The organism is Brucella sp. IR068, assembly GCF_049065885.1.
Classification (GTDB): domain Bacteria; phylum Pseudomonadota; class Alphaproteobacteria; order Rhizobiales; family Rhizobiaceae; genus Brucella; species Brucella intermedia.
In genome coordinates this window covers 113,913-171,583 of sequence record NZ_JBAKHE010000001.1, presented here as the reverse complement: position 1 = coordinate 171,583, position 57,671 = coordinate 113,913, and the positions used below count along the sequence as shown (strand labels likewise).

Sequence of the window (57,671 nt, the reverse complement as noted above, 5' to 3'; positions counted from 1 at the left end):
GCGAGGAAGCCTGCATCGTTGTGACAGCTGTCACCATAGGAACGACCATTTCCAAACGGCAGCAGGCTCGCACCTTCGTGCAAGGCACCGGCGAAATCGGCCTCCAGCAGATCCAGCGGTAGAAAGCGCCGCTGCCGCCGGTCAACACGCCCGAAACTGTCGAAAGACTGTTCCATCAGCGCAGTCCAGCCACAAGTAGCAGTGCAGCGCCAAACGCGATCACGACCTGACTGCGCCAGTCCTTGGCCATGAAGAGAACCGGATCGTCATCCATGTCCCCCCGGTGCGCCAATATCCATATGCGGACGTTCATGTAGAGGACCATCGGGCCGAGCGGCCATATCAGCCAGGGATAGGTGTAGAGGGTCTTGACCGCATCGCTGTTGATATAAAGGGCCAGAACCAGTGCCGCGGTAAATGCGGCGGCAACCCCGCACTGACCGACGATATCGCGGTCTTCAGGGCGGTAGCCTCGCCCGGCAATCTTGTCCTTTTCCGTCGCCATCGCGCCTTGCAATTCCACATAGCGCTTCGCCAATGCCAGCGAAAGGAAGAAAAACATGGCAAAGGCCATCAGCCAAAAAGACGGCGGAACTTGGGAGGCAGCCGACCCACCCAAAAGACGCAAGCTGTAAAGCCCCGCGAGACAAATCACGTCGCCCAGCAACATGCGCTTCAGGGCAAATGTATAGGCGGTAGTGAAAACCAGATAAGTGACGATCGCAAGTGTGAAAGCGGGCGGCAGGAAGAAACAGACGGCGGCCGTCAACAGCAGCAGCAGAGCCGCGACACCGAGGCCGAAAGGAATGGATATCTGGCCGCTCGCGAAGGGCCGCTGATTTTTTCGCACGTGTCTCCGGTCGACCGGAAGGTCGATAATATCGTTGACGATATAGATTGCAGACGCCGTCGCAGAGAAAGCGACGAATGCCAGACAAACCGCAATGAACACGTCGGGCTTCACTATATCATGAGCCAGAGCAGCAGGAACAAAGACCAGCAGGTTCTTCAGCCATTGATGGACACGCAGCATCCGGGCGTAGGTTCGGATGGTCGGCTTTTCAGCAAGGAAAACCTGGCAGTCCGTTCGTTTCTGGAACTGCGCCGCCGCACGATCAGGCGCGACCAGGATCACCTGTCGGGCCGCATCGAAAACCGGTAGATCGTCGCGATCACTTCCGGCATAATCGAACCTGTGTCGCCCATAGCGCTCCACCAGCAGATCGGCCTTGCTTGCTGCTGAGAGATTCTTCGCTGCAGTTGTCGAATAGACAGCGCTGAAAATACCCAGCTCCGTCGCCACAGCCCGGGCTATCGGTTCAATGGCTGTGGTGATCAGGACCAATATTCGGCCCGATGCATGTTCTCGACGCAGAAAATCCAGAAATTCGGTTCGATAAGGAAGCCGCGAGACATCGAGGGCTACGCGGTCCGCCACCTGTTGCTTGAGATATGCCTTTCCCGAGAACAGCCAGACCGGCAACATGAAGACGAACAGAATGTTCTTCTTCAGAAGAAGAAAAATCCCCTCCCACAGCAGATCGGTCGAAACCAGAGTTCCGTCCAGATCGACTGCAAGCGGCACATCCTTGTTGTTCTGCCCCCGCGTGTCCATTTTTAGCCCTTTACCGCCCGAGCCTCTCTTGTAACGGGACCGCGACAGAAGCCAAATAAAAAATGAACTTTTTCGATGTAGATTGCGCTAAACTCGCCTTTTGAGCGTGGAGCGCCGCGCACCCGCAAGGGCGCACCGCGCTCCCGCTGCAAAACTCGCCCAAGGCCTCGTCAGAAACTCCAGTCCTCATCCTCGGTCGCCACCGCCTTGCCAATGACATAGGACGAGCCGGAACCGGAGAAAAAGTCGTGGTTCTCGTCCGCATTGGGCGAAAGCGCGGACAGGATCGCCGGATTGACCTTGCACGCATCAGCCGGGAACAGTGCCTCATAGCCGAGGTTCATCAGGGCCTTGTTGGCGTTGTAATGCAGGAATTTCTTGACATCTTCCGTCAGTCCCACGCCGTCATAGAGCGCTTCCGTGTAGCGAACTTCGTTGTCGTAGAGCTCCAGAAGAAGTTCGAAGGCAAAATCCTTGATTTCCTGCTTCTGTTCTCCGTTCAAACGTTCCAGCCCGCGTTGGAACTTATAACCGATATAATAGCCATGCACTGCCTCATCGCGGATGATAAGCCGGATGAGATCGGCCGTGTTGGTGAGCTTTGCGCGGCTCGACCAGTACATCGGCAGATAGAAGCCCGAATAGAACAAAAAACTTTCCAGAAAGACGCTGGCAATCTTCTTTTTCAGTGGATCGCCAGCATGATATTGATCGAGAATGAGAACGGACTTGCGCTGTAGAAACTCGTTTTCCTCAGACCAGCGATAGGCATCATCGACATCCGGTGTCAGGCATAGTGTGGAGAAAATCGACGAATAGGACCGCGCATGAACCGCTTCCATGAAGGAGATGTTGGATAGCACCGCTTCTTCATGCGGTGTCACAGCGTCATCCATCAGCTTCACTGCACCAACTGCATTCTGGATCGTGTCGAGAAGCGTCAGCCCGGTGAAGACGCGGATCGTCAGCTGCTTTTCCTCCCGTTTCAGCGTTTCCCATGACTGAATGTCATTGGAAAGCGGCACTTTTTCCGGCAGCCAGAAATTTCCGGTCAGACGGTTCCAGACCTCAAGGTCTTTTTCATCCTCAATCCGGTTCCAGTTGATCGCGCGCACTGCGGCGGGCTTCGGGGTCTTGGTTTTCACTTGGATATTCATTCGTCGTCACCAGGGTCAAAGGGCGCAGGAAACACAGCCCTGCACTTCCGTGCCGGAAAGCGCCATCTGGCGCAGGCGGATGTAGTAGATGGTCTTGATGCCCTTCTTCCATGCGTAGATCTGCGCACGGTTGATGTCGCGGGTGGTTGCGGTATCACGGAAGAACAATGTCAAAGACAGGCCCTGATCGACGTGCTGCGTCGCCGCCGCATAGGTATCGATGATCTTTTCCGGCCCGATCTCATAGGCATCCTGATAATAATCGAGATTGTCATTGGTCATGAAGGCTGCCGGATAATAGACGCGACCGATCTTGCCTTCTTTTCGGATTTCAATCTTCGACACGATCGGATGGATCGATGAGGTCGAATGGTTGATATAGGAGATCGAGCCTGTCGGCGGCACGGCCTGAAGATTCTGGTTATAAAGTCCGCCCTCCATCACCGCTTTCTTCAGGTCACGCCAGTCATCCTGTGTAGGAATGGCAATGCCCGCCTTGTCGAAGATTTCGCGCACCCTTTCGGTCGCCGGTTCCCAAAGCTGCTCGGTATATTTGTCGAAATATTCGCCCGATGCATATTTGGACTTCTCGAACCCTTTGAACGACTTGCCCGCCTCAACCGCAATCAGGTTCGATGCGCGGATCGCGTGATATGTCACGGTATAGAAATAGATATTGGTGAAATCGACGCCCTCCTCCGAGCCATAGTAAATCCGCTCGCGGGCGAGATAACCGTGCAGGTTCATCTGACCGAGGCCGATGGCATGGCTTTCATCATTGCCGCGGGCGACCGACGGCACGGAGCCGATATGGCTCATATCGGAAACGGCAGTCAGGGACCGGATGGAGGTCTCGATGGTCTTGCCGAAATCGGACGAGTCCATTGCTGCTGCAATGTTGAGCGAACCGAGATTGCACGAAATATCCTTGCCGAGATAATCATAGGACAGGTCTTCGCGGAAAACGCTCGCCTCGCTCACCTGAAGGATTTCCGAGCATAGATTGCTCATGGTGATGCGCCCGTCGATCGGGTTGGCGCGGTTCACCGTGTCCTCGAACATGATATAGGGATAACCGGATTCAAACTGGATTTCCGCCAGCACCTGAAAGAACTCGCGGGCATTGATCTTCTTCTTGGCAATGCGTGCATCATCGACCATTTCACGGTATTTTTCGCTGACCGAAATCTCGGTCAGCGGCATGCCGTAAACCCGCTCCACATCATAGGGCGAGAAGAGGTACATATCCTCGTTATTCTTCGCCAGTTCGAAGGTGATGTCCGGAATGACGACGCCGAGCGACAGTGTTTTGATGCGGATTTTCTCGTCGGCATTTTCGCGCTTCGTATCGAGAAACCGCATGATGTCCGGGTGATGCGCATGCAGATAAACCGCGCCCGCGCCCTGCCGTGCGCCAAGCTGGTTGGCGTAGGAAAAGGAATCTTCAAGAAGCTTCATCACCGGAATGATGCCGGATGACTGGTTCTGGATCTGCTTGATGGGTGCCCCCGCCTCGCGAATATTGGTAAGGCTCAGGGCCACTCCCCCGCCCCGCTTCGACAATTGCAAAGCCGAATTGATGGAGCGCCCGATGGACTCCATATTGTCCTCGACCCGCAGCAGAAAACAGGAAACGAGCTCACCGCGCTGCTTCTTGCCTGCATTGAGGAAAGTCGGCGTCGCAGGCTGGTAGCGTCCCGAGATAATCTCCTCCATCAGATCGCGTGCGAGTTGCTCATTGCCACGCGCCAGCGCCAGCGCCACCATGCAGACGCGGTCTTCATAGCGCTCCAGATATCGCTTCCCGTCGAATGTTTTCAGCGTGTAGCTGGTGTAATATTTGAACGCGCCGAGAAATGTCGGGAAGCGAAATTTCTTCGCATAGGCTTCGTCGAAAAGATCGCGCACGAAGTTGAAGGAATACTGATCCAGCACTTCCTGCTCATAATAGCCTTCGCTCACCAGATAATCTAGCTTTTCCCGAAGGTTATGGAAAAAGACCGTGTTCTGGTTCACGTGCTGGAGGAAATATTGGCGCGCCGCCTGCCGGTCGCGGTCAAGCTGGATTTTTCCCTCGTCGTCATAAAGATTCAGCATTGCGTTGAGCGCATGATAATCCAGCCCGTCGGTGGATTTTGACGGTTTGCTGCTGGAGCCCGCCGTTTGCAGTCCATCCTGCACCAAGGGCCGAGCTTCTCGCTCCCGTATCAGGGTTGTGTCTGCCGTGTCCAAAATTGTTCCATCCCGTTTTTGACATTGCCAATGTCCTCGTCGGTTCCCAGAAGCTCGAAGCGGTAGAGGTAGGGAACCCGACATTTGGCGGAGATAATGTTGCCGGCGATACAGAAAGCCTCGCCGAAATTGCTGTTTCCCGCGGCGATCACGCCGCGGATGAAAGAGCGATTGCTCTCGTCGTTGAGAAAGCGGATCACAGGCTTGGGGACAGCGCCCTTGGAACCGCCGCCGCCATATGTGGGCGTGACGAGCACAAAGGGCTCGCGCACCTGCAATCCGCCTGAACCGTCCATCGGGATACGGTTTGACCGCATTCCAAGCCGTTCAACGAACCGGTGCGTATTTTCCGACCGGCTGGAGAAATAGACGATCAGGCTCATGTGACCACAGGCCTCAGGCTAGAGAGCTGATCATATCGGGCCGGAAGCCCGCCCAATGGGATTCGCCTGCCACAACCACCGGCACCTGGCGGTAGCCCATGCCCTTCACGAGATCGAAGGCGTCCGCATCGGCAGAAATATCGATGACTTCATATTCGATGCCCTGACGATCGAGGGCGCGCGTGGTGGCGGTGCACTGGACGCAGGCGGGCTTGCTGTAAACGGTGACGTTCATTTTTTTCTCGCTGGTTAGAGCGCATCCCGAAAAGTGGGAACCCGTTTCGGATGAGATGCGCGACAAGACAAACAGACAGAGCATTTCCAACGGTTCATGAAAAAACAGGGAATGCCCTGGAAGGACGCAAAAAGCCGTTCGCGCATCGCGAAATGCGCGTTGAAAGGCACATGACAGGGGAAAGGCCAGCCGCACCAACAAGCAGCCTGACCGCACAAACTATCCCTGGAAGGGAGGACCGGAACTGAAACTGAATAGACTGAACATGGACTTCACCCCGAAGCTAAATCCCAGCAAAAGTGCAAAGCGGTTTTGCCGGGGAATGCGTAAAAACAAAGCGGGAAGTTCGAGGCAGCAACCGGCAAGGCAAAGCTTGCCATACAAGATTGCGCGCCAACCGGACACCCCGCCCGTGGACGTACTCGTTCAAGGCAGGTCTCCTGGCTCACGGATCAACATTCTGCCCGCCTTCCCAGCCTGAGCCAGTGACGTGATGGACAGAACTCTCCGCTTACAGTTGCGGGGGCAGCTCCGGCATTGTCGCATCCATCATGGATGAAACGCACCGGATTCCCGTCTTAGCTTTCGATCCGACGAATCGAAAGAACCTAGAACACTATATATAGTAGTCGAAGTTAAAAACTCGTCAACGGATAGTTGGTGACAAGGCATGAAAATTAGCGGGGTCGTTCGAGCGCGCCCCTCAATAGCGGGCATTGTCGCTGCCTATTTAGCGGGCGTGATCGGTTTCGGCCTGAATTCCGGCTTGATAGCCTTGAGCGCCATGCGGTCCACCAGAGCGGGAGCTATAAGCTTCAACCACCGCCCCAGCCGCATCTGCCTGGTCATCAACACTTCGCGTTTGCGCGCCTGGACACCCGCCAGCATCAGCCGCACGGCTTCCTCGACCGGCATCATGTCATCCTCGCGCACGCCGCTCGTTCCAAGAGCGGCACCGCTTGCGCCATAGCCTACTTTGCGAATGTCGGTTTTGACGACACCCGGATAGACGATTGTCACGGAAATGCCGCTGGGGGTCAGTTCGGCGCGAAGCGCCTCGCAGAAGCCTGAGAGGGCGAACTTCGTTCCGCTATAGGCCGTACGCCCCGGCACGCCGATGAATCCGGCCACGGATGAGACAGCGACGATCCGCCCCCTGCTGGCAGCGAGATATGGAAGTGCGGCATGGATAGGCCAGACGCTGCCCCAATAGTTCAACTCCATCAGGTCATGCATCCAATCGAGATCATCCGGCTTGATTTCGGCGAAATTGGCATGGGCCGACATGCCCGCATTCACGATCAGCGTATCGATGCGGCCATAGGCGGAAACCGCCTTGTCGATCAGGGCGATGCAGGCAGCGCGATCCTTAACGTCGGTGGGTATCACAAGGGCCGAGCTGCCCAGTTGCCGCAATTCGGCGGCAAGCCTCTCCAGCTTGTCCACATTGCGCGCAGCGAGCACCAGAGCAGCACTGGCACGGTCGCGCTGGGCGATCTGCCGCGCGGTTTCAGCGCCGATACCATCCGATGCTCCCGTTATGATCGTCACGTCCATGCCAGGCCCTCCCCTGCCTATCGATCCGACGACAGGCAAGGTACAGGCAGGGCAATCAGTGCGTCCAGTGGTTTAGACCTTGCGCGATAGAATTGCAGCGAGAGCGAGACCGCCGATCAGCGATATGTGCTCCAGCGCCACCGTCATATCCCGGAAAGCTTCTTCTCCTTCCTTCGCCCAGAACGGGTGGGCAACGGGAATGGTCAGGATCGTAAAGACGGCAAGCGCGCCACAAGCCAGCCAGGTTCCGCGATTGAAGATGATCATCAGCGATCCGCCAATCTGCAAAAGCAGAGTTGCGCTGTTGAACAGCCAGCCCGGATGAAGACCAAAGCTTTCCATTTCCGCAGCATTGGCGCCGAAGTCGAAGAGCTTGGCCAGCCCACTCGACCAGAAAACGAAGGTAAGGACCACCCGCGCCAGCAAAAGGCTGGCACGGGAATCGAGGATGTTGGCGATGAAACGCGGCATCGGTCAGCCCTTTCCGCCCGTGATACGGATAACCTTGAATGCGACTGCCACGGCAATTGCTGGCGCGAGCGCGAATATCACCGACAGCCAGAGCGAGGCATTTGCCGCGCCCTCCACACCTCCCGGCACGGCAATACCGGCAAAATTGGCAACCATCCCCGCGCACGCCGTTCCGAAGGCTATGGCGAAGAGCTGTACGGTCGTCATTCCACCCGCTGCGAGATCCTGCTCGGTCAGGGGAGCGCTCTGATAGACGCGGGTAACGAGGCTGGGCCAGGCAAGGCCAATCCCGAAACCGATCAGGATGAGCCCAAGGCAGACGGGCGCGAGCAGCGACCAGTTGCCGTTGCCATGGATCGGGAGAAATATGGCGAGCAGGACAAGACCGGCAAGCGCGAGAACGGGTCCGGCAACGACAAGCCTGTCGCCCCCCTTCTCCTGCCATCTGGAACTGAGGAAGGATGCCACCGTCCAGCCGATTGCCATAAGTGCCGCCAGATATCCTGCCCAGAGCGGAGACTGGCCATGCAGGTGCTGCAGCAGATAAGGCACGTATATTTCGGGCTGCATGCTGAGCATCAGAAGCGCGATCGTAAGGTAAAGAGCGCCGAGCGGTGTCGACAGGCTGAACGAGCGGCGCGGCAGGAGACGTGCCTTGGCGTCGCGGTCCACGACTGCGATGATGGCGATCATGAATATCGCAGCACCCAGACCGACGATCTTCCATAGCGTTTCCTCTGACAGGCTCCCCGCTGAAACCGCAAGGACAGCGCCGGTGAGGAGGATGAGTTGAAGAACCGGAATGGAAACGCGCTCGTTTCTATCCCAGCTCGAGCGTGGCAAAGTCGCGAATGCCACCACAGCGAAAAGACCCGATACCGGCAGCAAGGACCAGAAAGCAGCGCGCCATGCGCCATATTCGGCAAAGATGCCGCCAATCGCCGGACCGATGAGCGTCGCCACGCCGAACATAGCGGAAATAAGACCGATGGCCCGGCCCCACAGGCGCTCCGGTAACACGACACGGGTGAGACCATAGGCGAGCGCGTAAAGAAATCCGCCGCCGAGGCCTTGCACGCTCCGCCCCGCCAGCATGACCGGCATGTTGATGGCCAGAGATGAGATCAGTGTGCCGGCTGCGAACAGCAGGGTCGCCACGACATAGGCGCCTCTTGGACCGGCACTTTTCAGCAGCCGCGCGGTGAGTGCAGCCCCCAGAATGGAGGCAACGACGAACAAGGTCGTCGCCCAGGCATAGAAATCCATGCCGCCAATGTCCTGCACCACGCTCGGCATGACTGTAGTCGCGATATACATATTGACCGCATGGAGAGTGACACCTCCGGCCAAAGCCAGGGCATAGAGGCCATTTTTACCGCTTAGAAGCTCCCCCCAGCCAGCAGGCGCATGTCCCGCAATTCCCGCTGGTGTTGTTTCTTCGATCGAACTTTGCACTGTCGGCCTCCGTGAACTGAATTGTTGCCGACAGGTTTATAGGACCTCAACTTTGGTTGAGGTCAATAGGCTATTTCCACTGGAAACGAAGGCTTTTGACTGTTGCAAAATGTGGCATGGAACGCCGCAAGATCGCCGCCGCGAATGAGCCGCAGCAGCGTCGGAAAGGTTCGTCCCAGATGCAGGGAAGTCAGATGAGATTGCCGGGCTTGACCATCAATCTTCGGGGACCGGCGCCTTGCTGACCGAGGATGTCGTCGGGATTTCGCAACGGGCATTCGGACAGCGAGAGACAACCGCAGCCGATGCAACTCGTTATCTGGTCACGAAGCTGCATCAGACTGTCGATGCGTTCCTGAAGCATGTCTTTCCAGGCTTCCGAAAAACGTCTCCAGTCCTCCGCCGTCGGCACGTGGTCGTGGGGAAGGTCTTCCAGCGCTTCATGAATGATCGCAAGCGGAATGCCCGCGCGTTGCGCGATCTTGATAATGGCAATGCGGCGCAGCACGGCGCGGTGATAGCGGCGCTGGTTGCCCTCTGTGCGCCAGCCCTCGATGAGCCCCTTGGTTTCATAGAAATGGACCGTAGAGACCGCCACACCGGCGCGCCGGGAAACGTCACCAACCGTCAGGCTTTTCTTGAGACCTGAATGTTCCATATCGTCAAACTCGATCATGCCGAATGTGTAGGCCGCAGCCCCGCATAATTGCAAGACGCGTCATAAATCCGCGTCATGTCTCAACGCGCGATAATTGCGGCGTGCCCATAGCAACGGGCGCGAATGCAGCGGCAGATCGGTATTTGTTACCAGCCCGGCAAAAAGCGTGTGATCCGCCATTGGAACGCTGCCCGCCAGTTCGCAGTCAATGGCGGCCGAAGCCCCGAAAAGACGCGGCCTGCCAGACGGCCATTCGCTCCACACACCAATGAGAAATCTCTGCGCGTGGGGAACCTTTCCCGCGAAGGCATCGCCGATCATCTCCTGCCCTTCCGCGAGCATGGCGAGCGAGAAGCCGCCATCAGAGAGGATCGCCGTTGCCAGCGCGCTGTCGCTTTTCACCGAAACCAAAACCATGGGCGGCTCGGCGGAAAGCGACAACACCGCTGTCACCGTGCGACCGTGGGCTTCACCGGCATCGCATGCGGTCACCACGGACACTGTTGCGGCCATCCGCGACATCGCATCCGCGAACTCTCGCTTCGAAACGGCGCCGATTGCGTCGCGGTCTATATGCAGCACGTTTCTGTTCATCATGTCAGGCAACCTTCGGCTTCTGTCCCTGATAGCGCCGGTCGGAAAACGCCCCGCAGCGCTTCCGACCGGCCATGGCCTCACGTCGGGATGTCCGTTCGGCCATATCGGTTCCAAACAGCTATTCGGAATGCTGTTTCAGATAGGCGATCATGTTTTCGAGGTCTTTTTCCCTGGTCAGTCCGGCAAAAGCCATCCAGGTGCCCTTCACCACGGCCTGCGGCTTCCTGAGAAAAGCCTTCAACTCCTCGTCGTTCCAGACCAACCCCTCGGCAGCCGCCTTGCGCATCGCATCCGAATAGGGATAGCCCGGATAGGAGGCGGCCTTGCGGCCCACCACGCTTTTCAGTGATGGGCCGCGTTTGCTTTCGTCGGCATCCGCCGTGTGGCAGACGGAGCATCGCTTGAAGAGTTTTTCCCCGGCCGCAGCATCTGCCCCTTCACCAGAGGCGGCTGTCGAAACAAGAAGGACAGTGGAAAAAGCAAGGGGAACAAGAAGAAGCGACAAGCGCATGGACGATACTCCAGATGATCGGCCATGCTTCTCTAGTTCCTCAACCTTGGTTGAGGTCAAGAGCAAATCTCGTCTGCTTCCTCATTTTTTAGACATCGCTCGTGGAAAAATTCGCGGCAGCGCTCAACACAGCCCGTATCGACGCGGTTGCGATATCGTCGTCGATCCCGACGCCGAAAACTTTCCGTCCATCATGCGTACGGCATTCGATATAAGCCGCAGCCTTCGCGTAAGTGCCCTTTTTCAATGAATGTTCGTGATAGTCGACGATTTCCAGATCGATATCGCAACCGGCCTGCAATGCCGAGACCGCACTTGATATCAAACCATTGCCGCGCCCGGTTATGGCGATTTCCTGCCCGCGATGCCGAATGCGCCCGGCGAAGACACGCGCCTCTCCGCTCCGTGCGGGCCTGCTTTCCCTGTAGTTCAGCAGCTCGAAATCAGCATTCTCTTCCAGATGATAGACATCGCGGAACAGCGACCAGATCATTTCGGCGGTCGTTTCCTTGCCGGTATCGTCGGCGAATGCCTGCACGCGACGGCTGAAATCGATTTGCAGCGGGCGCGGCAGTTTCAGCCCCCGGTCCTGCTCCAGCACCCATGCCACGCCGCCCTTGCCTGACTGGCTGTTGACGCGGATGACGGCTTCATAGCTTTCACCGATATCTTTCGGATCAATGGGCAGATAGGGCATTTCCCATATGCCGTCATTGCGGCTTTGATGCGCGGCAAAACCCTTGCGGATCGCATCCTGATGCGAGCCGGAAAAAGCAGTATGGACCAGTTCGCCCGCATAGGGGTGGCGCGGATGAACCGGCAAGTCATTGCAATGTTCGACCGTTCGCACCACGGAGCGCATCTCCGGGAAATAAAGCTTCGGGTCGATGCCCTGCGTATAGAAATTGAGCGCCAGCGTAACGAGATCGACATTGCCGGTGCGCTCGCCATTGCCGAACAGGCAACCCTCGACGCGATCAGCGCCTGCCAGCAAGGCCTGTTCCGTGGCGGCCACCGCCGTCCCCCGGTCATTGTGCGGATGCACGCTTATAATGACGCTGTCGCGGCGCGACAGGTTGCGGCAGAACCATTCGATCTGGTCCGCATAGACATTCGGCATTGCCACCTCGACCGTAGCCGGCAGGTTGAGGATCGCCTTGTTTTCGGGCGTTGGCTGCCAGACATCCAGAACACGTTCGCAGATTTCCAGCGCGAAATCAGGCTCGGTAAAACAGAAGGTTTCCGGCGAATATTCGAAAGTCCAGCGTGTCTCTGGTTGTTTCCGGCTTTCTTCCAGCATGGCGGTTATCCCACTGACCGCCAGATCGACGATCTCGTCCTTTTCCATGTTGAACACCACACGACGAAACAGCGGCGCGGTTGCATTATAAAGATGAACGATGGCCTGACGTGCACCGCGCAGGGATTCGAAAGTGCGTGCGATGAGGTCAGCGCGCGACTGGGTGAGCACCTGAATGGTCACATCGTCAGGTATCAGTTCCTCTTCGATCAGCCGACGAACAAAGTTGAACTCCGTTTGCGAAGCGGAAGGAAACGCAACCTCGATTTCCTTGAAACCGATTTCCAGAAGCATGCGATAGAAACGCATCTTCTTTTCGCCGTCCATCGGGTCGGCGAGCGCCTGATTGCCATCGCGCAGGTCCGTCGAGACCCAGCGCGGCGGCTGCGCCAGCCGCCGGTTCGGCCACTCGCGATCCGGCAATTCGATCGGAGATATGAAAGGACGATATTTGCTATCCGGGTTTGGCATCATGACAATAGTTCCTTCGGCTGCGAGAGCAGCGGCTTCGACAATTGGGAAATGGGATTGACGGCAGGTTACGACCGCCGGGATGCCATCAGGCCCAACGGTCGCCGGTAAGTCGAAGGAGAAGAAGCGAAAAAGCGAAGCGTGCGCAGCCAGCCGGAGCGTTCAACTCCGTTGAAACAAGTGTCTTGTGGCTGGCGCAAGCGGACACTGCGGGGCTTTCTTAAAAATGGCTTCTCCACTCCATCATATGTCAATGGATATTGGCATTCCTGCGCTTTAAGGCCATTATTGAGCGCAAAAGGGTCAATCCATGTCACTGAATTATCCAGCGCCCCTTGCACTCGCCATATCCACCATCGCGCAGGACGATGCATCCTTTGCAGGGCCGCCGCACCGTCACCGCGATGCGCAATTGATCTATGCGCGGTCCGGCGTGGTAACCGTTGCAACCGAAAACGGTAGCTGGGTCGTTCCTCCCAATCGCGCCGTGTGGGTGCCGCCGATGGTGGAGCACGCAACCCGCAGCCACGGACCTGTTCAGTTTCGTACGATCTTTATCCATCCGGATGCCGCGCGATCCCTCCCCTCATCCTGCGGCGTGGTGGAAGTTTCTTCCTTGCTGCGCGAACTGATCCTGCGTCTTGTGGAATTGCAGGACCGGCCAGCTACACCCTTCGCTCACCGCGTCTGCGAATTGCTGTTGGAGGAACTCACTTTTCTGCCCGCCGAACCCCTCAGTCTGTCCATGCCATCGGATCACCGGCTACGCACCCTTTGCCAGACGCTGCAAGCGGAGCCCGATACGGAGTTATCGCTCGATGCTGCCGCCTCGCGGACTGGCATGAGCAGGCGCAGTTTCATGCGTCATTTCGAGCGTGAAACCGGCATGACCTACGGTCGCTGGCGGCAGCAGGCCCGCTTGCTTGCTGCCTTGCCTGCGCTTGCCGCAGGCGTGCCTGTCGTGACCGTGGCGCTTGATTGCGGATACCAAAGCGCAAGCGCTTTCGCCGCAACGTTCAAGCGCAGCCTCGGACGAAGCCCCGCAAGTTATTTCGAGTGAAATATTCACCGAACGGCCTGATGGCACTCGCCAAGAACGAGAACATTTTCAATCGTTTATTGCTCTGGGGGCATGCACCGATGAACTTTCCAGCAGGGATTTCAGCGTCTTGGGCGAAGGGAGAAATTGACAGTCCGGCTTCTTATCCTGTATCGATCATTCAGTTTTGAACATTGTTCAATATATTGAACAAGCGAAGAGTTTCTCCCAAGGCTTTTCTTTCAGAACTGCCGGTGCATCGGCTGCATCGGAGAATTACCGGACGCCTCCTTCCCAAGACAGGAGCGTTTCCGGGATAGCCCAGCGTTGTGCGCCGGTGAGGAAATGAGAGACCTCGGCGCTGGTGAAAGTGAAAAGGGTGGAATGATGACAACAGAGATCAAGCCATTTTCGTTCGACACCGTCGGCTCGATGCTCGTCGAATGGAGCGCTGCGAAGCGCCTCGGCGAAATCCTCGGCGAACGGTTTTCGGAACGCAGGATTCTGATCGTGACGGACAAGGGCCTGCACAAGGCCGGCGTCCTCAACCATGCGCTGGCCTCGCTCGAAAAGGCGGGATTCGGTATCAGCGTGTTCGACGACGTGGTAGCCGATCCGCCGGAATCCGTATTGTTTGCCTGCGTCGAGCAGGCAAAGGCTGCCGGTTGCGATATCGTGCTTGGTCTGGGCGGCGGCTCCTCCATGGATATCGCCAAGCTCGCCGCCGTGCTGATTGTTTCCGAACAGGAGCTTTCCGAGCTCTACGGTATCGGCAAGGTACAGGGCGGACGTCTGCCGCTGATCCAGATTCCGACCACCGCCGGAACGGGTTCGGAAGTCACGAACATCACCATTCTGACGACGGGCGAAACCACGAAGATGGGCGTCGTCGCTCGCCAGCTTTACGCTGATTTCGTAATCCTCGATGCAGAACTGACCTGCGGTCTTCCCGCGCTTCATACGGCTGCGACCGGCATTGATGCCATGGTTCATGCGATCGAAGCCTATACGAGCCGGATCAAGAAGAACCCGCTCTCCGATGCGTTCGCCCGCGAGGCGCTGAAGCTTCTTTCAGCGAACCTGATTGCGGCCTGCGAAAATGGCAATGATCGTCATGCCCGCGAGGCCATGCTGCTCGGCGCCAATTATGCCGGTCAGGCCTTTTCCAACTCGCCTGTCGGCGCTGTTCACGCGCTGGCTTACCCGCTTGGCGGCCACTACCATGTGCCGCACGGCCTTTCCAATGCGCTGATGCTGGGGCCGGTGCTTCGCTACAATATGGCAGGCGCAGCCGCGCTTTACGCCGAACTTGCCGATCTGCTGCTGGAGAAATCCGAAGGCACGACGGAAGAGCGTTCAGCGGCTTTCGTAACCTATATGGAAGAGCTGATGAACAAGTCGGGCGCGCCGCGCCGCCTGCGTGATGTCGGCGTGACGGAAGACAGCCTCGAAACGCTGGCACGCGATGCGATGCTGCAGACACGGCTTCTGGGCAACAACCCGGTCGACGTGACCGAGGCCGACGCCCTGGCGCTTTACCGCGAAGCTTTTTGAGCGCGAGCATCTCCAGCAAAAATGCGACGCGCTTTTTTCTGGAAATGCGACACAGCAAATCTTTAGTGCGGTTCCGACAGCTCTGCGTTAACCGGAACCGCTCTGCCACAACGACCTGAAGGTTGAGGACCGCAGAAGCGTGCTGATAGCCGCTTCCGCGCAACCTTTCCTATGTCCCGGAGAATAAATTGAGCACTGAACGTATCGACGGTCAGGAGCAGCCCTATTGGCCTGCCGGACCGTTCAAAATTCGCTTGCCTTTTGTCCATTACAAATTCGAGTGGCCTGACTATTGCCAGGGGCTTCTCATGTGCGCCGTCGACCTGTCGGCGATCCCGCTCATGGCGGAGCTTCTTGGAATGCCCTTCGAAGTGGCGCTTGCCGTGGTGGTGCTGAACGGGCTTTTCTATCTAACCCACCATCTGCTCGGCGACCCGGTCGTTCCCGGCTGGATCACGCCTGCCGTCCCCCTCATCATGGCCTATTGCTCGACCTTCCCTGAAGGCCCGGAACGCATACACGCGCTTGTGTCCTTCCAGATGATGCTGGGGCTCTTGTCCATCTTCATCGGCGCGACCGGCATCGCAAACAGAGTGATCGCCGCGATCCCGCAAGCGATTAAATCCGGCATCATCATCGGCGCCGGTTTTTCGGCTGTCATTTCGGTATTCAAGATCGGCGGAAATTTCGACACGTTTCCGTTCACGATCTCGATTGCCATCGGCCTTTGCTTTTACCTGATGTTCTCGCCGCAGTTTAACCGCCTGTCGCGCAATGGCGGCTTTTTCGGCCTTATCGGAAAGCTCGGCGTACTGCCATGCATCCTGCTTGCCGTGGTGATTGCCCCGCTATTCGGGGAGGCCAAATGGCCGGAATTCCAGTGGACGATCTCGTCTCCGGATTTCGCGACACTGTGGCGCGAATATACGATCTTCGGCCTCGGCATGCCGCCGCTTTCCATGTTCCTCACGGCTCTGCCAACGGTGCTTGCAACTTATATTGTCCTGTTCGGCGATGTTCTGAAAACCAAGTCGATTATCGGGGAAGCCCAGCAGCACCGCCCCGACGAGAAGATCGACTACAATCCCAACCGCGCGCACCTCGTTTTCGGCATGCGCAATACGGGAATGTCGATCCTAGGTCCCGATGTGACGATGTGCGGCCCGGTATGGGCGGCAATGCAGGTGGTTATCTGCGAGCGCTTTTCCAAGGGCAAGAAGTCGATGCACTCGATCTTCGGCGGCGCGGGTTCGTTCCGCTGGGGCACCAATACCGGCCTGTTCCTGATGCCGATCGTGACACTTGTCCAGCCGATCCTCGGCGTGGCGCTGACGCTCACTCTGCTGATCCAGGGCTATGTCTCGGTGCGTATCGGTGTCATGGAAGCCCGCTCGCAGCGCGACCTCGGCATCGCAGGCATTACAGGCGCGGTACTGGCAACGCGCGGTGCCGGATGGGCTTTCGCCACCGGCGTCATCCTCTGCCTGCTGATCTATGGCCGCGAATTCTTCCGCGGCGAAGTGGACCAAACCTTCGTGAAGGACCAGCAGTCCTGATGCATAAACCCTCCCGCATCTTGCGGGAGGGTTTCATTTCCTGGAGATGTTAACCGGCAACAACCTCCGGCAACGGCCTGTCCACGATCATCGCATGATCGAGCACACGTTGCAGATTGGCCGCATGGCGGAAACCCGGTTCCAGTTGCGCCCCGTCGGCCACCGCGCGGGCAAACCGCTGGTAATTCGTCTCCACCGTTCCCGCATCAATGTCCCGCCATACCGGGGTTTCGATATCCTCGCCGATGGAACCACGCAGGCTCGAGCCGGTCGGTGTGTGAAGAATTTCCAGCGCGCCCTTGTCGCCGTGGATACGCAGCCGCAGCTCGTTGAGATGACCTGTCGCCCAGCGGCTGGCGTGAATGACACCCAGCGCGCCATTGGCATATTCGGCCATCATGACAAAGCTGTCATTGGCATCCAACACATATTCGCCGATATGGTTGTTGTCCGCCTTCTCGAAAGTCTTGAGACGCGCCGAAGCCCGCTCCACATCGCTGCCGATCGCATAGGTCGCGAAGTCGAGAATATGAATGCCGACATCGCCCAGAACGCCGTTGGAACCGTGCCGGGTTGAAAGCCGCCAGAGCCACTTGCTCTCGGTTTTCCAGTCGCCCCACGCCTTGGAGACCAGCCAGCTTTGCAGGTAGGACGCCTCGAAGTGGCGCACCTGTCCGATCTCGCCCGCCAGCACCATTTCGCGCGCCTTCTGCAGCGGCGCTACATTGCGATAGGTGAGGTTGACCATGTTGACGACGCCCGCCTGCTCGGCGGCGTCGGCCATTTCGGCGGCTTTCTCGTAGCTTTCAGCCAGCGGCTTTTCGCAGAAGACATGCTTGCCTGCCCCGACCAGCGCAAGCGTGGTCGGGTGGTGAATGGCGTCCGGCGTCACATTGGCAACCGCGTCGAAGCGGTTCCATTCCAGCGCATCCTCAAGCCGCGTGAAGCGGTTGTGAATGCCATGGTTTTCCGAAAACGCATCGACACGCACCGCCGAAACATCGCAAGCCGCGACAACCTCCACACCGTTGATGGCCTTGAAGGCTTCGACATGGTTCTTCGCCATGCCGCCTGTTCCAAGAATAAGAAGACGCATGATGCACCTCAGCGATAGCCGGCTTCGCCCGGCTTGTGCAATTTCGGACCACGCTCCACGATCGGCTCCGGCGCCTGGTCCACCGGGACATTCGGCGCGGTATGGATGCCCGCCCATGCCGGTTGCGGATTATAGGCCCATTTCACCGAATTGCGCAGGACTGTCCGCACATTCGCATCGTGATAGGTAGGATAGGTCTCGTGACCGGGACGGAAATAGAACACATTGCCTGCACCGCGCCGCCAGGTCATCCCCGACCGGAAGACTTCACCGCCGGCGAACCACGAGATTAAAACCGTTTCGAGCGGTTCCGGCACGGAGAACTGCTCCCCGTACATTTCCTCGTTCTCCAGCACGAAATTCTCATCCAGCCCCTGTGTGATCGGATGGCCGCGATTGACTACCCAGAGCCGCTCGCGCTCACCCGCCTCGCGCCATTTCAGCGCGCAGGGCGTTCCCATCAGCCGCTTGAATATCTTGGAGAAATGCCCTGAATGGAGCACGATCAGGCCCATGCCTTCAAAGACGCGCCTTGCCACGCGCTCCACAACCTCGTCGCTGACGCCGCCATGGTCCTTGTGCCCCCACCAGACCAGCACGTCCGTTTCGGCAAGACGCTCTTCGGTCAGGCCGTGCTCAGGCTCCTGCAAGGTGGCGGTCGTCGCTTCGATGGCACTGTCCTCATTCAGCGCGCCTGCGATGGTGTTGTGCATACCGTCCGGATAAACCGAACGCACGGTTTCATTGATCTGCTCGTGAATGTTTTCACCCCAGACGATTGTACGAATAGGCACGAATATTCTCCTTGCTGCGGGCGTCACCGCCCATTTGTCTCATGTGTCGTTGAGCTTGGGAGGTCGGCGTCAGACGGCGCGGCCCTTTTCATCGAAGCGATGAATGTCGTCCCCCAAGGGGGAAACCGAGAGCGTCTCGCCTGATTTACGCGCTGCCACGCCGCTTTCGCGGACCACCAGCGGCTCCTCCAGGCCGAGATCGATATAGACATAGGTATCGGAACCGAGGATTTCGCTATGAATCACCCGACCGGTCCAGTGGCCTCCCTCGGCAACGATGGCGAGGTGTTCGGGGCGCAGACCCACCGTATGCGCCCCGAAAGGCTCACTATAGCTGCCGGTCAGGAAGTTCATTTTCGGCGACCCGATGAACCCGGCGACGAAAAGCGAATTCGGCTTTTCGTAAAGCTCAAGCGGCGTTCCGATCTGCTCCACGCGTCCATCGCGCAGCACGCAGATGCGGTCAGCCAGGGTCATCGCCTCCACCTGATCGTGCGTCACATAGATCATGGTGGTGTCTTCCATGCTCTCGTGGAGCTTGGCGATCTCAAGCCTTGTAGCCACACGTAGTGCCGCATCGAGGTTGGACAAGGGTTCGTCGAAGAGGAAAACCTTCGGATCGCGCACAATGGCGCGGCCAATCGCGACACGCTGGCGCTGGCCGCCCGAAAGCTGACGCGGCAGGCGCTCCAGATAAGGTGTGAGTTGCAGCATCTCCGCGGCGGCCTGAATCCGGGCCTTGCATTCCTGCTTGTCCTTGCCCGCAAGCTGCATGCCGAAGGCCATGTTTTCATAGACCGTCATATGCGGATAAAGCGCATAGGACTGGAACACCATGGCGATACCGCGCTTCGACGGCGCAAAGCTGTTGACCACCGTTCCGTCAATGGAAAGACTGCCCGAGGAGATTTCCTCCAGCCCGGCAATGAGGCGCAGCAGCGTGGACTTGCCGCAGCCGGAAGGGCCGACGAAAACCATGAACTCGCCGGGCCGGATATCCATGTCCACGCCCCGGATGACCTCGAAATTGCCGAAAGATTTGCGCACATCGCGCAATTGAAGCTCTGCCATGGTTGTACCTAACCCTTTACGCCGCCTGCCGTCAGACCGGACACGATCCGCCGCTGGAAGATGAGCACGAGGATGACGAGGGGAACCGTCACGATGACGGAAGCCGCCATGATGTTGCCCCATGGGATTTCAAATTGACTGCCGCCGGACAGAAGCGCGATGGCCACCGGCACGGTGCGCTGGCTGCCCGAGGAGGTGAAGGTGAGCGCAAACAGGAACTCGTTCCACGCCGAGATGAAGGCGAGCAGCCCGGTCGTCACCAGCGCGGGCCACATGAGCGGCATGAAAACCCGCGTGATGATGACCCATGGTGATGCGCCGTCCACGATGGCGGCTTCTTCGATCTCGACCGGCAGGTCGCGCATGAAGGTGGTGAGAACCCAGACCGTGAACGGCAGTGTGAAGATCATATAGGAGAAGATCAGCGCCAGCGGCGTGTTGAAGATGCCGAGGAAGCGGATCAACTCGAACAGCCCTGCCAGAACGGCGATCTGCGGGAACATGGACACCGAAAGGATGGTAAGAAGCAGCAGCCCTCGCCCGCGAAAACTTACACGGGCCAGTGCATAGGCCGCTGTCACCGCCAGCAACAGCGAGATTGCCACCACCACGGTCGCCACCATGAGCGAGTTGCCGAGGCTGCGCAGGAAGCTGCCCTGGGTCAGCACGCTGGCATAGTTTTCAATCGAGAAACTGGTCGGCCAGTAATCGACCTGAAACAGCGCCGTTCCGGATTTCACACTGGTGATGATCGCATAGTAGAACGGGAACACTGCGATCAGGATGATGAGTGCCACCAGCAGATAAAAGCCCAGGGTTTTTACATAATGCATCATGCTAGTCCCCCCTGCCGACGTTGACGCGCCCGAAGAACATGTAGAGCACGGTGATGGCCGCGATGATGAGGAACAACATCGTCGATGCCGCCGCACCATAGGCGAACTTGTCGAAATCGAAGAGATTTTCGCGCGCGAAGACCGACATGGTTTTCGTCTGCGCATTGTTGGGCGTCAGCACATAGATGAGATCGAATATGCGCAGGGCATCCAGCATCCGGAAGATGATGGCCACCATCAGCGCCGGACGGATCAGCGGCAGCGTCACCCGCCAGAACACCTTCAGCGGGTGCACGCCATCTATCCTGGCTGCCTCGTAAATATCCGTTGGCACCATCTGTAAACCGGCCAGAATGAGCAGCGCCATGAAGGGCGTCGTCTTCCAGACATCGACGATCAGAACCGCAATCATTGCGGTGTCCGGATTGGCGGTCCATGCGATCTTCTGGCTTATGAGCCCCAGATTGAGCAGAATATGATTGAGAATGCCGAACTGATCGTTGAGCATCCAGTGCCAGATCTTGGCCGAAACGATGGTCGGGATGGCCCAGGGGATCAGGATTGCGGCGCGCACAAGCCCGCGCCCCCGGAAGTTCGCGTTGAGCACCAGTGCGACGATCAATCCGAAGACAGTTTCCAGACTGACCGACAGAACGGTGAACCGGATCGTATTCCAGACCGCGCCCCACCAGGCGGGGTCAGCCAGCAGACCACGATAGACGGTGCGCCCGCTTTTCAGCGTCACCCATGACAGATAATTGTTGAAGCCGACGAATTCCGCCGTGCCAAGGCTCGTCAGGGATGCATTGGTGAAACTGAAATAGACAGTCCGAAGCAGCGGCCAGCCTGCCACCAGCGCCAGTACCGCCAGCGTGGGCGCAAGAAACAGCCAGGCTGACCTGATACGCTGCGCGCGCAGATCGGAATGAACCCGGCTGTTCGTGGCCGAATTCCCCGAAATATCGAGAGAAGTCTCCGTCATGATCCCACTCTTGGTCGTGCTCAGGGAGATTGGAGCGTTCGGACTGCCCTAAAGGGGCTTGGGAGGCCGCCCGAACGCGGCTTGACGGGGCTACCAGCCGGAGCCTTCCAGCTCGGTCAGCTCGACCTCAAGCATTTCGAGATTCTCCGCAGCCGTGCCGTTGCCCGAAAGCGTCTTGTGCACCGCCGTCCAGAATTTCGATGAGACTTCATTGTATTTTACTTTTGTCGCAGCAGACGGGCGCGGCACGGCATTCTGGAAAATCGGCTTCCAGTTGGCCATGAAAGGCTGGGCTGCAATGACATCCTTGTCATCATAAAGCGCTTCGATGGTCGGCAGGCGCGAAATCTCTATCGCCTGCACCTTCTGCACTTCCGGCGAGGCCAGATATTTGACCAGCGCGATGGCTGCATCCTGCTTGGTGGAATATTTTGAAACGGCAAGGTTCCAGCCGCCCAGCGTCGAGGAAGGTGCATCGCCCTCCGCCCCGGCAGGCAATGGCGCCACGTCGAACTTGCCTTTCACGCCGCTATCGGCACTGTTGCCGAGCGCATAGGCATAAGGCCAGTTGCGCATGAACACGGCATTGCCGGTCTGCCAGACACCGCGCGATTCCTCTTCCTGATAGGCAAGCGCGCCCTGCGGCGAAATTGAGCCGATCCAGCCCTTGGCGCGGTCGATGGCCGCCGCCGCCTTTTCATTGTTGATGGAAATGGTGCCATCGGCTTCGACAATCTGGCCGCCGCCCGACGACTTGACCCACTCGAGCGCGTTGCAGGTCAGGCCTTCATAGGCATTACCCTGAAATACAAAGCCCCAGAGGTCGGACTTTCCTTCCGCTCGCTCCTTGTCCATGATTTCCTTGGCGGTTGCCGTCATTTCGTCCCAGGTCTTTGGAACCTGCTTATTGTATTTTTCGAGCAGATCCTTGCGATAGAAAAGCGCTGGCGCGTCGGTATAGAATGGCAGCGCAACCAGCTTGCCGTTCACCGTCTGCGAGGCGATGATGGAAGGAAAGTGAGCGCCGGTCACGTCCTTGGTCGCCTCTGTCAGATCGACAAACTGGTCCGACAGTTGCGGCGCCCAGACCACGTCGGTCTGGTAAACGTCGATATCAGCGTTACCGGCTGCCAGCCAAAGGCGATACTGGCTGAACTGCTCGCTGCTCGACGGCGGCATCGAGACGATATTGACCTTGTTGCCGGTATCTTTCTCGAACTTGACGATCTGCTCCTGCAGAAACTTGATGTTGTTGCCCGTCGAATTGGCGGCGATGGAAATCTCCACCGCATGGGCGCTCACCGTCGCCAGACCAAGCGCCACGCCCGCTGCGAGCACACCTTGAAAAACCTTCATAGTTCCCTCCTCCCATCCATTCTGTAAGCGGTTTGATAAAATCGAAAACGGTTTGGATGACGAAAAGGTTGCAGAGGACCGCATTTCTGTCAAGCAGCAGAATCCGGAGCGGACCCTATTTACGCATTTCCGAACGTCTGAGCACGATAATTCAAAGGGTTATGGATTCATTTCGTTGTTGATCAGCATTTCGGGCTCGGTTTCGTTGCAGCATGCAGGAGTAAGAATTCAAACAAACTTGAAATCGGTTTGGTTTTCGTGCACCCTATATCTTGCAGCGTATCAAAGAACTCAGCCGACCAATTGTTAATCGCAGGGAAGCGGCTATAATCCGCCGCCTTGCCTGCCTGTATAATTCGAAAGCCAAATGAAGCTCCGTGAATTCGCCAAACATCTGGGCCTTTCGGCCACGACCGTCAGCCGGGCGTTGAGCGGCTATCCCGAAGTGGCGGAAAGCACGCGCAAGCGGGTGATGGACGAGGCTGTGCGCCTTGGTTACCGCCCCAACGTCAACGCGGTCAGGCTGGTGACCGGTCGCGCCGGTGCAATCGGTGTCGTGATGGGACGCAACAGCGAGTTTCATTTCGCCGAGTTCATGCGGGGCATGGCGGAACGGCTTTGCCAGGATGAAGTCGATATTCTTGTCAGCCCGATTGCCAACAACGGAACCGATGACGAAGTGCAACTGTGCAGACGGCTCGCCACCAGCCATCGCGTCGATGCTATCATCGTGACCTCTCCCAAGCCAAACGACGAGCGCATCCGCATGCTGCATGAACTGGGCATGCCTTTTCTCGTGCACGGACGTTCCGAAACCGGCATTCCGCACGCCTGGCTCGACATCGACAATGAAGGGGCGGTCTATCGCTCGACTGCCCATCTGCTCGATCTCGGCCATCGGCGCATCGCCATGATCAATGGCCGCTACGGCTTCACCTTCTCGCTTCACCGTGACGAAGGCTACCGCAAAGCCCTCGAAAGCAGAGGCATCGCCTTCGACCCAGATCTCGTCCAGCACGGCGATTTCACCGATGAAATCGGCTATCGTCTCGCCCGCAAGCTGTTGGAGCGCGACCCCCGCCCGACTGCATTCGTTGCCGGTTCCATGATGACCGCGCTTGGCATATACCGGGCGGCGCGCTCCTTCGGCCTGACCATCGGCAAGGATATTTCCGTCATCGCCCACGATGACGTCATCTCGTTTCTGAGCGCCGACAATATGGTCCCCTCGCTGACCGCGACACGCTCGTCCATGCGCGCAGCCGGCAAACGTTGCGCCGACCTCCTGATGGACATACTCGACGGACGCGCCGCATCCGATATCCATGAATTATGGCCGGTCGAGCTCATCCTGCGGGAATCGGCCACCCGCGTACCGGAATGGGCCTGAAAATATCGAATAGCTGACACGATTTGCCAGTTTCACGCTGCCGGTGTAGATTTGCCGTGCAACGCGGAATTGGCTCGGCGCTTGAAGAAGCGCACTCCGAAGCCAAACCGCGTTGCATGTGGTTTAAATCGGAGTACAAATTGCGCAGTGAACAATCTATTCTTCAACTATCAATAGCGGTTACTATTCTGGTTGCTGGTTTCGGCGTCGTCTTCGGCCTGTTATCCGGCTCATTTTCTATAGTATTCGACGGCGTTTACATGCTTGCCGACGCAGCCATGAGCGGACTTGCCCTTCTCGTCTCGCGTCTCATCGCACTCTCGGCCCTGCCGGAACAACCCCGCGGAAAACTGCGTGATCGCTTCACGATGGGTTTCTGGCATCTGGAACCAATGGTGCTTGGCCTCAACGGCATGATGCTGACCGGCGTCGCAATCTACGCCCTCATAAACGCTGTCGGCAGCCTGATGGATGGCGGACGCGACCTCGAATTCAGCTATGCGATCTTCTATGCCGTCGTGGCCCTGATCGCGTGCCTCGGCATGGCCTTGCTAGAAACACGCGCAAACCGGACCCTGAAATCGGATTTCGTCGCGCTCGACGCCAAAGCCTGGATCATGTCGGGCGGCATTACGGCAGCGCTTTTGATCGCTTTTTCGGTCGGCTATGTCATCGACGGAACAGAACTCGGCTGGCTGACGCCTTATATCGATCCCGCGGTTCTGGCGGTCGTCTGTCTTGTCATCATTCCGATGCCGATCGGGACGATCAGACAGGCATTGGCTGACATATTCCTCGTGACGCCTCTGGACCTCAAAAAGCACGTCGATGCCATTGCGGAACAGTTCGTCAGGCAGCACGGCTTTCTCTCATACCGCGCTTATGTCGCCAAGGTCGGCCGCGGCAAGCAGATCGAACTCTATTTCATCGTTCCGCCCAATCTTCCGCCCCGAAAGCTTGAGGAATGGGATGCATTGCGTGATGAAATCGGCGATGCGCTCGGGGGCGAAGGGCCGGACCGGTGGCTGACCATCGCTTTCACCACCGATGTGGAATGGGCAGACTGATCGGGAACCTTATTCGTTCGTCAGCGACAATTGTCGGCGCAGGCGCATCGTGCGGCTGTCGCCCGGCTGGCGAGGCAACCGGCTGAAGGCATTCAGGTAATTGGTCTTGGTGCGCATGATATGCGCTTCCAGAATTTCCCTCAGTTCCCCGGGCTTATCGGCCTCGGCGAGTTCGATGATGACGGCGTGGTCAGCAAAGGAGCGGGCGGGTTCGCCTTCGGCACCGATTGCCAGATGTGTCCGCAAGGCTGCGACACGTCCCAGAATGCTGTCATAGGCGCGCGCGAGATAACGATTGCCGCAGACCCGGAAGAACGCCAGATGGAACTCGGTGTCACAGCGCCCATAGGCGCGCAGATCGTCGTCGTCTATGGCCGCACGCATGAGATCGTACTGCTTCTTCAATTGTGAAACGAGTTTCTTGCGATTGCAGACCAGCGCCAGGCGCATGGCCTGATCTTCGAGGCCGACGCGAAAATCACACAGTTCGGCTATGTCTTCCTGCGTGGGCGTGAAAACATAGGTGCCGGACTTGGGAACGATGTGGACCAGTTCCTGCATCTGCAAAATGTTGAGCGCCTCGCGCACCGGCGTACGGCTGACATCGAAAGCCGCAGCGAGCATATCTTCGGAGAGGTTTTCACCGAATAGAAACTCCGCATCGACGATCGCACCGCGAATCCGTTCCGCGATGCTGCTTGCCAGCGACTTCTTGCTCTTGCCTCGAATCTCTCTCATGTCCGAATCTTACAGACGCCTTCTTGCGACGTATAGAGCGGTTGAAACCGCACTCGAATTACACTCGTGACGATAACGGGCCTGATCGAAGAACAGGCCCGTCACCCGGATCAGTCCCGTTTGGCTTTCAGGCTCATGCAGAGGAAGAAGCCGATTATCGGGAATATGGACAGGGCCAGCAGCGACAGCGAAAAGCTGTCGGTCGTGGATTTGACCCAGCCGACGAGATAAGGCCCAGTGAAGCCGCCAAGCTGCGCGAAGCCGTTGATGGCGGCAAGTCCGCCTGCGGCAGCCGCGCCCGACAGGAACTGGGTCGGCAGCGTCCAGAACACGCCCAGATAGGACCAGAGGAAGAAGGCGCAGACCGACAGGAGCACGAGGCTCAGGACCGGTGATGGAGACAGCGCACTGGCGGCAAGGAACACGCCGCCGAACAGACCCGCAATCGCCGTATGTATCTTGCGTTCACCGGTACGGTCCGAACTGCGCGAGATCACCACAAGCCCGATGGCTGCGAACACGAACGGAATGGCGGAAATAAGCCCCGTCTGGGCCGCGCTGTAATCGCCAAGGCTCTTGACGATCTGCGGCAGCCACATGATGACGCCATAAACAGCAATGCCGTTGAACATATAGACGAGCGTCAGAAGCCAGACGCGGTAGTCGCTGAAAACTTCCTTCAGCGAATGCCTTGTATCGGGTTGCTTGCCCTGATTTTCCCTGGCAAGTTCAGCCATCAGCCAGGCGCGTTCATCCGGGTTCAGCCAGTGCTTGTCCTTTTCCGGACTATCGACCAGATAGAAGAACGTCACGACGCCGAGGATCACGGCGGGAAGCCCTTCAAGAATGAACATTGCCTGCCAGCCATGCAGGCCGAAAAGCCCCTCGCCGGCATCCATCAGCCAGCCGGAGAATGGCGCGCCGACGACGATGGAAAGTACGGTTGCCGTCATGAACAGCGCCGTTGCGCGGCCGCGTTCCTTGGCCGGGAACCAATAGGTGAGATAAAGCAGAACGCCCGGCGCGAAACCGGCCTCCGCAACGCCCAGCAGGAAGCGCAGGATGTAGAACGAAACCGGCCCCTGCACGAAAGCCATGGCGCAGGACACGAGCCCCCACGTGACCATGATGCGCGCTATCCAGACGCGCGAGCCGAGCTTGTGCAGCATCATGTTGCTCGGCACTTCGAACAGCATGTAGCCGATGAAGAAGATGCCCGCGCCGACGCCGAACATATAGGGTGTCAGGCCGATATCGTTGTTCATGTGAAGCGCGGCATAGCCGATATTCACCCGATCGAGATAGTTGACGATGAAGCAGATGAAGCAGAACAGAACGATCCGCAGATTGAGCTTGCGAATGGTGCTGTCGCGCAGGTCGGGCGTTGCGCCGACCGCGCTCACAGTGGAATTGACCACGATATCCTCCCAGATCTCCGCCCATGTCCCAGCATGAGCGGCATGAAATAATCGTTGCGGAAGCTGTCACGCGGTAGTGCGCGCCTCCCGTTTGGAGCTTCGGCGGAAAGTTGACCGGACCAGTCGGACAGGGTTTCCCGAACGGACAACCCCGCACGGATGCCCATCGGCGCAATTCCGGTCATTGTCGCCTCGCTCCATTGCAATGATTAGCCCGGCAACAATCACTTTACAAGTAGCATACAAAATCTTGTACCTCAGATTGACAGATTGCCGCTCACATGGCTTTTAAAGTCACCGTCGCCATATGGTCGAGTCCCAGGGATTCTCATCGGCGATCCATGAGCGCGCTGCGGCGTTCGTTTTCGAGGAGGAGATAATTCATGACCGCATACAACGCCCCGCCAGCGTTCCCGACCGATTTCTTCGTGGACCGCGTGGTGCTCGTCACCGGCGGCGCATCCGGCATCGGCAAGGCGATTGCCGAAAAGCTCATCCCGCTCAAGGCGCGGGTCGTGCTTTGGGACGTGAACGGCGCGCGCCTTGAGGAAATGGCGGAAAGGCACGGCGAGCAGGTTCTGACGGCCCTTGTGGATGTTTCGGACAAGGCCGCGGTTGACCGCGCAGCGCAAGACATCGGCACCAGATGGGGCGGCATCGATCATCTGGTCAATAATGCAGGCATCATCGGCCAGCGCATGACCGTGAAGGATTTCGATGCGGACGAGCTGGACAGGGTTCTGGCCGTCAACCTGAAAAGCGTGTTCTACGTTTCCAGTGCTTTCCTCAACAATCCGGGAGCCAAGCCGAACAAATCCGTGGTGGGCCTTTCCTCCATCGCCGGGCGCACCGGCGGCATGGTCGGCAACATCGCCTATGCCACGACCAAGGGCGCTATCGCGTCCTATACCTATGCGCTTGCCAAGGAACTCGCGCCGGAAATCCGCGTCAACGCTCTCGCCCCCGGCGTGATCGACACGGAAATCCAGAAAGACGTGTTCGCAGATCCGGCCAACATCGCAAAGATGGCCGACCTCATTCCGCTGAAACGGCTTGGAACCGCCGATGAAGTTGCCGACGCGGCCATCTGGCTGCTGTCGCCGGGCGCGGCCTATATCACCGGCGTCGTGCTTGATGTTTCAGGCGGACGATAGAGCGGTTGCTGTTTTAACAGGATCGCCGGAGCCACTCTCACTATTTGTTTTGTCGCATTATCCAGCGCAAAACCGTTTCTCATTTTTTGCTGGAAATGTTCTAGGAGACGACGATGACACAGGCCAGGGCCCTGAAAAACCTCATCGAAACCGGCCGCATCGTTCAGGCGCCGGGAGCGCCTGATCCGCTGACCGCCCGCCTCGTGCAGCAGGCGGGATTTCCTGCCATCTACATGACCGGGTTCGGCGCGACGGCAAACCGTCTCGGCACGCCCGATCTTGGCCTTCTCACCCAGACCGAGATGACGACCCATGCACGGGATATGACCCGCGTGGTGGATATTCCCGTCATCGCCGATGCGGATACGGGCTATGGAGGCCCGGCCAATATCGTTCGCACGGTGGAGGAATATATCCAGTCCGGTGTGGCAGCCATTCATCTTGAAGACCAGATGGCGCCGAAGCGCTGCGGCCAGCTTGCCGGTATCCGGCTGATCCCGGCGGAAGAAAATGTGCGTCGTCTCAAATGCGCCATCGCGGCGCGGGCCGACAAGGACCTTCTCCTCATCGCCCGCACCGACGCCATGCCTGCGGCCGGAGCGGAAGAAGCCATTCGCCGCGCGAAAATGTATCAGGATACGGGTGTCGATCTTGTTTTCGTCGATGGCATCAAGACCATCGCGGAAATCGAAACCGTCGCCCGGCACGTCGAAGGACCGAAGGTCGTCAGCATTGTCGATGGCAACGAAACCGTGGCCCTGACAGCCGCCAATCTCGAACAGATGGGTTTCAATGTTGTGTTCTATGCGCTGTCCACGCTGTTTTCGGCAGTGAAGGCGGTGAGCGACACGCTGTCGGTGCTGAAACGTGACGGGACGCCGAAGGCCCGCGCGGGCGACATGATTACCTATCAGCAATATTGCGACATCGTTGACCTGAAAAAATTTCAGGATCTCGATGAGGAATATGGCTGGTCATAGCGCGATGAACGAGGCAGGCGACGCCTGCCTCCTCAGGCACTCAGTTTTTTCGCCAGAATGCGGTTGGATGCCCTTTCGACCGTGATTTCATAGTGATCGCTCTGCGTAACATCCGCGATCCTGCTCGGGCGAAAAGCAACAGCATTGATGCCGCCTTGGTGGCGCAGGCTGTCGAACAAAATCCCGAACTCGCCGCCCTTGCGCATTTCCTCGCCGAACTTCTGCGACGCGGCATAATCTGCCGGGTCGTAGACGGCAGGCAGCGCTGCCTGCTCACCACATATATCGACGAAATCCTCTTCCAGCTTGGCAGTATAGACCCGGAAGGTGCGGGCGAGACCGTCCTGCTGTGTCGCAACCGCTTCGCGACGCATGTGATGCGCAACCTCGATGACGGATGTGGTAAGCCGCGCTGCCGCATACCATGCGCCTAGCTCCGGCCCGTTGAAGCGCATGCCGCCTGGCGCGACATGGAGGAAAGTTGCCATGACGATGCTGGAATTGGGCCTGCCGAACACCCACTCCTCGCGGGGAAGGCGCTGCAATCGCTCGGCCAGAAGGCGATCATTCGTCCATCCCGCCAGCTCCATCACCGCTTCCAGATCGGCAGCCGTGGCAACCGTATCGAAGAGGCCGATGGGCGGAAAGCGCGACGGGATCAGGCGATAGCTCGGCTGCGGTGCAGGACTGCGCTTCACGAAAACACCACATCTTCATCGCGATAGGGCTTGAACGCGCGATCCAGTTCATTCGGCTCCATATAAAGCCCGCCGCGCGCCGCATCCAGAAAGCGGCGGACCGTCAGCAACCCGTCCTGAAGCCCGCTCGTCACCAGTTGCAATGGTGGATGTCCGCCAAAGACGCCAGCCTGGTTGGGTGTGTGCAGCCAGCGAATACCGGCCCTTTCATCGGGATAAAGCACCCCCAGCGCCTGATGTATGCCGAGCACTGCGGACAGGCGCATCAGCACATCAACATCGAGCGTGATATCGCGGCGCTCGCGTACCGCCTTCACCCAATTGTAATAGGTCGACCGGGAAGGCAGGCCCAGAACCATCAGTCGCTGCTGTTCGTCCAGCCCCCACAAATCGGCGATGGTCAGGAAGGTGCGGAGGCCCGGCCCGCTCAACCGCTTGCGCGAGTGAGGAGCAAAGCGGGCGGCATCGAGAATATCCGGTCCCTTGCCTATTTTGGTTTCCAGCATTGCCTTGTTTCGCGCCATGATTGCCTCCGATCGTCCAGATCAGAATATAGTCCAAATTTGGACTAATGCAACCTTACGCTGTTTTGCCCGGAGCGAAAGGCTCTATTCGGCGGCGATGAGAGCGGTTTCGGCAGCGATATCCGGCAGCGTATCGAAATGAACGGGACGCAGCGAGACATAGCCGTTGCGGATATCCAGGACGTGCGAATAGACATTCTGGCCGTTTTCCAGCAGCGGCAGCTTGTCCTCATGCATGATGCTGATGACGATGGCCTGCGGGCAGCGCGTCTTCAGCGCCTCATGGAACCGCGTCTTCGCAGCGGGATCGAGCGCCCCGGTCGCTTCATCGAGGAAGATGATCGACGGCTTGTGCAGGAGAATGCGCGCCAGCACGATTTTCTGCTTCTGGCCGCCAGAGAGGATCATGTCCCACGGCGCGCCATCGGCGTCCGCATCGTTCATGCGTTCGATGAATTCGCCCAGTCCCGCCTCGTGCAGGACGGCCGCGACAGCAAGGTCGCTGAAACGGTCTTCATCGGCAGGCAGGGCGACAAGCTGTTTCAGCGTTACGGAAGGGAACTTGGCCTCCTGCGTCGCATAAAGCGAGGTCGCGTTCTGCGGGTAGATGATATCGCCGGTCCCATAGGGCCACAGGCCGTTGAGCGCCTTCATGAATGAAGTTTTGCCGGAACCGGATTCGCCACGCATGTAAACCCAGTCGCCCGCGCGAATATTGATCACGCCGGAGCGCAGGAACGGTGCTTCACTGTCCGGCCCTTGCATAAGCGTGAGATTGCGCACGGACAGTCCGAAGCGCGGATGCTGTTGCGCGAAGGCGAAACGATTGATGCCCGACCGGCTGTAGAACTCCGCAGGCTCCTGAACATTCTCGATGGCCTGCGCGAGACCGGTCACACGGCCCGCATTGGCGCGGAGATTGGCAATCGCAGGCATGACCTGAATGAACCATGAGCAGTCATTGATCATCGCCGCGACAAGTTCAGCGCCGGTTACATAATTACGGAAACTGACGGAGCCGCTCATATAGGGCAGAAGGCCCGGAATATAGGCAACGATGCGGTTCGAGAGAAAGCCATAGGCCTGCGAGAAGGCGAGATAGGCGGCATCGAAGCGGTTGAGCCGGTTCCAAGTGCCGTCGACATCCTTGTACAGACGGTCGTTGACAGAGCGCTGCACTGCCTCACCGCCGGATGCAGAAATCTGGAAACTGCGGCGCAGCAGCGTCGTCCACTCACCACGATAGGAGCCTTCGGCTTTCTGGATGCCGAGATTGAGACGCTCCAGTCGCTTGCCGATCTTGATGGCGACCAGCGTGCCGAGCGGGACATAGACGACGATTGCCGCAAAGGCCAGAACGGCGCTGCCGTAGCTGCCAAGGAAATCCAGCCCCTCCACGTGGGTAGACATCTCGATCAGCTTCTGTCCGATGAAGAAAGCCGACAGGAACACGCCGACAATCCCCATGACGAGGCCAATGGCGCCGCCGGTCATTCCCTTGATCGACTCCTGCAGGCGCTGATCGATGTTGTCGGGCTGGTCCTTGCCCCTGCCCTGCTGCAAATGGAAATGCGTGTGCCTGCCGTTCAACAGCGCGGTGGAGAACTGGTCGTTCAGCCATTTGCGCCATTTGCGATGCAGCGTGGTGGACAGGAAATGGCGGGAGCCGACCAGCATCACGTCCTTTGCCAGCATCAGCAGAACAAGAATGCCCGCATTGGCGGCTATCGTCATGAGAGGGTGCTGCACAGGCGCAGTGTTGACATTGACGATGGAATTCATGAGGAGGCCCGAAGCCTCGGCCACCCACACGGTAGTCTTGCTCACGAAAGCCGTCATCAGAAAGATCGCGAGAGTAAGAACCCAGGCTTCCTTCCAGCGATCGGAGATCCAGTAGGCGCGCATCAGCCCCCAGAACGACGTCATGTCGGCTACGGCAGACCTCTCCCTTGCCTGCAAGGTTAGCTGTCTGGTCTGCCGCTTTTTGTCCAATCCACACCTCGTTCTGAAAACAGGATGATAACGCTTTGTAACATATTGCAACAAACTGTGGTTAACGGAATGTTAATAGTCAACACAAAAGCGGAGCACCTCATCGTGAACACGCGGGCGCGCCACAGCAACAAGCTGAAATCGTTAAGCTATCGGAAACCAAAATAATTTCGGAAAAGCGCCCGTCTCGCCCCGGAAATCCGGCATTTCCGAGGGATCACCGCTGATGATTCGACAGACGCGCCTATTGCGCCGCGAGATAGGCCTGCAGGCGCGGCACGACATAATCAAGGAAAACGCGGACCCGTTGCGGCAGCCGGGCGCCGCCCAGAAACACCGCGTGAACTTCCTCCGTGTCGTTCTCCACAGCCTCCGAGAGAACTTCCACCAATGCGCCGGAAGCAAGGTCGTTCCGCGCGTGATAGTCGCCGATCCGGGCGAGCCCCAAACCTGCGACCGCCATGCGCCGGACCGTTTCCCCGTTATTGGCCAACAGAGAACCATAGACCGCACGATCCACGATGCGGCCGCTTTCCTTCAGCGGCCAGACGGGCGCGGCGCGGCGAAAATTGAAACCGATGCAATTGTGCTCGGCAAGATCATCGACAGTCATGGGCGTGCCGCGGCGCTCCAGATAGGCGGGAGCCGCCACGATCTTGCGCCGGGCCGTGCCGAGCTTGCGCGCCATCATGCTGGAATTGGGCAGGGTGCCGATGCGGAAAGCCACATCGGTGCGGTCGAGATAAAGGTCGACCAGTTCGTCCGACAGGGAGAGGTCGATGACGATATTCGGATAAGCCGCGAGAAATTCCGGCAATAGCGGCTCCAGCGCCAGCGTACCCAGCGCCACCGAAGCATTGACGCGCACCGTTCCGCCGGTGCTTGCCGAACCCTGGGAAAGCTCGCGTTCGACCTCCTCGAAATCGCGCAGCAATCCCTGGCTGCGTTCGTAGTAAATCTGCCCCTCGCTCGTCAGCGACAGGCGTCGGGACGAACGTTCCAGAAGCCGCACGCTGAGCCGCGCCTCGATACGGGATATGAGCTTGCTGATGGTCGAAGGGTTCATGCGCAGGAGCCGGGCGGCCTCCGAGAAACTGCCTGCTTCCACGACCCGCATAAAAACCTGCATTTCGCCGATGCGATTGTCCATCGCCCGCTCCATCTGTGAAATCGTTTCACAGATAATGTGGATTCCGAGCGGATTTTCAAGCCCGCGCGATTGTCCTATCTGTGCAGCCGAGATCAGACCTGACCGAAAGCTGACTGGTACAAGGCTCTGAAAATTCATGGCCCGAAGCATGAGCCTCCCAAGCTCGCGCAACCGACGCGATACGCCGAAGGCCAACCGACAGGAGATGACATGAAAATCGTGAACGCACATGGCGCGGCCATACCCGCGCTCGGCTTCGGCGTTTTCCGCATGACGGATGCCGAAGTGGAAAGCGTTGTCCCGGCGGCGCTGGAAGCCGGCTTCCGCCATTTCGATACGGCGCAGATCTACCAGAACGAAGCGGCCCTCGGTCGTGCACTGGAAAAAGCGGGCGCACGGCGCGAAGACCTGTTCCTGACCACGAAAGTCTGGGTGGACAATTACAGCCCGGAAAAATTCGGCGCGTCCGTCGATGAGAGTCTCGACAAGCTGAAGGTCGATCAGGTTGACCTCCTGCTTCTGCACTGGCCCGCCGACAAGGTGGCTATCGCCGATCAGATCGACATGCTGAACGCGGTGCAGGCGGCAGGCAGGACACGCTTCATCGGCGTGAGCAACCAGAATGTCGCCCAGATGCGCCAATCCATCGAACGCAGTGCCGCACCCATCGTCACCAACCAGATCGAGGCACACCCCTATCTCGACCAGAATGCCGTGGCCGATGCCGCAAAAGCCGCAGGCGTTGCCATCACCGCCTATTACGGCATGGCAGACGGCGCAGTGCCGCGCGATCCCGCCCTGCAGGCCATCGGCGCCCGATACGGCAAGACAGCCGCTCAGGTAGGCCTGCGCTGGCTGATCGAACGCGGCTTCATCGCGCTTTCCAAGACGGCCAAGCCTGAACGTGTCGCTGAAAATTTCGACATATTCGACTTTGATCTCAGCGCTGAAGACATGACGGCGATTTCCAAACTCGCCCGCCCCGATGGACGACTGGTCAGCCCTGCCGGACTGGCGCCCGTCTGGGACAATTGAAGAAATAACGGAGAATTTCAGATGAGTGCTGCAAATGCACAGGAAAGCGCAACGAACACGGCCGGTTTCAACTGGCCGCTTCTGGCGCTTGCAATCGGTGCCTTCGGTATTGGCACCACGGAATTTGCGCCCATGGGCCTGCTGCCGGTTATTGCCGATGGCGTCGACGTTTCCATTCCGACGGCGGGCCTTCTGGTCAGCGCCTATGCCATCGGCGTCATGGTCGGCGCACCGATCATGACGCTTGCCTTCGGGCGCTTTGGAAAGCGCACGGCGCTGATGCTCCTGATGGGCATCTTCACGGTTGGCAATATCCTTTCCGCCCTTGCGCCGGATTACTGGACGCTGCTTGCAGCGCGTCTGGTAACAAGCCTCAATCACGGCGCATTCTTCGGCCTCGGCTCCATTGTTGCAGCCAGCGTCGTGCCGCCTGAAAAGCGGGCGAGCGCCGTTGCCACCATGTTCATGGGCCTGACGATAGCCAATATCGGGGGCGTCCCGGCTGCAACCTGGATCGGCCAGCAGATCGGCTGGCGCATGTCGTTCGCCGGCACTGCCGTTCTGGGCCTGCTGGCCATCTCGGCACTCTGGCTTTCGCTGCCGCGTGGTGAAGCAGGCAAGATGCCCGACATTCGCCGCGAGCTTGGCGTGCTGATGCGCCCGACCGTGCTGATGTCGCTCGCGACCACCGTCATGGGTGCTGGCGCCATGTTCACGCTCTACACCTATGTAGCGCCTGTACTGGCCGACCGCACCGGCGCTTCGGAAGGTTTCGTGACGCTGGCGCTCATCCTCATCGGCGTGGGCTTCACGATTGGCAACGCGCTCGGCGGACGCCTTGCCGACTGGTCGCTCAATGGTGCGACGCGGATATTCCTTGCAGCACTTGCCATCATCAGCCTGGCATTGCCGCTGCTGCTGGGCAGCCATATCGGCGCTGCAATCGGCCTCCTCGCCTGGGGTGCTGCGGCCTTCGCCATCGTTCCCCCGGTTCAGACCCGCGTGATGCAGGCCGCATCGGAAGCGCCGGGGCTGGCATCGTCGATCAACATTGGCGCGTTCAACCTCGGCAATGCGGTGGGCGCGGCCCTTGGCGGCGGCGTGATCAGCGCAGGCTATGGCTATGCGGCCATTCCGGTCGCAGGCGGCCTGCTGGCGGCAGCCGGACTGCTGTTCACGCTCTCGCGCCGTCCGAAAGCGGCGCTGGCTCCATCGGCCTGCTAATCCAGCGTCCGCCGGAACCTTAACAGCGCCAGCGACGCAAACAGCACCACGAAGAACAAGAGGGCGTTCACCTCTCCGGCAATGTCGGAAAGGTGGGCGCCCTTCAGCATGACGGCGCGGACGATACGCAGGAAATGCGTGAGGGGAAAGATCTCCCCCAACGCCTGCGCCCAATCGGGCATACCCCGAAACGGGAACATGAAGCCGGACAGCATCAGCGAAGGCAGGAAGAAGAAGAAGGTAAGCTGCATGGCCTGCATCTGCGTGCGCGATGCTGTGGAAATCGTATAGCCGAGCAGGACGAGCGACAGGACGAAGATCAGGACACAGGTCAGCAGAAGCGCCAGCGATCCCACGAAGGGCACACCGAACAAAAGCTTGGCTGCGGCCAGCACCACCACGACCTGCACACCGCCGACGGCCAGAAACGGCAGCACCTTGCCCAGCATGATTTCGGCGGGCGTGGCGGGCATTGCGAGCAGGTTTTCCATCGTGCCGCGCTCGGTTTCGCGGGTCAGCGCCATGGCGGTCATCATCACCATGGTCATTTGCAGGATCACCCCCAGCAGGCCGGGAACGATATTGTATTGCGAAACGCCTTCCGGGTTATAGCGGCGGTGCACGACGACCTGTAGCTGCCCCCGCGCTGCATCGGCGGCTTCGGCTTGCTTGCCCTGTTCACGCAAAAGCGCCTGACCGGCGACGGTTCCGAGCGTGGAAATCGCACCGCTTGCCACCGACGGATCGGTCGCGTCAGCCTCGATCAGGATCTGCGGCTGCTCGCCCGCATCGACCCGCCTTGCAAAATCCGACGGGATCGTCACCACGAAGGAAACCGCGCCGCTGGCTATCAGCGCTTCCGCTTCGGCCGCACTCTGCACAACATGGTCGAAGCGATAGTAGCCCGTTGTTTCCAGAGCGGAAATCATGGCCCGCGTATAATGGTCCTGGCTTGTCACCACCAGAGCGCTCGGCAGGCTCTTCGGATCGTTGTTGATGGCAAAGCCGAAAAGCAGGAGCTGCATCAGCGGAACGACCAGCATCATGGCGAAGGTGATGCGGTCACGCCGCATCTGGATGAATTCCTTCACCAGCATCGCGCCAAGCCGCTCGAAGGAGAACCAGCCGTTCATTGCTCACCGCTCCGGGACGCCCTGTCTTTCGACATATTGTCCTGCGCATTGGCCATGAACTGGATGAACACATCTTCAAGGCTGGTTTCGCCCGCCTCGACGCTAATGCCCTCACGATGCCTGATCTTTTCCAGAGCCGCCTCGAGCTTCGCCCTGTCGGACCCTACGACATGCAGCGTCGCACCGAAAGGCGCAACCTGCTCGACACCCGGTTCGCCAGCCAGTTCGCGTGCCACGTCTCCAAGCCGGGGACCGTTGACGATAAAGGTCGTCAGCCCCGCCTTATCGATGACATCGCGGACCGTTCCCGTCGCCAACAGCTTGCCATAAGAAATATAGCTGATGCGGTGGCAGCGCTCGGCTTCGTCCATATAGTGGGTTGAAACAAGCACGGTCAGCCCGCCATCGGCCAGACGATGTATCTCGTCCCAGAAATCGCGCCGCGCCTTCGGATCGACACCGGCGGTCGGCTCATCCAGCAGCAGAAGCTTCGGCTTGTGCATGATGCAGGCGGCCAGCGCGAGCCGTTGTTTCCAGCCGCCGGAAAGCGTGCCCGCCAGCTGGTTTCCGCGTGATGTCAGGCCCAGTTCCTCAAGTGTCCGCGCCACATGGTCCTTCACCGGCTTCAACCGGTAGAGCCGCGCGACAAATTCGAGATTTTCGGCGATGGTCAGGTCTTCGTAGAAGGAAAAGCGCTGCGTCATGTAGCCGACTTCACGCTTGATCTTCAGTCCTTCCGTCCGAAGATCGAAGCCAAGCACCTGACCCTCCCCCTCGTCGGGCGTCAGCAACCCGCACATCATGCGGATGGTTGTGGTCTTTCCAGAACCGTTTGGCCCGAGAAAGCCGACAATCTCCCCCTCAGCCACCGACATGCTCACATGATCGACGACGGTAGCGTCGCCGAAACGCTTGACGAGACCTTTGACATCGATGGCGTTCGACATTGCCGCCTCCGCTTACCGGGGGGCCAGATCGACGTCCACGATCTGGCCGGGCTGGAGAGGCGACGCGGGATCGACGGGATGCGCCTCGACCAGATATACAAGCTTCTGGCGCGTTTCGAGCGAGTAGATCACCGGCGGCGTGAATTCCGGGTCGGGCGAAACATAGCTGACGCGAGCCTGCAAACCCGGAGCGCAGCCATCGCAGCGCACCGACAGCATATCGCCAACCCGTATCGCGGAAAACTTGTCCTCCGGTATGTAGACCTTCAGCTTTACCGCACCGTCGGGCAGCATGGTCAAAACCGGTGCGGACGGACCGGCAATATCGCCTGGATTGCGAATGACGTCGGTGATCCGCCCAGCCGCCGGGGCCTCGATCGTCCGCTTGGCCAGATGCCAGCGGGCGGAATCAAGCTGCGCTTCGGCACTTCTGACCGCATTTTCCGCCGCCTTGATCGTTTCCGGACGGGCGGGCAAGCGACCCACTGCAAGATTGGCCGTCGCCTGATTGATCGACGCTTCGGCCACCTCGACCTTGGTGGCGGCATCATCGAGCTGCGCCTGCGTCATCACCCCGCGCTTCGTCAGATCCTGCGTGCGCAACAGCGTCCGCCGGGCATCGTCGGCCTGTGCTTTGGCGGTCCTGACCGCCGCTTCGAGAACGGCGATTTCGTCGGGGCGCTTGCCGACCTGCAAATCCGCCAGTTGGGCGCGTGCCTGGGCCAGTGCCGCCTCGGCCTGCGCGACAGCGATCTTTGCGTCCGCGTCCTCCGTCTGTGCAATCGGCTTGCCCGGTTCGACACGGTCACCACGCCTGACGGCCACGGACTGAACCTGCGCCACTTCCAGCGGGGCAAGCTGCACGAACTCGCCCTCGACATAGCCGACAGCCAGAGGCTGTGCGCTGCATGCGGCGAAAAGATAGGACGCAAAAGGGAGAACACAGAGAAGGCTCATGACGACACCTCGCCGTTTTTCGCAGCGTCCTTCGCCGCAAGGATGGCCATCAGGTTCTGCCGCACAACTGCCGCCACCGCCCCGGCCTCTTCCGCACCCATCGCGGACCAGCCCATGCGCCGTTTCACCGCCTCGCGGCCAATACGGAAATAGATGACCTGCCCGAGCAGGGTGAAGATGAGAAGCCGCGTGCCTTCGCTTTCGGCGGGCTCGCCCGTTGCGACTTCCCAGATGGCACAGAGCCTTTTATGGGTCGGCTCGAATACGCCGGAATAGATGCGATCAAGCGCGGCCGTCGGATGCGCAAGCTCGCGAAGAAGAAACTGGACGATCTCGCCGGATTCCGGCTGCGCCACGATGAACTGCGCCATGCGCTCCACCGCCAGGGCAAGCATTTGCCGCGCTTCTTCCCTGGTCCCGGCGGAGGCGCCAATCACCCCGTAATGACCGAGAGCCTGACCGGCCACCCCCTGTATCGTCTCCACGATATAGTCCGCCGCCGCCAAACGAAGCCCTTCCTTGCCGCCGAAATGATAGGCGATGGAACCGATATTCGCCTTGGCCAGCGCAGCAATCTCGCGCGTAGACGTGGCATCGAAGCCCTTCGACCCGAAAAGCTGCAATGCCGCATGGATAAGCGCGGCGCGCGTCTGTTCGACCGACGGCTGCGGTTGCTCCTGCCCGATATTCTTCGATCTGCTCATATACCGATTTAATCAATCGATTGATTAAATGTCAAGCGATGCGAACAACGGAAGCCTGTTCGGGGGCCTGAGCTTCCGTTGTTCGCTGCGGCAAGCGGCGGAATAAAACCCGCCGCCGCCAGCCGGGTGGGACTTGGAGCAGTTCCATTTCACAAGGAACCGTGGCACCGCTACGCACTTTTGCTGGAAATGCTGTAGTTCAAACGCGGCCGTGTCAGCCGCGTATCCCGACATGCCGACCGACGGCAATCGGTGTCGGCATCTCCTGATGGGAATGGAACAACCGCTCAAGGGCTTCCCGGATGCCGGGCTTTGCCGCCACCGCTTTGCCCGCCTTGCTGTCGACATGCAGCAGCATCTGTTCCGCACTGGCAATTTCCGCATCGCCTCGCCGCAGGCTGTGAAAGACATGGGCGCGCTTCTCGTCGAAGGAAAGCAATTGCGTTTCGACATGCAACTCGTCGCCCGCCTTCGCCTCGCCGCGATGCATGATATGGGTTTCGACCGTATAGTAGCTGTGACCGGATTTCAGATAGGCGTCATCTACGCCGATATGCGCCAGAAACCTGTCCGTCGCCTGCCCGAACACGTCCAGATAACGATGCTCGGTCATGTGTCCGTTATAGTCGATCCATTCGGGGATCACACGTGCATCGAGAAGCCGAAGCGGGCCGGAACCCGCATCGGGGCGGTCCGCCGCCGTCTCAAGCCGCGCGGTATAGTTGTTGAGAAGCGCGCCCGCCCCCCAGCCCTTGCCCTGCTGCTGTTGCGACAGAGCCCGGATGATCGCAACAAGGTTTTCGTCGCGAATCCGCTCCAGATCGCGGATGGAAAGCCCTTCATTCTGCGCGTCCGACTGATCGGCGATGCGGTCAATCAGGCTGTCATCGAGGTCGGGCACATCCGTCAGTTTCGTCCATGGCCATTGCAGCGCAGGACCAAATTGCGCGAGGAAGTGCCGCATGCCTGCCGGGCCGCCGGCAATACGATAGGTCTGGAAAAGCCCCATCTGCGCCCAGCGAAGCCCGAAGGAATAGCGGATGATGTCGTCAATCTGCTCCACCGTGGCGATACCGTCGCGCACGAGCCACAGGGCCTCGCGCCACAGCGCTTCCAGAAGCCGGTCTCCGACGAAAGCGTCGATTTCCTTTTCGAGCACGACCGGCTCCATGCCGGTCTGGCGATAGAGTGCGGAAGCCCTTTCAATCGTTGCCGCCGCGGTCTTTTCGCCGGGAACGAGTTCCACCAGCGGCAGCAGGTAAACGGGGTTGTAAGGGTGGGCAATCAGCAGGCGCCCGGGATGCCGCAACCCGGCCTGCAACTTGCTCGGCAGGAAGCCGGAAGTGGATGACGCGATCAACGCATCGTCTGAACAGGCGGCCTCGATCTCGGCCATTACGGCAAGCTTCAGGTCGAGGCGCTCGGGCACACTTTCCTGAATGAGCACGGCCCCTTCAACCGCCTCCGCCAGCGAAGCGGAAATGGACAGCCGCCCCTCCTGCGGAAGGTGCACGGTTGTCAGCGCCGCCAGCGCCTTGCGCGCATTGTCGAGAATATGTTCGGTCGTCGCCCTGGCGTCCGGCGACGGATCGTAGACGGCAACATCGAAACCGTTGAGCAGAAAGCGTGCGGCCCAGCCGCTGCCGATGACACCGCTGCCGATACAGGCGATCTTGGGAGGATGGCTGTTCATGGATATCACCAGCGCTTCGTAAGCTTGAGTTTTTCGCGGACTTCGGCAGGCGTCAGGACCCTGGTTCCCATATTGACGGCGATGGCCTTGGCCCGTTCGACCAGATCGCCATTGGACGCCAGAACGCCCTTGTCGAGCCAGATATTGTCTTCCAGTCCGACCCGGATATTGCCGCCTGCCAGCACGGCAAGCGCTGCATAGGGCAACTGATTGCGGCCAATGGAGAATGCCGAGAAAATCCAGTTGTCCGGCAGGTTGTGGAGGATCGAAACCAGCGTCGCCAGATCATCGGGCGCGCCCCACGGGATGCCCATGCACAATTGCACCAGAACCGGATCGTCAAGCAGGCCCTGCTGCTGCAGCCATTGGGCAAGCGGCAGATGGCCGGTATCGAAGATCTCGATCTCCGGGCGCACGCCGAGCCGCTGTATCTGCGCGGCCATTTCCTTGAGCATGGCGGGCGTGTTGGTCATCACATAATCGCCCTCGCCGAAATTCATCGTGCCGCAGTCGAGCGTGCAGATTTCCGGCAGGAGTTCAGCGACATGGGCGAGCCGCTCCGTCGCGCCCGCCATGTCGGTCTTGGCGGCATCCGGCGGCAATGGCGCTTCGGAGGAGCCCAGAACCAGATCGCCGCCAACGCCTGCGGTCAGGTTCAGCACGATATCGACACCGGATGCCCGGATGTGATCCACCACCTCGCGGAACAGTTCCAGCTTGCGCGACGGTTCGCCCGTCTCGGGGTCGCGAACATGGATATGCGCGACGGCGGCGCCCGCCTCGGCACTTTCGATGGCCGCGTCCGCGATCTGGCGCGGCGTGACCGGCACCTTGTTCGAGCGATGCGTGGTGGCTCCGGCGCCGGTGACGGCAGCGGTGATGAATATTTCGCGGGCAGGCTTTAAAGGCATGTTCGTTTCCCTCAATTTTCACTGAGCTTGACAGGTCCCGAAATGCCGGGATTATCATTTTACGAAATCTATTTGGCGAAGAGCGAAGAGCATGATCTTTGAACCGTCGGACGAAGAACTGACCGTTACGCTGCTTGTCCTGCCGGATTGTTCGCTGATGTCGCTGGCCGCGACGCTGGACCCGATGCGCGGCGCCAACCGCGTGACGGGCCGCTCGCTCTATCGCTGGCGCGTGGTCTCGCCGGACGGCAGCGATCCGGTCACGTCGAGCGGCCTCAAGGTTTCGGCGGACGGAAAATTCGAGGCTGGCGCGCAGGACATCCTCATCATCGTCAGCGCCTTTCACGCATTGGAACATGCGACGCCGAAGCTTCTCGCCATGCTGCGGCAGGCTGCCAAGCAATCGAAGCTCATCGTGGGTGTGGAAGCCGGATCATGGGTCCTGGCAAAGGCCGGATTGCTCAACGGCCGCAAGGCAACCACGCACTGGGAAGACCTGGAAGCATTTTCGCAGCGCTTTCCCGAAGTCGAAATGCAATCGGATCGCTGGGTGCGGGATGGGGCACTTCTGACGACCGGGGGTGCGGCCCCGGCGCTCGACATGATGCTGGCGCTCATTCGCGCCCGCCATGGTTACTCAATCGCGCTCGATGTCGCGAGCCTCTACGTCTATGATGAGGTGAAACAGGCTTCGGATGCGCAGCCGCTGGTCTCCCTCGGGAGATTGCTCAATCGCGAGCCGCGACTGGCCGACGCGATAAAGATCATGGAAACCCACATAGATCGCCCGATCCCTGTGTCGAGCGTGGCGCGCAGGCTGGGCCTTTCGACGCGCAGTCTCGAATTGCTGTTTGCCAATGTGATCGGCCAGTCACCGGGCAACTACTATCTGTCGCTCCGGCTGAAAGCTGCCCGGCGGCTGATCCTCGACACCCGTCTTTCCATGGCCGACACAGCAGAACAGACCGGCTTTTCGTCGATCAGTTCGCTGTCCCGCGCCTTCAAGCGGCATTTCGGTCAGTCGCCGAGCAAATTGAGGCAGTAAACGACTTACAGACCGAGACCCGACTTTACCGCAGCAAGCGCCGGCTTGCCGTCGGTAGTGGTCACACCGTCGAGCCATGCATCGAGCTGCGCCGGGTTGTCCTTGATCCATTTCGTGACGGCATCCTTGGCTTCCATGCCGTCGTTCAGGATCATGTTCATCATCGTGCTTTCCATCTCCGTGCTGAATTTCAGGTTCGACAGGAAGCGCGAGACATTGGGGCAGTCGGTTGCATACCCCTTGCGGGTCAGGGTCTCGACGGTGGCCGCACCATCGTCCGGCCCAAACAGGTTTTCGCCATTTTGCAGATAGGTCAGCTTGTAGCGAATGTTCATCGGATGCGGCGTCCAGGCGAAGAAAACGACAGGTTCATCCTTGCGCACCGCATTTTGAACCTGCGAAAGCATGGCCTGCTCGCTCGATTCCGCCAGCTGGAAATCCTTCAGGCCGAACTTGTCCTTCTCGATCATCGACTGGATCGTGGCATTGGCGCTGCTGCCAGCCTCAATGCCATAGATCTTGCCGCCAAGCTGATCCTTGAATTTGGCTATGTCGGCGTAGTTCTTGATGCCGAGATCCTTGCCCGTGGCGGCAAGACCGATCTTCGCGCCCTGAAGGTTCACACCGGCCTGCTCGACCTTTTTGCCCTCGATATAGGGTTTGCGCGCTTCCTCCTGAAGCGGCATCCAGTTGCCGAGGAAAATATCGATCTGACCGTTTTCCAGCGACTGGAAGGTGACAGGCACGGAAAGAATAGTCGTTTGCGGCTGATACCCGGCTTTTTCCAGCAGCAGGGAGGCAAGCGCCGTCGTTGCGGTAATGTCGGTCCAGCCGACATCGGAGAATTTGGGTGACTTGCAGGCTTCGCTTTCGGCAGCCTGCGCCTGCACGCTGGCAAGGCTGGCGACGCTGGCTGCAAGCAAAAGAAGTATGCGTTTCATTATCTTCTCCCCTTTGTTTTTATTGAGAACAACATGATAGGGGAAACAGGAAATACCTCTTCGCAATATACGCAATCATCTTTGCGTTTTGCGCAGCCTTTGGCCCTCAACCGTCCGGGCAGGTTTGGAAAAGCTGCCCAAAACCGGGACGAAATTTACCTGCCCGCACCATATTGCGCGTCGCTGACATGCTCCATCCAGTCCACGACCTTGCCGTCGAGCTGTTCCTGAATGGCGATATGGGTCATGGCGATGTTGGCCGATGCGCCGTGCCAGTGTTTCTCGCCGGGCTCGAACCAGACGACGTCGCCGGGCCGGATTTCCTCGATCGGCCCGCCTTCACGCTGCACGAGGCCAAGCCCGGCAGTGACGATCAGGGTCTGGCCAAGCGGATGCGTATGCCATGCCGTGCGAGCGCCGGGCTCGAAAGTCACGGTCGCCGCCGCCGCGCGCCTGGCATTGTTTGGAGAGAACAGCGGATCGATACGGACATTGCCCGTAAACCAGTCGGCTGGGCCTTTGCCGGAAGGATCGGTTCCGTTTCGCTTGATATCCATGGCGCGTTTCCTTTCGAATAAGAGAGACGCACCATAAATCAAGTCCGCGACGAGATCAGCGCCTTTTGGCGGGGTGCGCCTGCAAAATCACGTTATGCCGTTTTTCAAGCTCGACGTTGACCGCCTCGATTTCCCGCGCCTTGCGCGCATCGTCCCAGCCGAGTTCCCGCGCAACAATGCTGGCGATCGCAGCGAGATTGCTGGTCGTCAGCGCCCCGTCGATGGCAAGGGTCGTGCGCCGCAGTACGACATCCGCCAGGTGCACGACGAGTTCGTTGCGCGCGATCCATGCGATCTCCGTCGCGCTGATCGTTTCGGTTTCCGGCAACATCGTTACCGAGGCCCCGGCTTCCTCGCGGAGGATGGGCAGGGCCGTCGTGCCATAGCGCTTCAACAGGGTCTCGACCCGTGCGGCGGGCAACCGAGTTTCGGTGGCATATTTCGTCACCCAGGCCTTGCGGGCGCGATCATCGGCAGGATAGTCCCTGCCGCCACCAATGGCGAGATTGCGCGTGGACACCTGCCGGGTCTTGCCGAACCGGGTCAGAACCTTGTCGGCCACTTCCTCGGCAAAGCCCCGGAACGTTGTCCATTTGCCACCGACCAGCGCAATGATCGGGAACGGACGTTCGCTGTCCGGCTCGATCACTGGCGCGGAATGATCGCGGCTGATCAGGCCCGGTTCGGAAGCGTTGGACGCCGGAAGCGGGCGGATGCCGCTATAGGTATAGACGATCTGGCTGCGGTCGAATTTGAGCTTCGGCAGCAGCGAACGCAGGCTGTCGATGAAATAATCGGTCTCGTGATCGTCGCAACGTACATTGTCGGGATCATCGGATGGAATGTCGGTGGAACCCACCAGCGCCAGACCATGATAGTCGTAGACAAGGCAGATGCGCCCGTCATCCGCCTCGAAATAGATCATCCGCCCGTTAAGGCTCTTCACCAGTTCGGGGTGGTCGACAAGAATATGCGAGCCCTTGGTGCCGCCGATCATCTTGGTCGGTTTCCCGAGCGCGGCATTGACCCGGTCGATCCATGGCCCGGCCGCATTGATGACCAGCTTTGGCCTGACGGCGAATTTCGCACCGTCCGGCCCCTCGAAGCCCACCACGCCGTTTTCAGCGGAAATGAGCGTCATGAAATTGGCGGCAGCGCTTTTCGGACTGGCGCGCAGGCCGTCGCTCACGAGTTCATAGACCAGACGTTCCGGCTGGCTGACCTTTGCGTCGTGATAGATGCCGCCTGCCACGATTGCGGGCGTGATATAGGGCATTTCCTTCGTCGCCGTTTCCTTCAGCAGAAAACGGTGACGCGGCATGACGCGTTCGCGCGCGCCGAAATAGTCGTAGAGCGCCAGACCGATCTTGATCAGCACGGCGCCACGGCTGCGCGGCGCGGTCGTGGAACCGAACAGGGTGCGCAGCGCCGCCGTGATGCCCTTGGTCCATGAAAAGACGGGAATGAAGGTCGGCAGAGGCTCCACATTGTGCGGCGCGTTCTTCAGCAGCAGATTGCGCTCCAGCGTGGACTGCGCCACAAGACCGAACTCTCCGGTTTCCAGATATTTCAATCCGCCATGGATCAGCCGCGACGGGGCGGCGCTGGTGCCGGAACCGAAATCCGCCTTGTCGACGATCAGGCAGTTCACACCCTGCTCGCTTAGATCGCGAAAGAGCCCTGCCCCGTTGACGCCCGCACCGAGAATGAGCACATCCACGCCTTCGGCCTCAAGCTGTCCGATGCGGTTCTTCATCTGGGCCAGACTTACGAAATCATTCATGTCACTGTCTCTCTGGGCGAAGGACGCCCTTCATTTCAATCCGTGAGGGCTTCGATCTTCGGCCAGATCGGCCCGAGTGCCGACGCGATTTCCTTGAACAGCTGATAGCGCGTCTCATAGAGCGCGCTCCGCTCCGCATCCGGCTGATAGGTGCGGCCGATGGCATCGAGATCGCGCGGGTCGTTGTAGACATCGGCAAAGACACCGGCGCCCTTGCCAGCGCACAGCGCCGCACCCCATGCTGCCGCTTCATCCGTATCCGTCACCGTAACGGGCATGCCGAGCACATTGGCGAACATCTGCGCGAAAGCCGGACTGCGCGACACGCCACCCGTAAGCCGCGCGGCGGAAATCGCAAATCCGTCCTTCAGATGATCGACATGGATGCGGTGGTTGAAAGCAATGCCTTCCCACACAGCGCGCAGCATGTCGCCCCGATCCTGCCAGCCACGCAGACCGAAAAACGCGCCGCTCGCCATCGCCCCATAGGGCGAGCCGAAAAGATAAGGGTGGAACATCGCCGTCGAAGGCTTCGCCAGTGCCGAATCGATTTCCGGGCGCAGCATGTCGTGGATTGATCGCCCTGTTTCCTCCGCCTCGCGGCGTTCCGCCGGGCAGAGCTTGTCGAGGAACCAGTCATAATTGGCCGTCGATGCGGGCGAGATCGACATGTTGTTCCATTCGCCCGGCGCAATGCCGTTGCGGCAGAACCAGCTCTTGTCGACACGCGGTTCGGACGACAGCGTTTCGTTGATGGAATAGGTTCCGGCAACCACTGCAACGGTTCCGATGCCAAGCCCGCCCACGCCGAGCGCGGAGGCCGTCACGTCATGAAGCCCGCCGACAACCGGCGTACCGGCAACGAGACCGGTGCGCTTCGCGCATTCAGCCGAGACCTTGCCGACAATCTCATCGGAGCGCGACATGGGCGGCAGCGCGTCCCAAAGCGCATCGAGCCCGAACAGAGCGAGCGCTTCCTTCGAGTATTCCTGCGTGTTCACATCGGTAAAGGAGGTGGAGGCTTCGGTGCGATCCGTGCCCACGTCACCGGTGAGACAGAAGCGCAGCCAGTCCTTGCAGGCGATCACATGGGCGATGCGGCGGTAGCGTTCCGGCTCGTTTTCCTTCACCCATGCCAGAATGGCCGATGGCGCCGACGCATGGGGCAACTGGCCGGTAACGGCGATGGCGCGGTCCGCGACCGGGCTGTTCACCCAGCGCTCCGCCACATCCACGGCGCGGCTGTCGAGCGAGAGGATACCCGCGCCGAGCGGCCGGCGATCCTTGTCGAGCATATAGATGCCGTCGCCATGCGCAGTGGTGGCGATTGCCAGAACGTCGGAAGCTGGACGTCCGCTTTTGGCGATGGCTTCGGCAATCGCATCGGCGGTCGCATTCCAGAATTCATCCATGTCGCGTTCGACATGGCGCGGGCGCGGGAACGATTGCGCAACGCGGCGGCGCGCAACGGCAAGGGTGGTTCCGTCAACGTCGAACAATACGGCTTTGGTGACGGTGAGGCCGCTATCGATTCCGAGCAGAGAAGGCATGTATCGTATTCCTGATAAATATGCTGAGGCTAGTCCGGCCTGCCGCCTGTCCGGGCGCGCGCAACGACGACATTGATGCCTTGCGCCTCCATGCGCTCGATATGCGCAAAGGGCGTGTTCTCATCGACGATGACGACATCGAAATCGGTCAGGGCCCCGAAATTGTGCAGGGCGCGGCGCTCGAACTTTGTATGATCGGCCAGCAGGATGCGTTTGGCGGCGCAATCCAGCATGGCGCGCTTGGTCTCCACCATTTCCGGTGACTGGTGGAACAGAAGATCATCCGTGATCGCGGCAATCGATATGAAGGCCACATCGGCGCGAAGACGGCGAATTTCGTGGATGGTCATGCCGCCGACGAAGGCGTTGCACCAATTATAGAGCTGGCCGCCGAGACCGAGCAGCGTCACGTCCTTCATGTCGCGCAGTTCGTTCATCAGGATGAGCGAATTGGTGATAGCGGTCAGCGGCCCCTTTTCGGCCAGGTGCGGCACCATTTGCAGGACGGTGGTGGAATCGTCGAAGAAAATCGCCTGGCCGGGTTCGACGAACTGCATTGCCGCTTCGGCGATCAGTTTCTTTTCTTCCGACTGGCGGGTGACGCGATAAAGATCGCTTGCCTCGATCAGGCTTGTCGGCGCCGCCGACACGATGCCGCGCGACTTGCGAAACAGGCCGCGGCTCACCAGTTCATCGACGTCGCGATGCGCCGTCATCAGGCTGATGCCGAACCTTTCGGTCAGGTCCTCGATCCGCATCGAGCCTTCAGCCATTACAGTTTCCGCAATCTGCTGGCGCCGGACGAGCTGACGCGCATGCCGACTGTCATTCGGCACCTGCTCCGCCATAAGCTTGTCAATGCTTGCTTTGTTGCTCACTGCCATGCCCGTCACTTGTCCCCTTGCTTGCGCGTTCCGAAAGCTCCGGAATCGCCTGATAGGCTTCATATTGCGCGGTCTTCAGCCCCAAAATCCAGCGAGTGATTGCATGGGACTTTCTTGAGGAGAGGGACTTCTGGAAATACGCATCCCGGAAGCGGCTGGGCTGCCGGGATGCGCCTTGTTCAAACCTTACTGTTCGAGAACGAACGGCGAGGTGTACTTGTCGACATTGTCCTTGGTGATCAGGATGCAGTCGAAGAGCTGCTTTTCCTGATCGACGCCGGTCTTGCCGGTCTTGATGAAGTTGTCGGCCTGCTTGACGGCAGCTTCCGAGAACACGGCAACCGGCTGCAGAACGGTGTACTGCAATTCACCGGCCTTGATGGCTGCGACCGCATCCGGCGAACCGTCGAAACCGCCGACCTTGACCTGATCGAGCTTGCCGGCCTTCTTCAGAGCGGCAATCGCGCCCAGAGCCATTTCGTCGTTACCGGAGATGACGCCGATAATGTCCGGGTTGGCCTGAAGCAGGGCCTGCATCTTGTCGTGGCCCTGGGTACGGTCCCAGTTGGCGACGTCCTTGCCGGCCTTCACCAGATCGGGATACTGCGACAGAACGGTATCATAGCCGTTCGAGCGCGTTGCGGCGTTGTTGTCCGACGGCGAACCGAACAGTTCGACATACTTGCCCTTGTCGCCAACGCTTTCGACCCACTGGGTCGCGCCGAGGGCTGCGCCCTGCGCGTTGTTGGAAACGAGCTGCGCCTTGGCCAGGCCTTCCTGGTTGATTTCCGCATTGACGAGGAAAACCGGGATATTGGCGGCGATTGCGCGCTTGACCGCACCGACCGAACCGTCCGCATTGGCCGGATCGAGAATGATGGCCACCGACTTGTTGGTGATAGCGGTGTCGATCAGGTTGCTCTCGGTGTTGGTGTCGCCCTTGTGGCCACCGACAACAGCCTTGTAGCCGAGACCTTCGGCGGTCTTCTTGGCGATTTCACCTTCGGTGAACCAGTACGGGTTGGACGGATCGTTGACGATGATCGTCATCAGTCCTTCGGCCCAGGCCGTGCTGGCGATGAGAGGCAACGCTGCCGCAGCGGCGAACAGAACGCGCATTCCCTTCTTGAACATGGTCTCACTCCCTTAACATTTTTCGTTTGCGTTATGCCGGTTCCCCGGCGGTACTTATTTCCATCAGGCCGTTTTCGAGATCATGCGCCTTTCCGGAAACCTTTCGATACGCCCGAATTTCAGCGGCTCTACCCGGAACGGTGGGCAGAGCCGCTTTCGATTATCGCCGGGAGTATTGAATGCTGTTGAGCAGAACCGCGAGCACGATCACCGCGCCGGTAAAGACGGTCTGCCAGTAGGAGGACACGCCGATGATCACGAGGCCGTCGGAAAGGAAACCGATCACGAAGGCGCCGAGAAGCGTGCCCTGTATAGTACCGCGCCCCCCAGTGAGCGCAGCGCCACCGATAACCACGGCGGCGATTGCCGTGAGTTCGTAGGTGGTGCCTGCCGTCGGGCCTGCCGACGTCAGCTGCGAAGCAAGGATCAGACCGGCGATCGCAGCGCAGATGCCGGAAATGACATAGACCGACACCTTGACGCGCTTGACCGGCACGCCGGACAGTTCAGCCGCACGTTCATTGCCGCCCGATGCATAGAGCCAGCGGCCGAATGCGGTGCGGTTGAGAACGATGGCGCAGATGATGGCGAGAACCACCAGAACCAGAACACCGATCTGCACGCCGAACAGCTTGTTGAAGCCGAGCCAATCGAAGCCGGTATTGCCAAGCTCCGGCCGTCCGCCGAGATTGTTGTAAGTCAGGCCATTGGTCATCAGCAGCGCCACGCCGCGCGCGCAATAGAGAACGCCAAGCGTCGCAACGAAGGCTGGAACCCGCAGATAGGCAATCAGCACGCCATTGATCGCGCCGACGAACGCGCCAAGCGCACAGGTGATGATGACGACCGCCCATACCGGGAAATAAAGAATGACGCCGAAATGCTGCAAGGTGACGCCCTGCATCAGGAAACCGGCAACCACGCCCGCCAGCCCCAAAGTAGAGCCGACCGAAAGATCGATGCCGCCATTGAGGATGACGAGCAGCATGCCGATGGCAAGCAGGCCGAATATCGCCACATGCGACGACATGGTGAGGAAATTGTTGACCGTGAAATAATTCGGCGAAAGAAACGAGAAAACTGCAATGATCGCAATCAGCGAAAAGAACGCGCGGCCTTCGAGCAGCAGGTGCACGAGGCTGGTCTTTCGCTTCGCGCCGTTCGGAGCGGCTGTTTCCTTGTTGGTGCTTGTGACTGACATTCTATCAGTGCTCCATAACTATTCTTGAGCGTTTCTAGGAAAGGGGCGCTGGAACCGCTCTATCTATTTGTTTTTACGCATTATCCTACGCAAAACCGCTTCGCACTTTTGCTGGAAATGCTCTAATGACCGACCATGGCTTCGCCCGAGGCGGCCATGATCTTCTCCTTGGACACGTCCGATCCGAATTCGGCGGAGATGCGTCCACGGTGCATGACGATGATACGATGAGCGATGCTGAGGCATTCGCCGACTTCCGAGGTCGTATAGACGACGGCCAGGCCCTGCTTCGCCTTTTCGGCCAGAAGCTTGAACACTTCCGCCTTCGCGCCGATGTCGATGCCGCGGCTCGGCTCATCGAGCAGGATGACTTCCGGCTCGGTCGCCAGCATCTTGCCGATCACGACCTTCTGCTGGTTGCCGCCGGAAAGCGAACCGATTGCCGCTTCGCCGCCATCGGTCTTGATGTGCACATTCCGGATCGACTGATCGACAATCTGTTTCTCGCGTTTGCGCGATGTGAAAAGGCCCTTGGTCATCTCGGCGATGCTGGCGAGCGACAGGTTCTTGCCGACCGTCATCGTCTGCACGAGACCGTCGCGCTGGCGATCTTCCGGCACCAGCACAAGGCCCCGCTCGATGCGCTGCGCGATGGTGAGGCCGGAAACGTCCTGCCCTTTCAGGAGCACGCGTCCCCCGCTAGCCTTGAGACGACCGGCAACGGTTTCCAGCAATTCCGTGCGACCAGCCCCCATGAGGCCGTAGATGCAGACGATTTCACCGGCGCGCACATTGAGCGACATGCGGTCGACCAGCGAAAAGCCTGCGCCGCCCGGATCGGGAACGGTCAGGTTTTCGACAGAAAGCGCCACATCGCCCCATTCATATCCGGTGGGCGGCGAGCCGAGATCGAAGTTCTCGCCGACCATGTTGCGCACGATCCATTCCAGATCGATTTCCTCACGCGGCGCATAGGCAGTCATCGTTCCGTCGCGCAGCACAACCGCATGATTGGTGATCTGCAGCGCTTCTTCCAGATGATGCGAAATATAGACGATGGCGACGCCACGCGCCGTCAGGTCGCGGATGACCTTGAACAGGACTTCCACTTCCGAGGCGCTCAACGCCGAAGTGGGCTCATCCATGATGAGAATGCGCGAATTGACCGAAAGCGCGCGGGCGATTTCCACCACCTGCTGCTGGCCGAGACGCAGTTCCTCGACCGGCGTCAGCGGGTCGATGTCTTCTTCCAGTTCGGCCAGAAGCTCGCGCGTCAGCCGTTCTTCCTCGGCAAAATCGACGCCGGTGGCGGTGCGGATCTCGCGTCCCATGAAGATGTTGTCGCGCACATTCATGTTGGGCGCGAGGCTCAGCTCCTGATGGATGATCGAGATGCCGTGGTCGCGCGCTTCGGTGGACGAGTTGAACGTCACCGGTTCGCCGTCGAGAATGATCGTGCCGGAAGTCGGCTGGATGACGCCGGACAGCACTTTCATCAAGGTGGATTTCCCGGCGCCGTTTTCGCCGAAAAGCGTCGTGACCTGACCACGGCGGATTTCAAAATTCACGCCTTTCAGGGCATGAATGCGACCGTAGGATTTGGCGACGTTATGCGCGGCAAGAACGACATCGCCGTTTTTGCCTTCGATTTTGGGAGCGGTGCTCATTTCACTTCGAGCCCCACAGGCGTGACGAGCCAGTTCTTGGGATTGACCAGCTTGAACACGCCGACAACCGAAACGGTCTTGCCCGTCAGGTTTTCTACATCGACGCCCGAAAGCACCTGCTTCTTCATCTCGTTGTTCAGCGCCGAACCGGCGTTCTGATATTCGATCTGGTTCTTGAACTGGCCGAACTGGATTTCGCCGGTGGCATCGCGCAGGTCCGTGCCGTTGACGGCGGGGCCGGTCTGGATGCGGATCGCCATGCCTTCCGGCAGGCCTTCAACCTTCACGACATTGTAGTTGGACTTGCGCTCTTCCACGACGCCGGTGAACTTGACCGGGATGACCGGATTGACGTCGCCCACGCCATATTTCTTTCCGGCTGCAGCCTTATCGGCAGCGAGAGCCGTTCCGACTTCCACGGCATCGACGGCGCGCTGCTCGACGCTGGCCTTGACCTTGGGAAATTCGGTTGCGCCATAGGCATCGGGAGAGAAAGCCTGCTGGCGCACATCGGAATCAGACCCGATCTTCACGACCTTCGTGTCGAAAGCAATCGCGCCGACAACCACAACCGCAGCGATCACGCTCCAGACGATGGCGCGGCTCAGCTTGGCGGGTTTTTGTGAAACTTGACTGGTTTGTGCACTCATTATCAAACGCCTTCAGCAATTCTGCCGGATTGTCGTTATAGAAACAGAAGATGCGGCTGAATTCAGACCGCCCGGAGATCATCCTCGACCATCACGCCTGCCGGGTAGGCGAAAGCCTCCGCGAGAGCGGTGCAAGATGCGGCAGACGAGATCATGATATCCTCCACGTGAATTCCAGGGCCCCGCTCCTCCGTGCATCCTGGAACAGATGCGCCGCCCATCGGAACTTATGATAGCGGCGTGTTATTAACTCCAATAATGATGTTATAAAGCTCCAAAGCTGTCAATCGGATGTTTTCCAAACGCCGGTGAATTAGCATAATTTCGCGCTGAATCCCGATCACGATCCAGCGAAATCCACTACATAATCCGTTATCGGGCGCGTTATTCGCAGCTTTGACATTCATCGCCAGCCCGGATGGATCAGCAATCCGCGTCACTTAAATTATCATTTATATTCAAATATTTAAATTGAAGCCAACATAGAAGACAGCTCAACATATCGCGGAAGAACCCGGACAAAACCGCAAGCCGCCGCATAGCGATTTTCTCCACATTCACTCTTTGGTGAAAAAAAATGCGCACTCTCGAAAATTTTACAGACAAGGTGATAGCGTTATGTTATCTCCAGCTTACGCCATTGCCCGATTTCATTATAAACGGGGCCGCGAGCGATGTATTTTCAGTCGCGGGAGGAATCCAAATGTCAATGAAGGCAGATATCCGCCATGCGTAAGACAGGTGACATCATCATCGGGATCGACGCGGGCACGTCCGTGCTCAAGGCAGTCGCTTTCGACCTCAGCGGACGCCAGATCGAATCCGCGGCGGTTCGCAACAAATACGATACCGGCGACCATGGCGCGGTTACCCAGTCGCTTTCCCAGACATGGCAGGATTGCGCGCGCGCCTTGCGCGATCTCGGCGCCAAGTTGCCGGGCCTTGCCGAACGCACCGCGGCGATTGCCGTCACCGGACAGGGCGACGGAACCTGGCTTGTGGGCCACGGCAACCAGCCGGTTGGCGACGCCTGGCTGTGGCTTGATGCCCGCGCCGCCTCCACCGTCACGCGGCTTGCCGCCGGGCCCATGAACCGCGCGCGCTTTGAAGCGACCGGCACGGGACTCAATACCTGCCAGCAGGGCTCGCAGATGGCGCATATGGACGCCACCGCGCCGGAGCTTCTGGACAATGCGGAAGCAGCCCTTCACTGCAAGGACTGGCTCTATCTCAATCTCACCGGCGTTCGCGCCACCGATCCGTCGGAAGCAAGCTTCACCTTCGGCAATTTCCGCAATCGTCAGTATGATGACGTGGTGATCGAGGCCCTCGGCCTGACGAAGCGCCGCGGATTGCTGCCGGAGATCATCGACGGCACCGAAGTCCAGCATCCGCTATCCCCCGAAGCGGCGGCTGCAACGGGTCTGCGGGCGGGGACGCCGGTGAGCCTTGCCTATGTGGATATGGCGATGACTGCGCTTGGTGCGGGCGTGCGCGGCGGTACGGCTGACGCCGGATGCTCGACCATCGGCTCCACCGGCGTGCATATGCGCGCAAAGCCGGTGGCCGATATTCATCTGAACAAGGAAGGCACCGGCTACGTCATCGCGCTGCCGATCCCCGGCATCGTCACGCAGGTGCAGACCAACATGGGCGCGACCATCAATATCGACTGGATATTGCAGGTCGCAGCCGATCTCATGTCGACGCCGGACAAGCCGGTTTCGCTTGGCGATCTCATTCCCCGCCTCGATGACTGGTTCAATGCCAGCCGTCCCGGCGCCATCCTCTATCACCCGTATATTTCGGAAGCTGGCGAGCGCGGCCCCTTTGTCAATGCCGATGCGCGGGCCGGTTTCATCGGGCTTTCCAGCCGCGACCGTTTTCCGGAACTGGTGCGTTCGGTCGTGGAAGGCCTCGGCATGGCGACGCGCGATTGCTACGCGGCAATGGGCGAAATGCCTGCCGAACTGCGCATCACCGGCGGCGCTGCCCGCTCGAAGGCGCTGCGCGGCACGCTGTCGGCTGCCGTCAACGCGCCTGTGCGCGTTTCGGCCCGCGAGGAAGCGGGCGCGGCGGGTGCTGCCATGATGGCCGCCGTGGCCATCGGCGCCTATCCGACCATGGACGACTGCATCGCCGAATGGGTGGAACCGCTGCTGGGCGCGGGCGAAGCCCCGGATGCGGCGCGCGCACGGCATTATGAAGAACTTTTCGTTGCCTATCGGGAAGCGCGACTGGCTCTGACGCCGGTCTGGGACAAGCTCGCTTCCGGCAAATAAGGAAATATTGAAATGGCTGAACCGGAAACCTGCGACCTGTTTGTAATCGGCGGCGGCATCAACGGCGCGGGCGTGGCCCGCGACGCTGCCGGGCGCGGCCTCAAGGTCGTGCTGGCGGAAAAGGACGATCTGGCGCAGGGAACCTCGTCGCGCTCCGGCAAGCTGGTGCATGGGGGCTTGCGCTATCTCGAATATTATGAATTCCGCCTCGTACGGGAAGCGCTGATCGAGCGCGAAGTGCTTTTGAACGCCGCTCCCCACATCATCTGGCCGATGCGTTTTGTGCTGCCGCACAGCCCGCAGGACCGTCCGGCCTGGCTGGTGCGGCTCGGCCTGTTCCTCTACGACCATCTCGGTGGCCGCAAGAAGCTGCCCGGCACGCGCACGCTCGATCTGCGCCGCGACCCGGAAGGCACGCCGATCCTCGACCAATACACCAAGGGTTTTGAATATTCCGACTGCTGGGTGGACGATGCCCGCCTCGTGGCCCTCAATGCGGTGGGCGCTGCCGAAAAGGGCGCAACCATCCTCACCCGCACGCCTGTCGTCTCCGCACGTCGCGAGAAAGGCGGCTGGATCGTGGAAACGAAGAACCGCGACACGGGCGAGACCCGCACATTCCGCGCGCGCTGCATCGTCAACTGCGCCGGACCATGGGTCACGGATGTCATTCACAATGTCGCCGGTTCCAACTCGTCGCGCAATGTGCGCCTCGTCAAGGGCAGCCACATCATCGTTCCGAAATTCTGGTCGGGCGCGAATGCCTATCTCGTCCAGAACCACGACAAGCGCGTGATCTTCATCAACCCTTATGAGGGCGACAAGGCGCTGATCGGCACCACCGACATCGCCTATGAAGGGCGCGCCGAAGATGTTGCGGCGGATGAGAAGGAAATCGAATATCTGCTGACCGCCGTGAACCGCTATTTCAAGGAAAAGCTCAGGCGTGAAGACGTGCTGCATTCCTTCTCCGGCGTGCGCCCGCTGTTTGACGACGGCAAGGGCAATCCTTCCGCCGTCACCCGCGACTACGTCTTCGACCTCGATGAAACCAACGATGCGCCGTTGCTCAACGTCTTCGGCGGCAAGATCACCACCTTCCGCGAACTGGCGGAACGCGGCATGCATCGCCTCAAGCACATTTTCCCGAAAATGGGCGGCGACTGGACGCATGGCGCACCGCTTCCCGGCGGCGAAATCGCCAATGCCGATTATGAAACCTTCGCCAATTCCCTGCGCGACACCTATCCGTGGATGCCGCGCACGCTCGTCCATCATTACGGGCGTCTCTATGGCGCACGCACGAAGGACGTGGTTGCAGGCGCGCAGAACCTCG

The 57,671-nt window shown here is 59.3% G+C and carries 53 protein-coding genes, 1 pseudogene and 1 riboswitch (2 of these 55 cut by a window edge); of the genes and pseudogenes, 13 read left to right on the top strand and 41 right to left on the bottom strand.

The window, feature by feature from the left end; translation table 11 throughout:
* From ACOWVS_RS00790 to leuA, 13 genes are all read right to left on the bottom strand, one after another.
* Nucleotides 1–176: the beginning of an FAD-binding oxidoreductase gene (locus ACOWVS_RS00790; protein ID WP_006472474.1), read on the bottom strand. 1,141 nt of this gene lie to the left of the window's left edge; 176 of the gene's 1,317 nt are visible here — the first part of the coding sequence; its start codon is at nt 174–176; its stop codon lies beyond the left edge, outside the window.
* Nucleotides 176–1,615, bottom strand: a complete 1,440-nt coding sequence (locus ACOWVS_RS00785; RefSeq protein ID WP_006468440.1) for a UbiA family prenyltransferase — start codon at nt 1,613–1,615, stop codon at nt 176–178. Before ACOWVS_RS00785 ends, ACOWVS_RS00790 begins: the two co-directional genes overlap by 1 nt.
* 170 nt (nt 1,616–1,785) lie before the next feature.
* On the bottom strand, nt 1,786–2,772 hold the full coding sequence (gene nrdF / locus ACOWVS_RS00780; RefSeq protein ID WP_006468439.1) for a class 1b ribonucleoside-diphosphate reductase subunit beta: 987 nt from the start codon (nt 2,770–2,772) through the stop codon (nt 1,786–1,788).
* Nucleotides 2,773–2,787: 15 nt separating this feature from the next.
* Entirely contained in the window at nt 2,788–5,004 is a 2,217-nt protein-coding gene (gene nrdE, locus ACOWVS_RS00775) for a class 1b ribonucleoside-diphosphate reductase subunit alpha (RefSeq protein WP_036565605.1), read from the bottom strand.
* A complete protein-coding gene (gene nrdI, locus ACOWVS_RS00770; RefSeq protein ID WP_075041574.1) occupies nt 4,980–5,387 on the bottom strand; it encodes a class Ib ribonucleoside-diphosphate reductase assembly flavoprotein NrdI in 408 nt (135 codons plus the stop codon). Before nrdI ends, nrdE begins: the two co-directional genes overlap by 25 nt.
* A gap of 13 nt (nt 5,388–5,400) precedes the next feature.
* On the bottom strand, nt 5,401–5,622 hold the full coding sequence (nrdH, locus tag ACOWVS_RS00765) for a glutaredoxin-like protein NrdH (RefSeq protein WP_006472472.1): 222 nt from the start codon (nt 5,620–5,622) through the stop codon (nt 5,401–5,403).
* A gap of 412 nt (nt 5,623–6,034) precedes the next feature.
* Nucleotides 6,035–6,249, bottom strand: a riboswitch (cobalamin riboswitch).
* A gap of 99 nt (nt 6,250–6,348) precedes the next feature.
* Nucleotides 6,349–7,179 (bottom strand): SDR family oxidoreductase, encoded by an 831-nt coding sequence (locus tag ACOWVS_RS00760; RefSeq protein WP_006472471.1) that lies wholly within the window; start codon nt 7,177–7,179, stop codon nt 6,349–6,351.
* Between the two features lie 72 nt (nt 7,180–7,251).
* Entirely contained in the window at nt 7,252–7,650 is a 399-nt protein-coding gene (locus tag ACOWVS_RS00755) for a DoxX family protein (protein WP_006468433.1), read from the bottom strand.
* A gap of 3 nt (nt 7,651–7,653) precedes the next feature.
* Nucleotides 7,654–9,105: an MFS transporter gene (locus tag ACOWVS_RS00750; RefSeq protein WP_006468432.1), complete on the bottom strand. Its 1,452-nt coding sequence runs from the start codon at nt 9,103–9,105 to the stop codon at nt 7,654–7,656.
* A 190-nt stretch (nt 9,106–9,295) separates the two neighbouring features.
* Entirely contained in the window at nt 9,296–9,763 is a 468-nt protein-coding gene (gene soxR, locus ACOWVS_RS00745) for a redox-sensitive transcriptional activator SoxR (RefSeq protein WP_025092092.1), read from the bottom strand.
* A 60-nt stretch (nt 9,764–9,823) separates the two neighbouring features.
* Nucleotides 9,824–10,360 carry a flavin reductase family protein gene (locus tag ACOWVS_RS00740; protein ID WP_006472468.1) on the bottom strand — a complete coding sequence of 179 codons (537 nt, stop codon included), beginning with the start codon at nt 10,358–10,360 and terminating at the stop codon, nt 9,824–9,826.
* A 118-nt stretch (nt 10,361–10,478) separates the two neighbouring features.
* Nucleotides 10,479–10,871, bottom strand: a complete 393-nt coding sequence (locus ACOWVS_RS00735) for a c-type cytochrome (RefSeq protein ID WP_006472467.1) — start codon at nt 10,869–10,871, stop codon at nt 10,479–10,481.
* Between the two features lie 88 nt (nt 10,872–10,959).
* On the bottom strand, nt 10,960–12,645 hold the full coding sequence (leuA, locus tag ACOWVS_RS00730) for a 2-isopropylmalate synthase (RefSeq protein WP_006468428.1): 1,686 nt from the start codon (nt 12,643–12,645) through the stop codon (nt 10,960–10,962).
* Between the two features lie 307 nt (nt 12,646–12,952).
* Between leuA and ACOWVS_RS00725 the strand changes: the two genes are divergently transcribed.
* The 3 genes from ACOWVS_RS00725 (at nt 12,953) to ACOWVS_RS00715 (ending at nt 16,791) form a co-directional block, all read left to right on the top strand.
* A complete protein-coding gene (locus ACOWVS_RS00725) occupies nt 12,953–13,702 on the top strand; it encodes an AraC family transcriptional regulator (protein WP_006468426.1) in 750 nt (249 codons plus the stop codon).
* A 363-nt stretch (nt 13,703–14,065) separates the two neighbouring features.
* Nucleotides 14,066–15,235 (top strand): iron-containing alcohol dehydrogenase, encoded by a 1,170-nt coding sequence (locus tag ACOWVS_RS00720; protein WP_006472466.1) that lies wholly within the window; start codon nt 14,066–14,068, stop codon nt 15,233–15,235.
* Nucleotides 15,236–15,423: 188 nt separating this feature from the next.
* The gene (locus ACOWVS_RS00715) at nt 15,424–16,791 is read left to right on the top strand and encodes a hypothetical protein (protein WP_006468422.1); all 1,368 of its coding nucleotides are present in this window, start codon (nt 15,424–15,426) and stop codon (nt 16,789–16,791) included.
* Nucleotides 16,792–16,840: 49 nt separating this feature from the next.
* Here ACOWVS_RS00715 and ACOWVS_RS00710 read toward each other — a convergent pair whose 3' ends face one another.
* From ACOWVS_RS00710 to ACOWVS_RS00685, 6 genes are all read right to left on the bottom strand, one after another.
* Nucleotides 16,841–17,887, bottom strand: coding sequence for a Gfo/Idh/MocA family protein (locus ACOWVS_RS00710; protein WP_006468421.1), 1,047 nt, complete (start codon nt 17,885–17,887; stop codon nt 16,841–16,843).
* 8 nt (nt 17,888–17,895) lie between these two features.
* Entirely contained in the window at nt 17,896–18,681 is a 786-nt protein-coding gene (locus ACOWVS_RS00705) for a ThuA domain-containing protein (protein ID WP_006472465.1), read from the bottom strand.
* A 69-nt stretch (nt 18,682–18,750) separates the two neighbouring features.
* Nucleotides 18,751–19,752, bottom strand: a complete 1,002-nt coding sequence (locus ACOWVS_RS00700) for an ABC transporter ATP-binding protein (RefSeq protein ID WP_006468419.1) — start codon at nt 19,750–19,752, stop codon at nt 18,751–18,753.
* Nucleotides 19,753–19,760: 8 nt separating this feature from the next.
* Nucleotides 19,761–20,588: a carbohydrate ABC transporter permease gene (locus ACOWVS_RS00695; protein ID WP_006472464.1), complete on the bottom strand. Its 828-nt coding sequence runs from the start codon at nt 20,586–20,588 to the stop codon at nt 19,761–19,763.
* Between the two features lies 1 nt (nt 20,589).
* Nucleotides 20,590–21,570 carry a carbohydrate ABC transporter permease gene (locus ACOWVS_RS00690; protein WP_006468417.1) on the bottom strand — a complete coding sequence of 327 codons (981 nt, stop codon included), beginning with the start codon at nt 21,568–21,570 and terminating at the stop codon, nt 20,590–20,592.
* A 90-nt stretch (nt 21,571–21,660) separates the two neighbouring features.
* Nucleotides 21,661–22,926 (bottom strand): ABC transporter substrate-binding protein, encoded by a 1,266-nt coding sequence (locus ACOWVS_RS00685; RefSeq protein WP_006472462.1) that lies wholly within the window; start codon nt 22,924–22,926, stop codon nt 21,661–21,663.
* A 367-nt stretch (nt 22,927–23,293) separates the two neighbouring features.
* On the opposite strand from ACOWVS_RS00685, the gene ACOWVS_RS00680 reads away from it, so the two are divergent.
* Both ACOWVS_RS00680 and ACOWVS_RS00675 read left to right on the top strand, forming a co-directional pair.
* Nucleotides 23,294–24,316: a substrate-binding domain-containing protein gene (locus ACOWVS_RS00680; RefSeq protein ID WP_006468415.1), complete on the top strand. Its 1,023-nt coding sequence runs from the start codon at nt 23,294–23,296 to the stop codon at nt 24,314–24,316.
* A 140-nt stretch (nt 24,317–24,456) separates the two neighbouring features.
* Nucleotides 24,457–25,383, top strand: a complete 927-nt coding sequence (locus ACOWVS_RS00675; RefSeq protein ID WP_025092094.1) for a cation diffusion facilitator family transporter — start codon at nt 24,457–24,459, stop codon at nt 25,381–25,383.
* 9 nt (nt 25,384–25,392) lie between these two features.
* Here the strand turns inward: ACOWVS_RS00675 and ACOWVS_RS00670 are convergent, their stop codons facing one another.
* Nucleotides 25,393–26,121, bottom strand: a complete 729-nt coding sequence (locus tag ACOWVS_RS00670; protein WP_006468413.1) for a GntR family transcriptional regulator — start codon at nt 26,119–26,121, stop codon at nt 25,393–25,395.
* Between the two features lie 110 nt (nt 26,122–26,231).
* On the bottom strand, nt 26,232–27,539 hold the full coding sequence (locus ACOWVS_RS00665) for an MFS transporter (protein ID WP_006472460.1): 1,308 nt from the start codon (nt 27,537–27,539) through the stop codon (nt 26,232–26,234).
* 383 nt (nt 27,540–27,922) lie between these two features.
* Here ACOWVS_RS00665 and ACOWVS_RS00660 point away from each other — a divergent pair, with 383 nt between their 5' ends.
* Together ACOWVS_RS00660 and ACOWVS_RS00655 are read left to right on the top strand one after the other, a co-directional pair.
* A complete protein-coding gene (locus ACOWVS_RS00660) occupies nt 27,923–28,693 on the top strand; it encodes an SDR family NAD(P)-dependent oxidoreductase (RefSeq protein ID WP_006468411.1) in 771 nt (256 codons plus the stop codon).
* Nucleotides 28,694–28,806: 113 nt separating this feature from the next.
* Entirely contained in the window at nt 28,807–29,673 is an 867-nt protein-coding gene (locus tag ACOWVS_RS00655) for an isocitrate lyase/PEP mutase family protein (RefSeq protein ID WP_006468410.1), read from the top strand.
* Between the two features lie 32 nt (nt 29,674–29,705).
* Here ACOWVS_RS00655 and ACOWVS_RS00650 read toward each other — a convergent pair whose 3' ends face one another.
* From ACOWVS_RS00650 to ACOWVS_RS00635, 4 genes are all read right to left on the bottom strand, one after another.
* Nucleotides 29,706–30,371, bottom strand: coding sequence for an RES family NAD+ phosphorylase (locus ACOWVS_RS00650; RefSeq protein WP_006468409.1), 666 nt, complete (start codon nt 30,369–30,371; stop codon nt 29,706–29,708).
* A complete protein-coding gene (locus ACOWVS_RS00645) occupies nt 30,368–30,895 on the bottom strand; it encodes an MbcA/ParS/Xre antitoxin family protein (protein WP_006468408.1) in 528 nt (175 codons plus the stop codon). The genes ACOWVS_RS00650 and ACOWVS_RS00645 overlap by 4 nt, the downstream gene beginning before the upstream one ends.
* 84 nt (nt 30,896–30,979) lie before the next feature.
* Nucleotides 30,980–32,887, bottom strand: coding sequence for an ABC transporter ATP-binding protein/permease (locus ACOWVS_RS00640; RefSeq protein WP_006472459.1), 1,908 nt, complete (start codon nt 32,885–32,887; stop codon nt 30,980–30,982).
* A 244-nt stretch (nt 32,888–33,131) separates the two neighbouring features.
* Nucleotides 33,132–34,037, bottom strand: coding sequence for a LysR family transcriptional regulator (locus ACOWVS_RS00635; protein WP_006472458.1), 906 nt, complete (start codon nt 34,035–34,037; stop codon nt 33,132–33,134).
* Nucleotides 34,038–34,247: 210 nt separating this feature from the next.
* Between ACOWVS_RS00635 and ACOWVS_RS00630 the strand changes: the two genes are divergently transcribed.
* Nucleotides 34,248–35,072 (top strand): aldo/keto reductase, encoded by an 825-nt coding sequence (locus ACOWVS_RS00630; RefSeq protein WP_006468405.1) that lies wholly within the window; start codon nt 34,248–34,250, stop codon nt 35,070–35,072.
* Between the two features lie 21 nt (nt 35,073–35,093).
* Nucleotides 35,094–36,296 carry an MFS transporter gene (locus ACOWVS_RS00625; protein WP_006468404.1) on the top strand — a complete coding sequence of 401 codons (1,203 nt, stop codon included), beginning with the start codon at nt 35,094–35,096 and terminating at the stop codon, nt 36,294–36,296.
* On the opposite strand, the gene ACOWVS_RS00620 is transcribed toward ACOWVS_RS00625, so the two are convergent.
* From ACOWVS_RS00620 to ACOWVS_RS00595, 6 genes are all read right to left on the bottom strand, one after another.
* On the bottom strand, nt 36,293–37,429 hold the full coding sequence (locus tag ACOWVS_RS00620) for an ABC transporter permease (protein ID WP_006468403.1): 1,137 nt from the start codon (nt 37,427–37,429) through the stop codon (nt 36,293–36,295). The two genes, ACOWVS_RS00625 and ACOWVS_RS00620, sit on opposite strands and share 4 nt — an antisense overlap.
* Nucleotides 37,426–38,376, bottom strand: a complete 951-nt coding sequence (locus ACOWVS_RS00615) for an ABC transporter ATP-binding protein (protein WP_006468402.1) — start codon at nt 38,374–38,376, stop codon at nt 37,426–37,428. The genes ACOWVS_RS00620 and ACOWVS_RS00615 overlap by 4 nt, the downstream gene beginning before the upstream one ends.
* A 12-nt stretch (nt 38,377–38,388) precedes the next feature.
* The gene (locus ACOWVS_RS00610) at nt 38,389–39,333 is read right to left on the bottom strand and encodes an HlyD family secretion protein (protein ID WP_006468401.1); all 945 of its coding nucleotides are present in this window, start codon (nt 39,331–39,333) and stop codon (nt 38,389–38,391) included.
* A complete protein-coding gene (locus tag ACOWVS_RS00605) occupies nt 39,330–40,037 on the bottom strand; it encodes a DUF1956 domain-containing protein (RefSeq protein WP_006468400.1) in 708 nt (235 codons plus the stop codon). The genes ACOWVS_RS00610 and ACOWVS_RS00605 overlap by 4 nt, the downstream gene beginning before the upstream one ends.
* A gap of 214 nt (nt 40,038–40,251) precedes the next feature.
* On the bottom strand, nt 40,252–41,730 hold the full coding sequence (locus ACOWVS_RS00600; RefSeq protein ID WP_006472457.1) for a carnitine 3-dehydrogenase: 1,479 nt from the start codon (nt 41,728–41,730) through the stop codon (nt 40,252–40,254).
* 5 nt (nt 41,731–41,735) lie between these two features.
* The gene (locus tag ACOWVS_RS00595; RefSeq protein WP_006468396.1) at nt 41,736–42,641 is read right to left on the bottom strand and encodes a 3-keto-5-aminohexanoate cleavage protein; all 906 of its coding nucleotides are present in this window, start codon (nt 42,639–42,641) and stop codon (nt 41,736–41,738) included.
* A 91-nt stretch (nt 42,642–42,732) separates the two neighbouring features.
* Here ACOWVS_RS00595 and ACOWVS_RS00590 point away from each other — a divergent pair, with 91 nt between their 5' ends.
* A complete protein-coding gene (locus ACOWVS_RS00590) occupies nt 42,733–43,686 on the top strand; it encodes a GlxA family transcriptional regulator (protein ID WP_006468395.1) in 954 nt (317 codons plus the stop codon).
* 5 nt (nt 43,687–43,691) lie between these two features.
* Here the strand turns inward: ACOWVS_RS00590 and choX are convergent, their stop codons facing one another.
* The 9 genes from choX to ACOWVS_RS00545 form a co-directional block, all read right to left on the bottom strand.
* Nucleotides 43,692–44,627 (bottom strand): choline ABC transporter substrate-binding protein, encoded by a 936-nt coding sequence (gene choX / locus ACOWVS_RS00585; protein WP_006472456.1) that lies wholly within the window; start codon nt 44,625–44,627, stop codon nt 43,692–43,694.
* Nucleotides 44,628–44,782: 155 nt separating this feature from the next.
* Nucleotides 44,783–45,184, bottom strand: coding sequence for a (R)-mandelonitrile lyase (locus tag ACOWVS_RS00580; RefSeq protein ID WP_006472455.1), 402 nt, complete (start codon nt 45,182–45,184; stop codon nt 44,783–44,785).
* 55 nt (nt 45,185–45,239) lie between these two features.
* Entirely contained in the window at nt 45,240–46,967 is a 1,728-nt protein-coding gene (locus ACOWVS_RS00575; protein WP_006468392.1) for a glycerol-3-phosphate dehydrogenase/oxidase, read from the bottom strand.
* 35 nt (nt 46,968–47,002) lie between these two features.
* Nucleotides 47,003–48,517: an FGGY-family carbohydrate kinase gene (locus ACOWVS_RS00570; protein ID WP_006468391.1), complete on the bottom strand. Its 1,515-nt coding sequence runs from the start codon at nt 48,515–48,517 to the stop codon at nt 47,003–47,005.
* A 29-nt stretch (nt 48,518–48,546) separates the two neighbouring features.
* Entirely contained in the window at nt 48,547–49,401 is an 855-nt protein-coding gene (locus ACOWVS_RS00565) for a DeoR/GlpR family DNA-binding transcription regulator (protein WP_006468390.1), read from the bottom strand.
* Nucleotides 49,402–49,587: 186 nt separating this feature from the next.
* The gene (locus tag ACOWVS_RS00560) at nt 49,588–50,535 is read right to left on the bottom strand and encodes a D-ribose ABC transporter substrate-binding protein (protein WP_006468388.1); all 948 of its coding nucleotides are present in this window, start codon (nt 50,533–50,535) and stop codon (nt 49,588–49,590) included.
* 160 nt (nt 50,536–50,695) lie between these two features.
* Nucleotides 50,696–51,736, bottom strand: a complete 1,041-nt coding sequence (locus ACOWVS_RS00555) for an ABC transporter permease (protein ID WP_006468387.1) — start codon at nt 51,734–51,736, stop codon at nt 50,696–50,698.
* Nucleotides 51,737–51,858: 122 nt separating this feature from the next.
* A complete protein-coding gene (locus tag ACOWVS_RS00550; RefSeq protein ID WP_006468385.1) occupies nt 51,859–53,403 on the bottom strand; it encodes a sugar ABC transporter ATP-binding protein in 1,545 nt (514 codons plus the stop codon).
* Nucleotides 53,400–54,053, bottom strand: coding sequence for a DUF2291 family protein (locus ACOWVS_RS00545; RefSeq protein WP_006472454.1), 654 nt, complete (start codon nt 54,051–54,053; stop codon nt 53,400–53,402). The genes ACOWVS_RS00550 and ACOWVS_RS00545 overlap by 4 nt, the downstream gene beginning before the upstream one ends.
* Here ACOWVS_RS00545 and ACOWVS_RS00540 point away from each other — a divergent pair.
* Nucleotides 54,033–54,150: pseudogene (locus tag ACOWVS_RS00540) on the top strand (ATP-binding protein); the annotation flags it as partial. The gene ACOWVS_RS00545 and the pseudogene ACOWVS_RS00540 overlap by 21 nt on opposite strands.
* Nucleotides 54,151–54,280: 130 nt before the next feature.
* On the opposite strand, the gene ACOWVS_RS00535 reads toward ACOWVS_RS00540, so the two are convergent.
* The gene (locus ACOWVS_RS00535; RefSeq protein WP_006468382.1) at nt 54,281–54,493 is read right to left on the bottom strand and encodes a hypothetical protein; all 213 of its coding nucleotides are present in this window, start codon (nt 54,491–54,493) and stop codon (nt 54,281–54,283) included.
* Nucleotides 54,494–54,781: 288 nt separating this feature from the next.
* Here ACOWVS_RS00535 and ACOWVS_RS00530 point away from each other — a divergent pair, with 288 nt between their 5' ends.
* Nucleotides 54,782–56,335 (top strand): FGGY-family carbohydrate kinase, encoded by a 1,554-nt coding sequence (locus tag ACOWVS_RS00530; RefSeq protein WP_006468380.1) that lies wholly within the window; start codon nt 54,782–54,784, stop codon nt 56,333–56,335.
* A gap of 12 nt (nt 56,336–56,347) precedes the next feature.
* On the top strand, nt 56,348–57,671 hold the 5' portion of the coding sequence (locus ACOWVS_RS00525; protein WP_006468379.1) for a glycerol-3-phosphate dehydrogenase. The gene runs 185 nt beyond the window's last position; the window shows 1,324 of its 1,509 coding nt (coding positions 1–1,324); its start codon is at nt 56,348–56,350; the stop codon falls past the right edge of the window.

Coding starts and splice junctions, on each gene's coding strand:
- ACOWVS_RS00735 (WP_006472467.1), bottom strand. CDS start 10,871: ATGCGCTTGTCGCTTCTTCTTGTTCCCCTTGCTTTTTCCACTGTCCTT.
- ACOWVS_RS00620 (WP_006468403.1), bottom strand. CDS start 37,429: ATGAACGGCTGGTTCTCCTTCGAGCGGCTTGGCGCGATGCTGGTGAAG.
- ACOWVS_RS00685 (WP_006472462.1), bottom strand. CDS start 22,926: ATGAAGGTTTTTCAAGGTGTGCTCGCAGCGGGCGTGGCGCTTGGTCTG.
- ACOWVS_RS00670 (WP_006468413.1), bottom strand. CDS start 26,121: ATGAGAGAGATTCGAGGCAAGAGCAAGAAGTCGCTGGCAAGCAGCATC.
- ACOWVS_RS00625 (WP_006468404.1), top strand. CDS start 35,094: ATGAGTGCTGCAAATGCACAGGAAAGCGCAACGAACACGGCCGGTTTC.
- ACOWVS_RS00630 (WP_006468405.1), top strand. CDS start 34,248: ATGAAAATCGTGAACGCACATGGCGCGGCCATACCCGCGCTCGGCTTC.
- nrdH (WP_006472472.1), bottom strand. CDS start 5,622: ATGAACGTCACCGTTTACAGCAAGCCCGCCTGCGTCCAGTGCACCGCC.
- ACOWVS_RS00690 (WP_006468417.1), bottom strand. CDS start 21,570: ATGACGGAGACTTCTCTCGATATTTCGGGGAATTCGGCCACGAACAGC.
- ACOWVS_RS00725 (WP_006468426.1), top strand. CDS start 12,953: ATGTCACTGAATTATCCAGCGCCCCTTGCACTCGCCATATCCACCATC.
- ACOWVS_RS00700 (WP_006468419.1), bottom strand. CDS start 19,752: ATGGCAGAGCTTCAATTGCGCGATGTGCGCAAATCTTTCGGCAATTTC.
- ACOWVS_RS00590 (WP_006468395.1), top strand. CDS start 42,733: ATGATCTTTGAACCGTCGGACGAAGAACTGACCGTTACGCTGCTTGTC.
- ACOWVS_RS00565 (WP_006468390.1), bottom strand. CDS start 49,401: ATGGCAGTGAGCAACAAAGCAAGCATTGACAAGCTTATGGCGGAGCAG.
- ACOWVS_RS00710 (WP_006468421.1), bottom strand. CDS start 17,887: ATGCGTCTTCTTATTCTTGGAACAGGCGGCATGGCGAAGAACCATGTC.
- leuA (WP_006468428.1), bottom strand. CDS start 12,645: ATGATGCCAAACCCGGATAGCAAATATCGTCCTTTCATATCTCCGATC.
- ACOWVS_RS00740 (WP_006472468.1), bottom strand. CDS start 10,360: ATGATGAACAGAAACGTGCTGCATATAGACCGCGACGCAATCGGCGCC.
- ACOWVS_RS00545 (WP_006472454.1), bottom strand. CDS start 54,053: ATGAGTGCACAAACCAGTCAAGTTTCACAAAAACCCGCCAAGCTGAGC.
- soxR (WP_025092092.1), bottom strand. CDS start 9,763: ATGGAACATTCAGGTCTCAAGAAAAGCCTGACGGTTGGTGACGTTTCC.
- ACOWVS_RS00605 (WP_006468400.1), bottom strand. CDS start 40,037: ATGAGCAGATCGAAGAATATCGGGCAGGAGCAACCGCAGCCGTCGGTC.
- nrdF (WP_006468439.1), bottom strand. CDS start 2,772: ATGAATATCCAAGTGAAAACCAAGACCCCGAAGCCCGCCGCAGTGCGC.
- ACOWVS_RS00635 (WP_006472458.1), bottom strand. CDS start 34,037: ATGGACAATCGCATCGGCGAAATGCAGGTTTTTATGCGGGTCGTGGAA.
- ACOWVS_RS00530 (WP_006468380.1), top strand. CDS start 54,782: ATGCGTAAGACAGGTGACATCATCATCGGGATCGACGCGGGCACGTCC.
- ACOWVS_RS00785 (WP_006468440.1), bottom strand. CDS start 1,615: ATGGACACGCGGGGGCAGAACAACAAGGATGTGCCGCTTGCAGTCGAT.
- ACOWVS_RS00550 (WP_006468385.1), bottom strand. CDS start 53,403: ATGAGCACCGCTCCCAAAATCGAAGGCAAAAACGGCGATGTCGTTCTT.
- ACOWVS_RS00570 (WP_006468391.1), bottom strand. CDS start 48,517: ATGCCTTCTCTGCTCGGAATCGATAGCGGCCTCACCGTCACCAAAGCC.
- ACOWVS_RS00660 (WP_006468411.1), top strand. CDS start 27,923: ATGACCGCATACAACGCCCCGCCAGCGTTCCCGACCGATTTCTTCGTG.
- ACOWVS_RS00595 (WP_006468396.1), bottom strand. CDS start 42,641: ATGCCTTTAAAGCCTGCCCGCGAAATATTCATCACCGCTGCCGTCACC.
- choX (WP_006472456.1), bottom strand. CDS start 44,627: ATGAAACGCATACTTCTTTTGCTTGCAGCCAGCGTCGCCAGCCTTGCC.
- nrdI (WP_075041574.1), bottom strand. CDS start 5,387: ATGAGCCTGATCGTCTATTTCTCCAGCCGGTCGGAAAATACGCACCGG.
- ACOWVS_RS00755 (WP_006468433.1), bottom strand. CDS start 7,650: ATGCCGCGTTTCATCGCCAACATCCTCGATTCCCGTGCCAGCCTTTTG.
- ACOWVS_RS00560 (WP_006468388.1), bottom strand. CDS start 50,535: ATGTTCAAGAAGGGAATGCGCGTTCTGTTCGCCGCTGCGGCAGCGTTG.
- ACOWVS_RS00655 (WP_006468410.1), top strand. CDS start 28,807: ATGACACAGGCCAGGGCCCTGAAAAACCTCATCGAAACCGGCCGCATC.
- ACOWVS_RS00760 (WP_006472471.1), bottom strand. CDS start 7,179: ATGGACGTGACGATCATAACGGGAGCATCGGATGGTATCGGCGCTGAA.
- ACOWVS_RS00695 (WP_006472464.1), bottom strand. CDS start 20,588: ATGATGCATTATGTAAAAACCCTGGGCTTTTATCTGCTGGTGGCACTC.
- ACOWVS_RS00600 (WP_006472457.1), bottom strand. CDS start 41,730: ATGAACAGCCATCCTCCCAAGATCGCCTGTATCGGCAGCGGTGTCATC.
- ACOWVS_RS00575 (WP_006468392.1), bottom strand. CDS start 46,967: ATGAATGATTTCGTAAGTCTGGCCCAGATGAAGAACCGCATCGGACAG.
- ACOWVS_RS00720 (WP_006472466.1), top strand. CDS start 14,066: ATGATGACAACAGAGATCAAGCCATTTTCGTTCGACACCGTCGGCTCG.
- ACOWVS_RS00580 (WP_006472455.1), bottom strand. CDS start 45,184: ATGGATATCAAGCGAAACGGAACCGATCCTTCCGGCAAAGGCCCAGCC.
- ACOWVS_RS00555 (WP_006468387.1), bottom strand. CDS start 51,736: ATGTCAGTCACAAGCACCAACAAGGAAACAGCCGCTCCGAACGGCGCG.
- ACOWVS_RS00645 (WP_006468408.1), bottom strand. CDS start 30,895: ATGGCGCGAAACAAGGCAATGCTGGAAACCAAAATAGGCAAGGGACCG.
- ACOWVS_RS00610 (WP_006468401.1), bottom strand. CDS start 39,333: ATGAGCCTTCTCTGTGTTCTCCCTTTTGCGTCCTATCTTTTCGCCGCA.
- ACOWVS_RS00615 (WP_006468402.1), bottom strand. CDS start 38,376: ATGTCGAACGCCATCGATGTCAAAGGTCTCGTCAAGCGTTTCGGCGAC.
- ACOWVS_RS00680 (WP_006468415.1), top strand. CDS start 23,294: ATGAAGCTCCGTGAATTCGCCAAACATCTGGGCCTTTCGGCCACGACC.